The organism is Pseudomonas sp. NFPP28 (genome assembly GCF_900115535.1).
Taxonomy (GTDB): domain Bacteria; phylum Pseudomonadota; class Gammaproteobacteria; order Pseudomonadales; family Pseudomonadaceae; genus Aquipseudomonas; species Aquipseudomonas extremorientalis.
Map to the genome: position 1 here is coordinate 1 of NZ_FOWT01000003.1, position 56806 is coordinate 56806.

At 62.4% G+C, this 56806-nt stretch carries 52 protein-coding genes and 1 pseudogene (1 of these 53 cut by a window edge); 22 read left to right on the top strand and 31 right to left on the bottom strand.

Features of this window, described 5'->3' with window-relative positions:
- The 3 genes from BM110_RS08770 to BM110_RS08780 form a co-directional block, all read right to left on the bottom strand.
- The coding region (locus BM110_RS08770; RefSeq protein ID WP_256575377.1) for a DUF6531 domain-containing protein at nt 1–1843 on the bottom strand (1843 nt) is incomplete at its 3' end.
- Between the two features lie 98 nt (nt 1844–1941).
- Nucleotides 1942–5025, bottom strand: a complete 3084-nt coding sequence (locus tag BM110_RS08775; protein ID WP_093513176.1) for an efflux RND transporter permease subunit — start codon at nt 5023–5025, stop codon at nt 1942–1944.
- A gap of 2 nt (nt 5026–5027) precedes the next feature.
- Nucleotides 5028–6134: an efflux RND transporter periplasmic adaptor subunit gene (locus BM110_RS08780; protein ID WP_092250270.1), complete on the bottom strand. Its 1107-nt coding sequence runs from the start codon at nt 6132–6134 to the stop codon at nt 5028–5030.
- 100 nt (nt 6135–6234) lie between these two features.
- Between BM110_RS08780 and BM110_RS08785 the strand changes: the two genes are divergently transcribed.
- The 4 genes from BM110_RS08785 to BM110_RS08800 all read left to right on the top strand — a co-directional run bounded on the left by BM110_RS08785 (nt 6235) and on the right by BM110_RS08800 (nt 10600).
- Nucleotides 6235–7440 (top strand): multidrug effflux MFS transporter, encoded by a 1206-nt coding sequence (locus tag BM110_RS08785; RefSeq protein WP_093513177.1) that lies wholly within the window; start codon nt 6235–6237, stop codon nt 7438–7440.
- A 76-nt stretch (nt 7441–7516) separates the two neighbouring features.
- Nucleotides 7517–8377: a pirin family protein gene (locus BM110_RS08790; RefSeq protein ID WP_071489550.1), complete on the top strand. Its 861-nt coding sequence runs from the start codon at nt 7517–7519 to the stop codon at nt 8375–8377.
- A gap of 68 nt (nt 8378–8445) precedes the next feature.
- Nucleotides 8446–9891, top strand: a complete 1446-nt coding sequence (locus BM110_RS08795; protein WP_093513178.1) for a mechanosensitive ion channel family protein — start codon at nt 8446–8448, stop codon at nt 9889–9891.
- An 82-nt stretch (nt 9892–9973) separates the two neighbouring features.
- Nucleotides 9974–10600 carry a helix-turn-helix transcriptional regulator gene (locus BM110_RS08800; protein ID WP_071489548.1) on the top strand — a complete coding sequence of 209 codons (627 nt, stop codon included), beginning with the start codon at nt 9974–9976 and terminating at the stop codon, nt 10598–10600.
- On the opposite strand, the gene BM110_RS08805 is transcribed toward BM110_RS08800, so the two are convergent.
- Nucleotides 10588–10968, bottom strand: a complete 381-nt coding sequence (locus tag BM110_RS08805; protein WP_071489547.1) for a RidA family protein — start codon at nt 10966–10968, stop codon at nt 10588–10590. The genes BM110_RS08800 and BM110_RS08805 overlap by 13 nt on opposite strands.
- On the bottom strand, nt 10965–11930 hold the full coding sequence (locus BM110_RS08810; RefSeq protein ID WP_093120919.1) for a threo-3-hydroxy-L-aspartate ammonia-lyase: 966 nt from the start codon (nt 11928–11930) through the stop codon (nt 10965–10967). Before BM110_RS08810 ends, BM110_RS08805 begins: the two co-directional genes overlap by 4 nt.
- Before the next feature lie 113 nt (nt 11931–12043).
- Here BM110_RS08810 and BM110_RS08815 point away from each other — a divergent pair, with 113 nt between their 5' ends.
- The 3 genes from BM110_RS08815 to BM110_RS08825 all read left to right on the top strand — a co-directional run bounded on the left by BM110_RS08815 (nt 12044) and on the right by BM110_RS08825 (nt 14186).
- Nucleotides 12044–12661 carry an LbetaH domain-containing protein gene (locus BM110_RS08815; protein WP_093513179.1) on the top strand — a complete coding sequence of 206 codons (618 nt, stop codon included), beginning with the start codon at nt 12044–12046 and terminating at the stop codon, nt 12659–12661.
- A gap of 92 nt (nt 12662–12753) precedes the next feature.
- Nucleotides 12754–13272, top strand: a complete 519-nt coding sequence (locus BM110_RS08820) for a sigma-70 family RNA polymerase sigma factor (protein ID WP_093120921.1) — start codon at nt 12754–12756, stop codon at nt 13270–13272.
- Nucleotides 13269–14186: a FecR domain-containing protein gene (locus BM110_RS08825; RefSeq protein ID WP_093513180.1), complete on the top strand. Its 918-nt coding sequence runs from the start codon at nt 13269–13271 to the stop codon at nt 14184–14186. Before BM110_RS08820 ends, BM110_RS08825 begins: the two co-directional genes overlap by 4 nt.
- On the opposite strand, the gene BM110_RS08830 is transcribed toward BM110_RS08825, so the two are convergent.
- From BM110_RS08830 to BM110_RS08840, 3 genes are read right to left on the bottom strand one after another with little or no spacing between them, the layout of a single operon-like run.
- A complete protein-coding gene (locus BM110_RS08830; RefSeq protein ID WP_092250256.1) occupies nt 14183–14899 on the bottom strand; it encodes an ABC transporter ATP-binding protein in 717 nt (238 codons plus the stop codon). The genes BM110_RS08825 and BM110_RS08830 overlap by 4 nt on opposite strands.
- Nucleotides 14896–15717 carry an ABC transporter permease gene (locus tag BM110_RS08835; protein ID WP_092250254.1) on the bottom strand — a complete coding sequence of 274 codons (822 nt, stop codon included), beginning with the start codon at nt 15715–15717 and terminating at the stop codon, nt 14896–14898. Before BM110_RS08835 ends, BM110_RS08830 begins: the two co-directional genes overlap by 4 nt.
- A gap of 10 nt (nt 15718–15727) precedes the next feature.
- Nucleotides 15728–16684: an aliphatic sulfonate ABC transporter substrate-binding protein gene (locus BM110_RS08840; RefSeq protein ID WP_093513181.1), complete on the bottom strand. Its 957-nt coding sequence runs from the start codon at nt 16682–16684 to the stop codon at nt 15728–15730.
- A 319-nt stretch (nt 16685–17003) separates the two neighbouring features.
- On the opposite strand from BM110_RS08840, the gene BM110_RS08845 reads away from it, so the two are divergent.
- Complete coding sequence (locus tag BM110_RS08845; RefSeq protein ID WP_060752785.1) at nt 17004–17219, top strand: TOBE domain-containing protein; 216 nt, start codon at nt 17004–17006, stop codon at nt 17217–17219.
- Between the two features lie 37 nt (nt 17220–17256).
- On the opposite strand, the gene BM110_RS08850 is transcribed toward BM110_RS08845, so the two are convergent.
- The 5 genes from BM110_RS08850 to BM110_RS08870 form a co-directional block, all read right to left on the bottom strand.
- On the bottom strand, nt 17257–20607 hold the full coding sequence (locus BM110_RS08850) for a hypothetical protein (protein WP_093513182.1): 3351 nt from the start codon (nt 20605–20607) through the stop codon (nt 17257–17259).
- 87 nt (nt 20608–20694) lie between these two features.
- Nucleotides 20695–21846: a MalY/PatB family protein gene (locus BM110_RS08855; protein WP_093513183.1), complete on the bottom strand. Its 1152-nt coding sequence runs from the start codon at nt 21844–21846 to the stop codon at nt 20695–20697.
- 59 nt (nt 21847–21905) lie between these two features.
- Nucleotides 21906–22499 (bottom strand): FMN-dependent NADH-azoreductase, encoded by a 594-nt coding sequence (locus tag BM110_RS08860; RefSeq protein ID WP_093513184.1) that lies wholly within the window; start codon nt 22497–22499, stop codon nt 21906–21908.
- Nucleotides 22496–22936 (bottom strand): GNAT family N-acetyltransferase, encoded by a 441-nt coding sequence (locus BM110_RS08865; RefSeq protein WP_093513185.1) that lies wholly within the window; start codon nt 22934–22936, stop codon nt 22496–22498. Before BM110_RS08865 ends, BM110_RS08860 begins: the two co-directional genes overlap by 4 nt.
- Nucleotides 22929–23405, bottom strand: coding sequence for a carboxymuconolactone decarboxylase family protein (locus BM110_RS08870; RefSeq protein ID WP_093120927.1), 477 nt, complete (start codon nt 23403–23405; stop codon nt 22929–22931). The genes BM110_RS08865 and BM110_RS08870 overlap by 8 nt, the downstream gene beginning before the upstream one ends.
- 131 nt (nt 23406–23536) lie before the next feature.
- Between BM110_RS08870 and BM110_RS08875 the strand changes: the two genes are divergently transcribed.
- Entirely contained in the window at nt 23537–24913 is a 1377-nt protein-coding gene (locus tag BM110_RS08875) for a MocR-like pyridoxine biosynthesis transcription factor PdxR (RefSeq protein WP_093120928.1), read from the top strand.
- A 70-nt stretch (nt 24914–24983) separates the two neighbouring features.
- Here BM110_RS08875 and BM110_RS29300 read toward each other — a convergent pair.
- The 6 genes and pseudogenes from BM110_RS29300 to BM110_RS08900 all read right to left on the bottom strand — a co-directional run.
- A pseudogene (locus BM110_RS29300) lies at nt 24984–25097 on the bottom strand (nucleoside hydrolase); the annotation flags it as partial.
- A 31-nt stretch (nt 25098–25128) separates the two neighbouring features.
- Nucleotides 25129–26439, bottom strand: coding sequence for an MFS transporter (locus BM110_RS08880; RefSeq protein ID WP_071489532.1), 1311 nt, complete (start codon nt 26437–26439; stop codon nt 25129–25131).
- A 161-nt stretch (nt 26440–26600) separates the two neighbouring features.
- Nucleotides 26601–27233, bottom strand: a complete 633-nt coding sequence (locus tag BM110_RS08885) for an N-carbamoylsarcosine amidohydrolase (RefSeq protein ID WP_058426134.1) — start codon at nt 27231–27233, stop codon at nt 26601–26603.
- 170 nt (nt 27234–27403) lie between these two features.
- Nucleotides 27404–28156: a maleate cis-trans isomerase family protein gene (locus BM110_RS08890; protein ID WP_093513186.1), complete on the bottom strand. Its 753-nt coding sequence runs from the start codon at nt 28154–28156 to the stop codon at nt 27404–27406.
- A 14-nt stretch (nt 28157–28170) separates the two neighbouring features.
- Nucleotides 28171–28968, bottom strand: a complete 798-nt coding sequence (locus BM110_RS08895; RefSeq protein ID WP_093513187.1) for an alpha/beta fold hydrolase — start codon at nt 28966–28968, stop codon at nt 28171–28173.
- Nucleotides 28965–30098 carry an FAD-dependent monooxygenase gene (locus tag BM110_RS08900; RefSeq protein ID WP_093513188.1) on the bottom strand — a complete coding sequence of 378 codons (1134 nt, stop codon included), beginning with the start codon at nt 30096–30098 and terminating at the stop codon, nt 28965–28967. Before BM110_RS08900 ends, BM110_RS08895 begins: the two co-directional genes overlap by 4 nt.
- A gap of 307 nt (nt 30099–30405) precedes the next feature.
- Here BM110_RS08900 and BM110_RS08905 point away from each other — a divergent pair, with 307 nt between their 5' ends.
- The 4 genes from BM110_RS08905 to BM110_RS08920 all read left to right on the top strand — a co-directional run bounded on the left by BM110_RS08905 (nt 30406) and on the right by BM110_RS08920 (nt 36285).
- The gene (locus BM110_RS08905) at nt 30406–31458 is read left to right on the top strand and encodes a 2,5-dihydroxypyridine 5,6-dioxygenase (protein WP_093513189.1); all 1053 of its coding nucleotides are present in this window, start codon (nt 30406–30408) and stop codon (nt 31456–31458) included.
- A gap of 188 nt (nt 31459–31646) precedes the next feature.
- Complete coding sequence (locus tag BM110_RS08910) at nt 31647–32081, top strand: MarR family winged helix-turn-helix transcriptional regulator (RefSeq protein ID WP_092250227.1); 435 nt, start codon at nt 31647–31649, stop codon at nt 32079–32081.
- A gap of 188 nt (nt 32082–32269) precedes the next feature.
- On the top strand, nt 32270–32752 hold the full coding sequence (locus tag BM110_RS08915; RefSeq protein ID WP_071488450.1) for a (2Fe-2S)-binding protein: 483 nt from the start codon (nt 32270–32272) through the stop codon (nt 32750–32752).
- Nucleotides 32752–36285: a molybdopterin cofactor-binding domain-containing protein gene (locus BM110_RS08920; RefSeq protein WP_093513190.1), complete on the top strand. Its 3534-nt coding sequence runs from the start codon at nt 32752–32754 to the stop codon at nt 36283–36285. The genes BM110_RS08915 and BM110_RS08920 overlap by 1 nt, the downstream gene beginning before the upstream one ends.
- Before the next feature lie 120 nt (nt 36286–36405).
- Here the strand turns inward: BM110_RS08920 and BM110_RS08925 are convergent, their stop codons facing one another.
- Nucleotides 36406–37053, bottom strand: a complete 648-nt coding sequence (locus BM110_RS08925) for a TetR/AcrR family transcriptional regulator (RefSeq protein WP_093513191.1) — start codon at nt 37051–37053, stop codon at nt 36406–36408.
- A 160-nt stretch (nt 37054–37213) separates the two neighbouring features.
- Between BM110_RS08925 and ggt the strand changes: the two genes are divergently transcribed.
- Complete coding sequence (gene ggt, locus BM110_RS08930) at nt 37214–38938, top strand: gamma-glutamyltransferase (protein ID WP_071488448.1); 1725 nt, start codon at nt 37214–37216, stop codon at nt 38936–38938.
- On the opposite strand, the gene BM110_RS08935 is transcribed toward ggt, so the two are convergent.
- A complete protein-coding gene (locus BM110_RS08935) occupies nt 38932–40053 on the bottom strand; it encodes an FAD-dependent oxidoreductase (RefSeq protein WP_093513192.1) in 1122 nt (373 codons plus the stop codon). The genes ggt and BM110_RS08935 overlap by 7 nt on opposite strands.
- A 74-nt stretch (nt 40054–40127) precedes the next feature.
- Between BM110_RS08935 and BM110_RS08940 the strand changes: the two genes are divergently transcribed.
- Complete coding sequence (locus BM110_RS08940; protein WP_093513193.1) at nt 40128–40568, top strand: MarR family winged helix-turn-helix transcriptional regulator; 441 nt, start codon at nt 40128–40130, stop codon at nt 40566–40568.
- Here BM110_RS08940 and BM110_RS08945 read toward each other — a convergent pair.
- The 3 genes from BM110_RS08945 to BM110_RS08955 all read right to left on the bottom strand — a co-directional run bounded on the left by BM110_RS08945 (nt 40530) and on the right by BM110_RS08955 (nt 43483).
- Nucleotides 40530–41078, bottom strand: coding sequence for an AAA family ATPase (locus BM110_RS08945; RefSeq protein WP_092250208.1), 549 nt, complete (start codon nt 41076–41078; stop codon nt 40530–40532). The genes BM110_RS08940 and BM110_RS08945 overlap by 39 nt on opposite strands.
- The gene (pnuC, locus tag BM110_RS08950; protein ID WP_093513194.1) at nt 41075–41638 is read right to left on the bottom strand and encodes a nicotinamide riboside transporter PnuC; all 564 of its coding nucleotides are present in this window, start codon (nt 41636–41638) and stop codon (nt 41075–41077) included. The genes BM110_RS08945 and pnuC overlap by 4 nt, the downstream gene beginning before the upstream one ends.
- 210 nt (nt 41639–41848) lie before the next feature.
- The gene (locus BM110_RS08955) at nt 41849–43483 is read right to left on the bottom strand and encodes a methyl-accepting chemotaxis protein (protein ID WP_071488444.1); all 1635 of its coding nucleotides are present in this window, start codon (nt 43481–43483) and stop codon (nt 41849–41851) included.
- Between the two features lie 219 nt (nt 43484–43702).
- On the opposite strand from BM110_RS08955, the gene BM110_RS08960 reads away from it, so the two are divergent.
- Nucleotides 43703–44533, top strand: coding sequence for an undecaprenyl-diphosphate phosphatase (locus BM110_RS08960; RefSeq protein ID WP_093513195.1), 831 nt, complete (start codon nt 43703–43705; stop codon nt 44531–44533).
- Nucleotides 44530–44913 (top strand): DUF1294 domain-containing protein, encoded by a 384-nt coding sequence (locus BM110_RS08965; RefSeq protein ID WP_092250201.1) that lies wholly within the window; start codon nt 44530–44532, stop codon nt 44911–44913. The genes BM110_RS08960 and BM110_RS08965 overlap by 4 nt, the downstream gene beginning before the upstream one ends.
- Here BM110_RS08965 and BM110_RS08970 read toward each other — a convergent pair.
- The 3 genes from BM110_RS08970 to BM110_RS08980 are packed head-to-tail and all read right to left on the bottom strand — an operon-like array spanning nt 44902 to nt 47602.
- Complete coding sequence (locus BM110_RS08970; protein ID WP_092250198.1) at nt 44902–45258, bottom strand: MmcQ/YjbR family DNA-binding protein; 357 nt, start codon at nt 45256–45258, stop codon at nt 44902–44904. The genes BM110_RS08965 and BM110_RS08970 overlap by 12 nt on opposite strands.
- Entirely contained in the window at nt 45255–46163 is a 909-nt protein-coding gene (locus tag BM110_RS08975) for a LysR substrate-binding domain-containing protein (RefSeq protein ID WP_058426149.1), read from the bottom strand. The genes BM110_RS08970 and BM110_RS08975 overlap by 4 nt, the downstream gene beginning before the upstream one ends.
- Nucleotides 46164–46222: 59 nt before the next feature.
- Complete coding sequence (locus BM110_RS08980; RefSeq protein WP_093513196.1) at nt 46223–47602, bottom strand: NAD-dependent succinate-semialdehyde dehydrogenase; 1380 nt, start codon at nt 47600–47602, stop codon at nt 46223–46225.
- Between the two features lie 157 nt (nt 47603–47759).
- Here BM110_RS08980 and BM110_RS08985 point away from each other — a divergent pair, with 157 nt between their 5' ends.
- From BM110_RS08985 to BM110_RS08995, 3 genes are all read left to right on the top strand, one after another.
- Entirely contained in the window at nt 47760–48686 is a 927-nt protein-coding gene (locus tag BM110_RS08985; RefSeq protein WP_092250189.1) for an AraC family transcriptional regulator, read from the top strand.
- 119 nt (nt 48687–48805) lie between these two features.
- Nucleotides 48806–49417, top strand: coding sequence for an FMN-dependent NADH-azoreductase (locus BM110_RS08990; protein ID WP_093513197.1), 612 nt, complete (start codon nt 48806–48808; stop codon nt 49415–49417).
- A gap of 206 nt (nt 49418–49623) precedes the next feature.
- Nucleotides 49624–50661: an alpha/beta hydrolase family protein gene (locus tag BM110_RS08995; RefSeq protein ID WP_071488437.1), complete on the top strand. Its 1038-nt coding sequence runs from the start codon at nt 49624–49626 to the stop codon at nt 50659–50661.
- On the opposite strand, the gene BM110_RS09000 is transcribed toward BM110_RS08995, so the two are convergent.
- The 3 genes from BM110_RS09000 to BM110_RS09010 all read right to left on the bottom strand — a co-directional run bounded on the left by BM110_RS09000 (nt 50655) and on the right by BM110_RS09010 (nt 54992).
- Complete coding sequence (locus BM110_RS09000) at nt 50655–51830, bottom strand: MFS transporter (RefSeq protein ID WP_092250184.1); 1176 nt, start codon at nt 51828–51830, stop codon at nt 50655–50657. The genes BM110_RS08995 and BM110_RS09000 overlap by 7 nt on opposite strands.
- A gap of 194 nt (nt 51831–52024) precedes the next feature.
- Nucleotides 52025–53611: an ABC-F family ATPase gene (locus BM110_RS09005; protein WP_083351449.1), complete on the bottom strand. Its 1587-nt coding sequence runs from the start codon at nt 53609–53611 to the stop codon at nt 52025–52027.
- Between the two features lie 142 nt (nt 53612–53753).
- Entirely contained in the window at nt 53754–54992 is a 1239-nt protein-coding gene (locus BM110_RS09010; protein WP_092250282.1) for an MFS transporter, read from the bottom strand.
- Nucleotides 54993–55146: 154 nt separating this feature from the next.
- Here BM110_RS09010 and BM110_RS09015 point away from each other — a divergent pair, with 154 nt between their 5' ends.
- A complete protein-coding gene (locus BM110_RS09015; RefSeq protein WP_092250181.1) occupies nt 55147–55959 on the top strand; it encodes a class I SAM-dependent methyltransferase in 813 nt (270 codons plus the stop codon).
- Between the two features lie 31 nt (nt 55960–55990).
- Here the strand turns inward: BM110_RS09015 and BM110_RS09020 are convergent, their stop codons facing one another.
- Nucleotides 55991–56380: a TIGR03067 domain-containing protein gene (locus BM110_RS09020; protein WP_071488433.1), complete on the bottom strand. Its 390-nt coding sequence runs from the start codon at nt 56378–56380 to the stop codon at nt 55991–55993.
- Between the two features lie 283 nt (nt 56381–56663).
- On the opposite strand from BM110_RS09020, the gene BM110_RS09025 reads away from it, so the two are divergent.
- Nucleotides 56664–56806, top strand: the start of a protein-coding gene (locus BM110_RS09025; RefSeq protein ID WP_092250178.1) for an LPS O-antigen chain length determinant protein WzzB. Its footprint extends 1201 nt past the window's final position; the window shows 143 of its 1344 coding nt (coding positions 1–143); the start codon lies at nt 56664–56666; its stop codon lies off the right edge, out of view.

Below are 56806 nucleotides of genomic sequence, written 5' to 3' on the forward strand. Positions count from 1 at the left end.
CGTCATAGGCGTAGGAAACAACCGTTTGCTCCGTCACCCACACAAACGGACCGTCATCCACGACGCGATGAATCTGGTAATCCACCGCCACGATGCGGCCCGACACATAGCGCAACCACAACGAGCGCCCGACACCGTTATCCACCCGCTCAACACGCCCCAGAAAGTCCCGGGTAATGCGCAGCCGGTTGTCATACGCGTCGCTGATCGCTGTCAGCACACCGTCGCGGAAGTGGTAGAAACGTGACGCCTGGGCCAGCACCAATTCATCAGGCACAGAACCCAAATAGATCGCCGCTTCGGCCAGACTGTTGGTGATTGCGGGGCGAAAAGTCGACGGCAAGGGCAGGGTGGTGGAGCGGTTTTCATGATCGGTCCACACCACCGCATCACCCACAACCACCAGCCGATGCGCCAGCGCGTGACTCCAGCCAAACCCCAGCCCGACATCCACTTCCACCGCACTGGTGCGATACAACCGCGTCCACTCAAACGGCAAGATCCCGTCCAGCGTCCCATCGGTGAGGGTCAGGAGTTCCTCGCCGGTGACCATCGACACCGGGCAGCCGTTGGTGGCGGTTTTGTCCGAAGATGCGGCCGCATCCCCATTCGGGTTGCGAGCAGAAACCGGCACGTCATCCACGGTCTCCTGCCGCACCAACGCGGTTCGCTGGGACTTGTTGCGCACCACCGGCACCGCGTTGGAAACCACCTGATCCCCAGCTTTCAACGGCGCATTCGGAATCACCCGGACCGGCGTCGCGGAGCTACCCAGCAGCAACGGCCTGGCCGCCTCGACATGCGCCTCCAACCGAGGCCCGACCAACTGGTCCGCGAGCATCTCCAGCCACTGGCGAGCCCGGCCAGGCTTGATGTGACTCATCACTTGGGCACCCAGGCGCACGGTCACGCCCATGGCTCCCGCAACCCTTACCAACAGCAAAGCGATCAACACGTCGCCGGTGATTTCCCCCATCACCTCGCTCATCGCTTGCGGCGGCAACATCCGTATCCAACTGCAGATCGCCGACAGGTAGATAAACATCAGCGGCTCGTCGCAGAGCACCAGCAGGCCATGGGCGATGGCGTCCTTGCCCAGTTTCAGCAGGTCATCCAGTTCGGTCTGGGAGACGTATTGCAGCAACTTCTGGCTGTTGCTCTTGAGGTCCGCCAGCAGGTCGTACAGTTGTGTGAAATTGTCCCAAAGGCTGTAGAACGCCTTACCCATGCCATGAAGAAACGCCTTCTCCAGCAGCCTGCGTTGATCAAGCGGGCTGGCGTCTGTGTAGTCTTTCCACTGGGCTTCGAAGGTGTTTTTCCACTCTTCGCGCAGGCGAACTTCCAACCCATCAATCACCGATTGATAAGACGCATACAGCGCCTTGAGGTGATCCTCGGAAACGTTGGGATAGAAGCTGACCCGGTATTGCTGGTCGCGCTCACACTGGTCGATTTCGAGGATGCCGCTGGGGCCGATGGTCGTGTGGATCGGCTCGCCCAGTGGGCCGCCGTTGGGGTCGACACGCTGCACCATCACCGGCGTGTTGCCGATGGGTACAAATCGCGTGCTTTGGAACAGGTGCACCAGGGTCAGCTTGCCGTTGGCCTGGCAAGTCGCAACGGTGGTGCTTGGGTAAAGAGAACGGTTGATCGGCGCGACCAGCGCCACTTCATCCCCGACCTTGAAGACTTGCTCGACATCCAGCGCCGAAACGCTCCAAAAGCTTGAAGCCCACGCGTCAAAGGTATTCAGGCATTCCCGGAAATCGCGAAAGACGCGCTCGATATCGACCGTCTTCACATCCATTGGGGTCAGGGCCAGCCTGCCAATGGCCGGGTTCAAGAAACAGCTCCAACAACCAGAAAGTCCATCTGCAATCCCTCGCACTGTGTAGTCAGGCGAGGGACTTTGCGGACCTTTTCAGGGGAGGGGAGTAGAGCTTATCCGGCGCTTACGTGGGACGTTTCGACAACTCTCGTCTTCTCCCGCCCCAGCACCAGGCTGCACAGCGCCGGCAAGAACAACAGCGTCAACACGGTGCCCACCAGCACCCCACCGATCAGCACGTAGGCCAGGGACGACCAGAAGACCGACAACGTCAGCGGAATAAACGCCAGCGCCGCCGCCAGCGCGGTCAGGATCACCGGCCGTGCACGCCGCACGGTGGCTTCGATGATTGCCTCGCGAATGGCCATGCCGTGGTCCTGGTTCTGGCGAATCTGGTCGGTAAAGATCAGCGTGTTGCGCATCAGTATCCCGCCAATCCCGATCAAGCCCAGGATTGCGTTGAACCCGAACGGCTGGTTGAACAGCAGCAAGGTCGGCACCGCACCGATCAAGCCCAGCGGCGCCGTGGCGAAGACCATGAACATCACGCCGAACGAGCGCACCTGGAACATGATCACCGTGAGGGTCAGCAGGATCATGATCGGGAACAGCGCGGCCAGGGCGACGTTGGCCTTGGCGCTTTCTTCCACCGGGCCGCCGATGTCGATCTGGTAACCGGCGGGCAGTGTGGCAATCAGCGGCTGCAGGTCTTTGTACACGGCCATTTCCACGTCGGGCGGTTGCACGCCGTCGATGATGTCGGCGCGCACTTCGACGGTGGTCGCGCGGTTGCGGCGCTTGAGGATCGGTTCTTCCATCACCGCCTGGAAATGCCCGACCTGGGCCAGCGGCACGGAGGTGCCGGCGCTGTTGGTGAGGGTCATGTTGTTGAGGTTGCCGAGGTCTTCGCGCTGGCTGCCCTGGGCGCGAGCGACCACGGAGACGGTACGGTTGCCTTCGCGCACTTCGGTGATGGGGTTGCCGCTGAGCAGGGCGTTGAGCTGGGATTTGACCTCGTTGGGGGTGAAGCCCAGCAAACGCAGGCGGTCCTGATCCAGCACCAGGCGATAGCCGCTGGTGCGTTCGCCCCAATCGAGGAATGCATCCTTGGTCAACTTGTTGGCGGCGACGACTTTGCGCACGGCTTCGGACACGCCACGCAGCACATCCACATTCGGGCCGGACACACGGAACACCACCGGGAACGGCACAGGCGGGCCGAACAGCAACTGCGTGACGCGCACCCGCGCCGCCGGGAACTCTCCGGCCGCAATCCGCTCGCGCATGCGCAGTTTCAATGCATCGCGGGCATGGGAGTCCGGGGTCTGCACGATCAGCTTGGCAAACGCCGGGTCCGGCAGTTCAGGGTTCAGCGACAGGAAAAAGCGTGGCGCACCGCCGCCCACATAGGTGTCGACCATCGTGGTTTGCGGCTCTTGCAGCAGGGCTTTTTCCAACTGTGCGGCTACCGCTTCGGTACTTTTAAAGGCGCTGCCCGGCGGCATGTACACCTCAAGAATCAGTTCGGAACGGTCGGAGTTGGGAAAGAACTGCTTCTTCACCACACCCATGCCCAGCCCGCACAGCACAAACGCCACCACCACCAGCCCGGTCACCAGCCAGCGCCTGCGCACACAGGCCTCCACCAGCGTGCGCAGTTTCTGGTAGTAGCGCCCGGCGTAGATTGCGTCATGCCCGCCGGGCACCGGCTTGATCTGCGGTAGCAGCTTCACGCCCAGGTAAGGTGTGAACACCACCGCCACCAGCCAGGATGAAATCAGCGCAAAACCGACGATCCAGAAGATATTGCCGGCATATTCCCCGGCGCCGGAGCGCGCAAAACCCACCGGTAGAAAGCCGATGATGGTCACCAGCGTGCCGGTGAGCATCGGCGCCGCTGTGGAGCTCCAGGCAAAGGTGGCGGCGTGGATGCGGTCGAAACCTTCCTCCAGTTTCACCACCATCATCTCGATGGCGATGATCGCGTCATCCACCAATAACCCCAGGGAAATGATCAGCGCGCCCAGGGTAATGCGGTCGAATTCACGCCCGGTCAGCAGCATGATCACAAACACCACCGACAAGGTCAGCGGCACCGCAGCGGCCACCACCAGGCCGACACGAAAGCCCAAGGCCAACAGGCTGATGACCATCACCACGGCGAGGGCAACGAAGAACTTGAGCATGAACTCGTTGACCGCCAGGCTGATGTTTTTCGCCTGGTCGGAGACTTTGGCGAAGTTGACCCCGAGCGGCAGGTCGGCCTGGATTCTGGCTTCCTGGGCCTTGAGGCTCTTGTCCAGTTCCAGGCCGTTCCAGTGTTTCTCCATGATCACGCCGAGCATCAGCGCCGGGTCGCCCTGGTGGCGGATGCGGTAGCTGGGCGGGTCTTCATAACCTCGGCTGACGGTGGCCACATCGGCGATGCGCAGCACGCGGCCGTTGACTTCCAGCGGCACGTTTTCGATCAGTGACAGGCTGTCGAACGCGCCGTCGATACGGATGTAGGCACGGGCGCCGGCGGTCTCGACAAAGCCCGACGGCGCCACGGCGTTCTGCGCGGCCAACGCCGAGAAAATCTGATCCGGCTTGATGCCCAGGGTCGCCAGGCGCTCATAGGAAAACTCCACGAACACCCGTTGCGCCTGCTCGCCGAGGATATTGACCTTCTTCACCCCTGGCAGGTTGAGGAAACCCTGGCGCAGTTCCTCAGCCATCTGCACCTGCTGTCGATGGGGCAGGTGTTCGGCCTCCAGGGCGTACAGCGCAAAATACACATCGGAATATTCATCGTTGAAGAACGGCCCGCTCACGCCCTTGGGCAGTCTGGCGGCTTCATCGCTGAGTTTTTTTCGGGTCTGGTAGAACAGGTCCTGGATTTCGCTGGGCCGCGTGGACTCCTTGTACGTCATGCGCATCGACACGAAACCCGGCTGGGCGATGGTCTCGACGCGGTCGTAGTAGTCCAGTTCCTGCAGGCGTTTTTCCAGGCGGTCGGCCACTTGCTCCTGCATTTCCTGGGCGGTGGCGCCGGGCCAGGCGGCAGTGATGGTCATCACCTTGACGGTGAAGGACGGGTCTTCGGCGCGACCGAGCTTGCCAAACGAGAACACCCCGGCGGCCAGGAGCGCAATGATCAGGAACAACGTGACCGCACGGTGCTTGACCGCCAGTTCAGAGAGGTTGATACCACGCATGCTCAGTTGTCCTGTTTGCGGTTGAGGGCCAGTACCTGGGCGGGCAGCAGGCGTACGGCGTCACCGTCGTGCAGCAGGTGCGCACCCAGGGCGACGACGATTTGACCGGGGGTTACACCACTGTCGAGCAGCGCGTCTTCCTGGCCGAGGCTGGCGACTTTCACCGGGGCGAAACTGACCTTGTCGTCTGTGCCGATTACCCAGACACCGGTGCCTTGCCCGGCATCCTGCAAGGCGCCGATGGGTACGCGGGTTTGCTGGGCCTGGCCGTTGCCTTGCAGGCGCACGGTGATGGTCGAGCCGAGGGCGAAGCGATCGACGGCGCCATGCAACACGTAGCGGGCGCGGTAGGTGCGGGTGGTCGGGTCGGCGCTGGCGGACAGTTCGCGCAGGGTGGCGGTCACTGCCTGGTCCGGGGCGCCGAAGGCGAAGGCCAGGGCTTTCTGCGAGGCTTGTTCGCGTTGGTTTTCCGGCAGGTTGACGATAGCTTCACGGGCACCGTCGTGGGCCAGGCGCGCGACGATCTGTCCTTCGGCGACCACCTGGCCGCGGTCTGCCCGCACATCGGTGATGATGCCGTCGCCATCGGCCTTGAGCACCGAGTAGGTGCGGCGGTTTTCGATCTGGCTGGCGTCGGATTGCGCCGCGGCCAGTTCGGCTTCGGCCACGCGCAGATTGGTTGCCGATTGGTCGAAGATCTGCCGCGACACGGCGCCGGTGCTGGCCAGGCGCTGATAGCGGTTTTCGTCGTCACGGCGTTGGCGCAATTGTGCCTGGGCGGCGCTGACGCGGTTTTTTGCCGAGCGCAGGGCCAGTTCGAAGTCGCCGATATCCAGCACCAGCAGGGTGTCACCACGGGACACATGCTGGCCGGGGTCGACCTTGCGTTCGATGACCTTGCCGCCGACCCGGAACCCCAGGTCGCTTTCGGTACGCGCCGCGACCACGCCGGTATAGGCGCTTTGCTGGGTGCCGGCCGCTTCGACTTTGGCGGCCAGGACAGGGCGAGGTTGAGGAACTTCGGCGGCGGTGTCGGCCTTGCTGTTGCAGCCATTGAGGACGATCAACAGGGCCAGGGGCGTGAGAAGACGCAGGGGGAGAGGGTGCATGGCGGGCTCCGGGGTAACCATTGGGCAAAAAATTATGGACATAATTTTTTACGCATATTATGGTCGAAATATAAATTAATCCAGCCCCCGGATGCTCCCCATGACAAACGCCCCGCTCCCATCGCGAAGCCTGCTGTTTTTACTGGTGGCCCTGACGGCACTGGGTGAGGTCTCGACCCAATTGATCATTCCCGGCCTGGGCGCCATCGAGCAGGCGCTGGCGGCGCCGGCGGGTTCGGCACTGATGGCGCTCTCGGCATTTGTCGCCGCTTTCGGCCTTGGGCAACTGTTGTTCGGCCCGCTGTCGGACCGTATCGGCCGGCGCCCGGTGCTGATCGGCGGCCTGGTGCTGTACGTGCTGGCAACCTTGTCGATGCTGCTGGTCCACGACATCCACCAGTTCATTGCCGCCCGCGTGCTGCAAGGCCTGGGCGCCTGTGCTGCGCTGGTGCTGGCGCGCACGGTGGTGCGGGATGTGTGGAAGGCCGAAGCCGGGCCGGCCCTGGCGCTGACCATGATCGGCATGCTCTACGCCATCGTGGTGGCGCCGATGGTCGGTGGCCTGCTGATCAAGCTGTTCGGCTGGCACGCGCCGATCCTCCTGGCGCTGGCGATTGGCAGCGTGGTGCTGTTGCTGGCGTTGCTGTTCTTTCGCGAGAGCAACCACTACCTAGACCCCAAGGCCGGTCACTGGCGTACCCTCGGCGGGCAATACCTGGACCTGCTCAAGGGGCGCCAGTACCGGGCGTTCGCCGTGGCATTGGCGTGCACCTATGGCGCCATGTTTGCGGTAATCGCCGGTTCGTCGGCGGTGTTCATCAACCTGCTGGGCTTCAGCAGCCTGGAGTACGGCATCAATTTCGGCCTGATCGTATCGATGCTGATCGTGGGGTCCACCTATACCCGCCGCAACATCATGCGTCTGGGGCCTCAGCGGATTGTGGCGATGGGCGTGACGATGGTCGCCGCCGGCGGGGTGTCGGCCGTGGTCATTTATGAACTGTTCGGCCTGTCGGTGCTCGGCCTGGACATCCCGATTGCGCTGGTCACCCTGGGCGGTGGCCTGGTGTTGCCGGGTGCGGTGACCGGTGGCGTGATGCCCAATGCGCATCGTGCAGGCCTGGCGGCGGGACTGATGGGGTTTGCGCAGATGTTCGGCGCCACCTGCAGTGGTGTCTTGTTGAGCCAGTTGCGGGACGGCAGTGCCGCGCCGATGATCATCATCCAGGCCAGCTTCGCGCTGACGGCGTTCGTGGCGTTTCACCTGCTGCGGCAACGTCAGGCCAAGGGATTGTCCTATACGTAGGACGAACAGGGCTGCTTTTGCCGGCTAGTGCTCAACCGCCAGCAGCCTTATGGTGTATGCACTTTGGAGGTACACCATGAAAAAGCTTATCGGCATCTACACCAGCCCCCGCGCCCATTGGGTCGGCGACGGCTTCCCGGTGCGCACGTTGTTTTCCTACGACGCCATGGGCAAGCACATCAGCCCATTCCTGTTGCTGGACCACGCCGGCCCGGCCGATTTCACCCCGACCGAGCAGCGTCGCGGCGTCGGCCAGCACCCCCATCGCGGCTTTGAAACCGTGACCATCGTCTACGACGGCGAAGTCGAACACCGCGATTCCACGGGTGCCGGCGGCACCATCGGCCCCGGCGACGTGCAATGGATGACCGCTGCCAAAGGCATCCTCCACGAAGAGTTCCACTCCGCCGCCTTCGCCCGCCAGGGCGGCGCGCTGGAGATGGTGCAACTGTGGGTCAACCTGCCGGCCAAGGACAAAATGGCCGATGCCGGTTACCAGACGATTGTGGATGGCGACATCCCGGTACTGCCCTTGGCCGACGACGCCGGGCAACTGCGCCTGATTGCCGGTGAGTTTGCCGGCACCCAGGGCCCGGCCCGTACCTTTACGCCGATTGACGTGTGGGACCTGCGCCTGAACCCCGGCAAGCCCGTCACCCTGGACCTGCACGAAGGGCGCAACACCGCCCTGGTGATCCTGCGCGGCACGGTACTGGTCAATGGCGAGCAAGTTGCGCGGCAGGGGCAATTGGCGTTGTTCGAGCGCGAGGGTAGCCAACTGACGCTGGAGTCCAATGATGACGCCAAGGTGCTGCTGCTCAGCGGTGAGCCGATTGACGAGCCGATCGTCGGGCACGGGCCGTTTGTGATGAATACCGAGCAGGAGATTCACCAGGCGTTCGTGGACTTTCAGTCGGGTCGTTTCGGGCAGATGTAAGCACACCCGCTATACCCTGGCGCGGCATTTCATGCGATCTTCACGGCATTCGCCCTGGAGTCGCCTGGATGCCCTCATTTATCGCTGATCACCCGATGCTGTGCGCCCTGGCGCTGATCTTGATCGACATCGCCGTGTGGCGCCTGATTTCCGCCAACCTCGCCAACTGGAAGCTGGCGGCGCGGTTGGTGATCTTTGCGGTGTTCAGCGCGGTGCTGTTCAACGATGGCATGAACCCCATGCAACTGGCGCCCTATGCGGACAACACCGCCTTGCACCTGGCCGCCACAGCGTTGCAGATCGGCTGGTGGCTGTTCGCGGCGCGTACGCTGACCGTGTTGCTCGGCACGCTCATGATGCAGCGGGTCGGGCATACCGGCCGCCTGTTGCAGGACCTGATGGGGGCGGTGATCTTCCTGATCGCGATCATTGCCGCCATGGCCTACGTGCTCGACTTGCCGGTCAAGGGTGTGCTCGCCACCTCCGGCGCGGTAGCGATCATTGTCGGCCTGGCGCTGCAAAGTACCTTGAGTGACGTGTTCTCCGGGATCGTCCTCAACACCACCAAGCCTTATCAAATCGATGACTGGATCTCCATCGACGGCACCGAAGGCCGGGTGACGGACATCGATTGGCGCGCCACGCGCCTGCAAACCTCCCAGGGCAGCATGGCGGTGATTCCCAACTCTCTGGCGGCCAAGGCCAAGATCATCAATTTCTCGCGCCCGGCGGACATGTTCGGCCTGGCGGTCAGCCTGCAGGTCAGCCCCCATGCGCGGCCGCAAACGGTGATCGAAGCCCTGGAACGGGCGATGCAGGGGTGTCGGCCGCTGCTGGGCACGCCGGCGCCAAGTGTGGCGTTCAAGACGTCGGCCAGTAGTGGCGTCGAGTATGAAATCAGCGGATTCGTACCGGCCATGGCCCTCAAGCGCGAAGTGCGCAACCAGCTTTACGACCTGGCTTTCCGGCATCTGCAGGCGGCGGGCGTCGGCGTGCTGTCGGCCACTGAAAGCAGCGCGCCACCGGCCATGTCCGCCGCGCGCGCTTTATTGGAGCGTTCGTCGATTTTTTCCACCCTGCGCCAGGAAGAGAAAGACACCTTCAGCCAGAACATGACCCTGCACACCTATCGCGCCGGCGAGATGATCCTGCCGGCCGGGGAGGTCAGCGATCATTTGTTCATCGTTGAGTCCGGTGTGGTCTCGGTGATGCTGACCAAGGGCGGGCACAAATTCGAAGCCGGGCGCATGGGGCCGGGTGAGGTGATCGGCGAGGCCGGGATCCTGTCGGACCAGGCGACGCTGGCGGATTTCTCGGCCAAGACGTTCTGCACCCTGTACCGCATCGAGAAGGAATACTTGAAGCCGTGCCTGGATGCGCGCCACGACATCGGCGAAGCGATGAAGGCCTTGCTGGATTTCCGTGTGCACGCCGCGCAGGCGCTGACGCAAGAGGCACCGGTGGTGCCCGTCAAGAAAGGCTTTCTGCAGTGGTTGCGCCAGCGTGGTCTCTGACCGCACGCCTCGGGTACGGGCGCCACACTGAGGGGCAGGGGGTAAATTGACGCCCTGTCCAGGACTGGATATGTTGTCTTGCATGAAAACCACCTCTCCCGACGATACTCACTTGATCAGCCAGCTCGAACAGATCGCCGAAGGCCTGAGCAAGACCTTCAGCCCCTTCTGCGAAGTGGTCCTGCACGACTTGCGCGACCCCCGGCACTCGATCCTGGCCATCCACAACAACTTGTCCGGGCGTGCACCGGGCGACCCGACCACCGAGCTGGGCCTGGCGCGCATTGCCGACCCCGACTACCCGCAAGTCATCGCCAACTACCAGAACCAGTTCAGCGACGGCCGCCAGGTCAAGAGCACGTCGATCGGCATCAAGGGCGCCGGCGGCGAGTACGTCGCGGCCTTGTGCATGAACGTCGACCTCTCGTTGTTCCGGGGCTTGCAAGGCATGCTCGAACAATTCGGCTCGGTCAGCGGCGACAAGCTCATCGAGTCCCTGGACCCTTCCGGCGCCGACGTGATCCGTGCGCGCATCGATCAGTTCGCCGCACGCCTGGCCACCACTCCGCGCGCGCTGAAGACGGCCGACCGGCGTGTGCTGATGCAGGAACTCAAGGACTCGGGTTGCCTGGACATCCGCCGGGCCATGGAAACGGTAGCGTCCCATCTGGGCGTGTCGCGTGCGGCGGTCTACACCTACGCCAAGTAGCGCGCCATGGCCTCGATCTCGATCAGGTAACCGTGGTGCAACTCCGGCACCGGCACCACCGCACGGGCAGGGCGGTGCTCGCCCAGCGCGGCAGCATAAAGGCCATCGAAGGCCGGCCAATGCTCGACGCCGGCTACGTACACGGTGACCTTCACCAGGTCCTGCGCGGTTCCGCCGGCGGCGTTGAGGATGGCCAATAGATTATCCAGGGCAATTCGTGCCTGTTCGGCAAATGACGCTGCCAGGTTGTGCCGCCCATCCGGGCTCACCGGCAATTGGCCGGAGATATACAGCGTGTCGCCGTGGCGGATGGCTTGCGAGTAATGGCCGGCAGGCTGTGCCGCATGGGCGGTCTGGATGATGTTCATGAGGCCTCGCAGAGCAGGGCCGCGTACTTTTCGATATCGACGTTGCCACCGGTGACGATAATGCCCACGCGCTGGCCCTTGAAACGTTCACCCTCGTTGAGCAACGCGGCCAAGCCCAGGCAGCCAGTGGGCTCGACCACCATTTTCATGCGTTGCATAAAGAACTTCATGGCGCCGACCAACTCGGCATCCGACACGGTGAGGATGTCATTGACCTGGTCGCGGATGATCGGGAAGGTGCAGTTGCCCAGGTGCTGGGTCTGGGCACCATCGGCAATGGTCGCCGGCGTATCGATGTGCACGATGCTGCCGCTGCGGAACGAGCGCTGGCCGTCATTGCCGGCTTCGGGTTCCACGCCGTACAGCTGGCAATCCGGCGCCAGGGCACGGGTCGACAACGCCGTGCCCGAGAGCATGCCGCCACCACCCAGGCCAACGAACAATCCATCCAGCGGGCCGGTGAACTCCAGCAGTTCCTTGGCGGCGGTGCCTTGCCCGGCAAGGATATGCGGGTGGTCGTAGGGCGGGATCAGGGTCAGGCCCTGCTCGGTGGCCAGGTCGCGGCCGATCTGTTCGCGGTCTTCGGTGAAGCGGTCATACAGCACCACACTGGCGCCGTAGCCACGGGTCGCCGCGACCTTGGCCGCCGGCGCATCGCTGGGCATCACGATGGTTGCCGGCATGCCCAGCAACTGCGCCGCCAGGGCAATGCCCTGGGCGTGGTTGCCGGACGAGAACGCCACCACCCCGGCCTTGCGCTGCTGTGCATCGAACTGCGACAGGGCATTGAACGCACCCCGGAACTTGAAGGAACCGGCGCGTTGCAGGTTTTCGCACTTGATGAACACTTGGGCGCCGGTCAGTGCGTCGAGGGTGCGCGAGGTGAACACAGGGGTGTGATGGGCGACACCGTCAAGGCGTTGGGCGGCAGCGATGACATCTTGGTAAGTCGGCAATGGCATGGGACGGACCTCATTGACTGATCTGGATAAAATATCCATAACAAGACAAACAGTAAAGCATGGTGTGCGCATGTTAGCGTTTTGCACTTCTCTGACCGCCGGAGGATTCAACATTGATCCGCCTCACCGACTATATTTCAGACTTCTCCCATTCTCCTCTTGCACCCTGGGCTGACCTCGCGCCCTGGGCGCTGGCCGCCCAGGCGCCAGCCGTTGTTCGCCAACTCCTGGCCGAACTGCCGGCAGACCAGTACGTCATCCAGGGCGAGATCGCCATCCACCGTACCGCCACCGTCGAACCGGGCGCGCTGCTCAAGCCACCCCTGATCATCGGCGCCCATTGCTTTATCGCCAGCGGTTCGCTGCTGCGCGGCGGCTGCTGGCTGGAGGAACACTGCATCATCGGCCCGGGTGCCGAGTTGAAGACCTCCTTCATGTTCAGCGGCAGCAAGCTGGCGCACTTCAATTTCGTCGGTGATTCGGTGCTGGGGCACGGCATCAACCTGGAGGCGGGGAGCATCGTCGCCAACTACCGTAACGAGCGTGATGACAAGGAGGTGCGAGTGCGGGTCGACGGCACCTTGCAGCGTACCGGTTGCGACAAGTTTGGCGCGTTGCTCGGCGACCAGTGCCGTATCGGCGCCAATGCGGTGTTGGCGCCGGGGGCGGTGCTCAAGCCGGGGAGTGTGGTGGGGCGTGGGCAGCTGTTCGATGCTGAAGCCTCCCTATAAACACAGTGTTGAAAAGATCATGGTCAGTCAGCGCGATATTAAATAGAATGAATCTCATTTGAGACTCACTCGCGCCGCGCAGGTCGCTTGCCATGAATGATGCTGTTGTTCCGACCCACGCCCCCGAACTGACCTTGTCGAGCCTGTACCGCGACCATCGCAGTTGGCTGGAAAGCTGGCTGCGCCGGCGTCTGGGCAATGCCTGGGATGCTGCGGACCTGAGCCAGGATACGTTCCTGCGCGTACTCGCCAGCGCCCAGCCGATTGCGCAGATGCAGGAGCCGCGTGCTTATCTGGTGACCGTCGGCAAACGCCTGCTGGTCAATTTCCATCAGCGACGCAGCCTTGAGCAGGCCTATTTGAACGCCCTGGCGAGCCTGCCGGAAGCCTGCGTGCCATCGCCCGAACAGCGCTGGCTGGTGCTCGAGACCCTGCAAGCCCTGGACGAGTTGCTCGATGGCTTGCCGGTGCTGGTGCGCCGTGCCTTCCTGTGGAGCCAGCTGGAAGGCCTGGGCTATCGGGAGATCGCCGATCGGCTCGAGGTGTCTGAGCGCACGGTCAAACGCTACATGGCCCAGGCCTACGAACATTGCCTGCTGGTGGACCTGTGAGCCGTGACGTCGCCCGCGCCGCTGCCCAATGGCTGGCGCTGCTCGAATCCGGCGCGGCCACTGAGCGTGACCACGCCGCGTTGCAGCACTGGCGAGACAGCCACCCCCAGCACGAGCAGACCTGGCAAAAAGCCCAGGCCCTGCGCCAGCGTTTCAGTGACTTGCCCCAGGCCCTGGCGATGGCCAGCCTCGACCGTCCGCAACCGGGGCGGCGCGCGGTGCTCAAGCGTGCATTGGGTATCGCAGCCTTGGTGCCGACGGCCTGGCTGGTCAGCCGCCAGTTGCCCATCGAGGCGTGGCGCGCCGACCTGCACACCGCCACCGGCGAGCGCAGGCGCATGTCCTTGGCCGATGGCGGCAGCTTGCAGCTCAACACGGCGACAGCGGTGGACATGGACCTTGCACAGCGGCGCATCACACTGGTGAACGGTGAGCTGGCGCTGAATGTGCCAGGGGCGGCGGCGATGACGGTGCAGACCCGCTATGGCGAGTTGCGGGTCAGCCAGGCTGAGATGTGTGTCCGTCAGATGGCCAAGGGTTGTCTGGTGTCGGTGCTCCAGGGCTCGGTTCAGGTACGCGACTTGACCGGGCAAATGGTGTCGTTGCCGGGTGGTCGGCAAGCCTCGCTGCAAGCCGAGGGGCTCGGCGCCTGGGCTCCGTTCGATGTGTTGCAACCGGGCTGGCGCGACGGTGTGCTGACCGCACAGAACCAGGCACTGGGCGACTTTTTACGGGAGTTGGAGCGTTATCGTCCCGGTGTGTTGCGCTGGGATCCGAGCCTGGAAACATTGCGAGTGACCGGCAGTTTTCGCCTGGACGACACTGACCGCATCCTCAACCTGCTGGCCCAGACCCTGGGGCTCGAGGTGCAGGCGCGGACGCGGTACTGGGTGACCTTGCGCAAGATCGCCTAGATCACGTGTGCCTGCTGCAACGCCGTCAGTGACAGCGCCTTCAGTTGCGCCAGCCGCGGATCACGCCGGTCCCTGGGGTGTGGCAATTCCACTGCAAGCGCCTGGCGAATGCTGCTCGGCCGGTTATCCATCACCAGCACCCGATCACTCAAATACAACGCCTCGTCGACATCATGGGTCACCAGCAACAAGGCGATGGCATGGTGTTCGGCCAGTTGCAGCAGCAGGTCCTGCAGCTTCATGCGGGTAAACGCGTCCACCGCGCTGAACGGTTCATCCAGCAGCAATACCTGTGGGCGTGAGTACAAACCGCGTGCGATGGCCACTCGCTGCGCCATGCCGCCGGACAATGCCTTGGGCAACGCCTGGGCAAAGCCCTTGAGGCCGACTTCCTCTATCAGTTGCGTGACCCAGGCCCTGTCGTAATGGTTGTCGTCGCTGAAACCGATGTTCTGTTCCACCGTGAGCCAGGGCATCAGTCGGGGTTCCTGGAACACAAAGGCGACTTCGCCGTCGGGGCTGCGCAGTTCGCCCTGGAAGTCCTGTTCCAGGCCGGCGACGATGCGCAGCAAGGTGCTTTTGCCGCAACCACTGGGCCCCAGCAGGCTCACGGCTTCGCGAGGTTGCAGGGCCAGGCGCACGTCTTTCAGCACGGTGGTGTCGGCGAAACGCTTGCGCGCTACATGAATATCCAACAACGCTCGCACGCTCATTGCCCAGCTCCCTGGAAGGTATCGCGCCAGGCCAGGCAACGCTTTTCCAGCGCGGCGAGCAGGCCATCGCTGACCTTGCCCAGCAGCGCCAACACGATGATCGCCGCCAGCACGATGTCCGGCCGCGAGGTCTCCCGCCCATCGCTGAGCAGGTAACCCAAGCCTTTGGTGGCCGCGATCAACTCGGCTGCCACCAGAAACATCCACGCCAGGCTCAAGCCGCTGCGCAACCCGGTGAACAGGCCGGGCAGGGCGGCCGGCAACAGGATACGACGCACCAGGCGCCGCCGACTGAAACCGTACATCTGCCCGACTTCCACCAGCTTGCGGTCGATGTCGCGGATGGCCGCCACGCCGTTGAGGTACACCGGGAAAAACGCGCCAATTGCGATCAGTACGATCTTCGAGGTTTCGTCGATGCCCAACCACAGCAGCAACAGCGGCACCCAGGCCAGGCTGGGGATCGAGCGCAAGCCGGCGAAGGTCGGTTCCAGATAGGCCTCGGCTTCACGGCTCAACCCCACCCAGGCGGCAAACACCAACGCCAGGCTGGCACCAATGACGAACCCCAGCACTACCCGGCCGAGGCTGGCGCTGATGTGTTTCCACAGTGCGCCTTCGGCCAGGTCGGTGAGGGTCAGCGCAATTTCGCTGGGCGCCGGCATCTGGTAGGACGGCAGCCAGCCCACTCGAACCACTACCTCCAGCACCAGCAGGATCAGCACCGGCAACACCAGGCCCTTGAGGCGCCTCGGCCAGGCACTGCGATTGATCGCCAAGGGCGTGGCAAGAGGCACTGCTTGGGTTTTGCTGGTCATCACGTGCTCCTCAGTGGCCGAACGAAGTGTCGATCAACTGGTCGATCACCTGGTCCACATTCACGCCTTTGCGCACCAACTCTTCGGACACCAGGATCGGTGCGGCGGCCTTGGACGACACCACGTCCTTGCTGCTCAAGAACGGCGTGCTCAGGTCGGTACGCGAGAGTTGCAGCCTGGCCACTTCCAACGGCAGGCCGGACTCGTCGGCCAGCAGCCTGGCAAATTCATCCGGGTGCTTGACCGCCCAGTCCCGGGCCTTTTCATAGGCGCCGATGACCTTGGTGATGGTTTGCGGATGAGCCTTGGCGAACTTCTCGGTGACGCTCACCACACCGTAGCTGTTGAAGTCCTTGTTGCGGTACAGCAGGCGCGAGCCAGCCTGGATTTGACTGGCGGCCATGTGCGGGTCGAGACCGGCCCAGGCATCCACGTCACCTTTTTCCAGGGCGGTGCGGCCGTCCGGGTGTTGCAGGTGCACCAGCTCCACGTCGTCCTTTTTCAGCCCGGCCTTTTGCAGGCTGCGCAAGGTGAACAGGTACGGGTCGGTGCCTTTGGTGGCGGCGATTTTCTTGCCCTTGAGGTCGCTGACGCTGTTGAGCGGTGAATCCTTGCGCACCACCAGGGCGGTCCATTCGGCGCGGCTGTAGACGTACACCGACTTGATCGGGCTGCCGTTGGCGCGGCTCAGTACCGCGGACAGGCTGGCCGAAGAAGCGAAATCCACGCCGCCACTGTTGAGGTATTCCAGGGACCGGTTACTGCCCTGGCTCAATACCCAGCCCACTTTGGAGTCCGGCAAGGCTTGTTCGAGCCAGCCGAAATGCTTGAGCACCAGGCTGACAGGCGAGTAGTACGCGTAGTCCAGGTTGACTTCGGCTGGATCGGTTTCGGTGGCGTGGGCCAGCGGTTGCAGGCACAGGGCAAGGGCGCAGGCGCCCAATAGACGTTGGGTGAAGGGGGTCATGGAACAGCTCCGGCAAGGCGTTGAGAGAAGGTTTTTCTTATATTCAGAAAAATAAAACCGCATGCTCCATCATGCTTTTAAAGAATATGCAGTCTCTGTGCCATTGGCTTCGGACGCGTAATCATGGGGGCTTCGAGGGGGAAGGGCTGTGGTGGGAGAGGGCAAACTGTTGATCAGCTGTTTATGGTGCAACAGCTTTTATATATCAATAAAGAATAAATAAAGAGATATATATTCCTTTTAATATCTTCGTCGATGGCGCATTTTGAGGGCCTGCGCATTCGTGCGGATTGACCCAACAGCCTGAAGGAAAGCCGACATGACCATTAAAGCCATCAATGTGCGCAACCAGTTCAAGGGCGTGATCAAGGAAATCCTGCAAGGGGAAGTGGTGTCGGAAATCGACGTGCAGACCGCGTCCGGCATCGTCACATCGGTGATCACCACCCGTTCGGTGCGTGATCTGGAATTGAAAGTGGGCAGTGAAGTGATTGCCTTTGTGAAGTCCACCGAAGTGTCCATCGCCAAGTTGTAAATGACAGCCCCCGCACTCAGGCGGGGGCTGGCATGACTCAAGCGATCTCCGGTCCACTGCCACCCGGTGGATGCGGCTGCGGTCTCTCCGGCGGCGCATCCGTCGGCAGGCTCTTGGGTTTCTCGTTCGGGTCCTTGTAGCCCTTGTGCAAGCCGCCATCCAGGCGGTTGCTCGACGAGCCGCCTTTTTGTGGCGTCTGGTCGAAGTGTTCCCACTCCGATTGCTGGAAGCGGAAGATGCTGTCGTCGGTCGGCGCGTCACGGCCACCGTAATGGTGGATTTCGTAGTGGGCGTATTCGACCTTGTCGGCCCAGTTGTCCTGCAACAGACCGTCGCCCGCCAGGTCGCGGTACCAGTCGTTTTCCTTCTCGGTGGCCTTCTGCTTTTTGTTGTGGTCGACAAAGTAGCCGATGATCCCACCGACCACCGCCAGCACCACACCCACCAGGAACAACGGCCCGGTCAACGCCGCCGCTGTGCCCGCGCCAAACAGGGCCGCAGCCCCCAGTACCCCGGCCGATGCCCCGAACGCACCGCCGGCCACTTGCAGGCCGCCGGCCGCCTGGGCCAAGGGGTCTTTGTCCTTCACGCCGCTCTTGATCGCCAGTGCGCCCAGTACGATGTCGGCAAAACCGCCGGCAATGTCCGTGGCCGGGCCCAGCACCTTGATCACGGAACCGGCGATCTTCGCCGATTTGGACGCGCCGAGCTTGGCCGCGCCCGCAGCGGCCAGGCCGTCATCCAGGTGGGTGGCCAGGCCTTCGGTGGCCTCGGTGACGGCCTTGTCGCCCTCGCCGAACATCTTGGCGATGCCGTCGTACTGGCTGTCCGGCACCGCATCGAGGGCCGTGGCGATCTTGGCTTTGACATCCGAGGGCAGTTCGCTGACGCGGAATTCGAAGTTCGGCTCCTGCATGCCGGTCTTGCCCCAGATCTCCGGCAGAGTCTTGTCCAGCCCGAGGAAATCCACCAGGCCGCCTTTGCCCAGGCTCTCGCCGATCTTGTCGCCCAGGCGCACAAAGTGGCTGGAGCCGCCGGCAAAACTCAGGAAGTCCTTGGCGATGGTCATGCGTTGCGCTGGGGTTTCGCCGAGCTTGCCGCCTTTGCCCACCAGTTGGTAAATCCCGGAAAACAGGCTCACACCGGCGCCCAGTGAACCGAGGATGCCTTTGCTGTTGAGGGTGTTGAACACCTCGCCGAGCATGCCGCGATCAGCCACCGGAATGTAGGGTTTGCTCAGGGCGGTTTTGAGGTCGGCTTCGCTGATCACGCCGTTTTTCTGGTACACGGCGCCCAGCTCTTCCAGGGCCTTGGTGACGGCGGCGGATTTTTCCTTGCCTTGCAGGCCTTCGTTGAGGAATTTCTCCAGGGTTTCCTGGGTGCGGCGCGGCAAGTCCAGCACGTTGCCCTTGAGCACGCCTTTGAGCAGGCCGAACAGGTCCTTGGTCGCCAGTTCCTTGTTCTCGTCAGAGATTTTGCTCGGGTCCGACAGAATGGCATTCAGGTCGGTGGTCAAGCCGTCCGCCTGGATGTTCTGCGCGGCTTTGCTGGCGGCCGCCGGGTCGAACAGCGACAGCGACGTCAGGGTGTCGCTGAGGTCTTTCTGCGCCTCGTAGGTCTTGCCCTGGCTTTGCAGGTCCTTGAGGTACAGCACGTAGTCCGGGTTGGAGGTGAGGTCGAGCAGCTTCTGCTTGATCTCGTCCTTGTTCGGCAGCTTGTTGATCGCCTCGTCCATCTTCGACTTATAGTCGGCCTGCACGGTGGGGTCGTTGAACAGTTCGCCGATCTGCTTCTGCACGGCCTTGCCGTCGATGATGTCGTGCATGTCGGCCGAGGTCAGCTCGGTCTGCTTGTCATCGAACTCGCGCCAGGTCGTGCCGAATGGGCGCTTGGCTTCTTCGTAGCCGGTGATGCCATGGCCGTTCTGGTACGCGGCTTGCGCTTCGAGGGCCCGGACCAGCTTCGCACGCGGGTCGTCCTTGGGGATCGAGCCGTTCTTCACGCCTTCGCGGTAGGTGTCGATCAGTTGCGTGGTGGCCAGCTCGCTGACGCTGAGGGTCGGCGATTTATCGTCCTTTTCATCGGCGTGCACGCCGGTGTCCAGGTTCAGCACATCCAGGTCGTCGGCCTTGGGCAGGTTGTGCTTGGCGCGGGTGTCGTCCACCGAGCTGGCGCTCCAGGCTTCCCACTTGGCCGCCACGTCGTCGTAGAGCTGCGGGCTGAGCTCCTTGGAGACGATCACCTTGCCTTCGCTGGTTTCATAGCGGATCAGGCCGTCGCCCAGTTCATCCGGGGAGCCGAAGGTGATATCGGTGTTTTTCAGGAAGTCATTCGGCCCGGCCAGCTTGTAGCCTTCGCCCTCGCTGGTGTGGATCTTGGCCCAGGTGTCATTGGCGGTGGCGACGCTCTTGAACAGCTCGGGGCTGACGTCGGACGACACCACCACCTTGGTGCCGTCATGCAGCTCGTAGGTGAGGATGTGGTCTTTCTGGTCGTTGTTCCAACTGAAGTTCTTGTAGTCGTTCAGGCCCGGCAACGGGGTGTTGGCATCGGCCAGTACCGCGCCGTTGTTCAGTTCGCCTTCCACCACGGCTTTCTTGCCGGGGTCGGTGTAGACCGCGTGCAGGCCTGCCAGGTAGTCGAACAGCTTGGGGTTGTCGTCGCGGGCCACCACCATTTTCTGGCCATTGCTTTCAAAGCGGATCAGGCCCGGGCCGACTTCATCCACAGGGCCCACCGTGGTGCCCGCGTAGGGCGGCCACACTTCATTGTCGCTGGCGCGCTTGTACCCGGCGTCTTCACTGCTGGACAGGCCGGTAAAGCTGGCATAGGCGTCCTTGGCTTTCTGGAAGGCTTCGGGGTTGTCACGCTGGCTGATGACGACCTTGGTGCCGTCCTGGGTCTCGTAGCGGATCACACCCGGTCCGGTTTCATCCGGTGGGCCGAGGGATTTGTAATCGGCGAGTTTGCCCGGCGCAGTGCCGTCGGCGCCGAGGCTCTGGTAGCCGGCATTCTGGCTGGCGACCACGCCGGTCAGTGCCTTGAAATCCTGGCTGACCTGCTTGAACAGCTCGGGGCTGTCCTGTTCGCTGACGATGACTTTCTTGCCGTCCTGGGTTTCATAACGGATCAACCCGGGGCCGACTTCATCGGGCGGGCCGATGGCCTTGTAGTCGGCCAACGTCTCTGGCGGCGTGGCATCCTTGGCGGCCAGCTCATAGCCGTCTTTTTTACTGGCCTCCAGCCCCGATGGTGTCTTGTCCTGGGCCTCGACCTTCTTGTTGTTGGCGCTTTGCTTGAGCAACGCATGGAACTGCGCGCCGGACTTGGGCGGCGTGCGGGGGAGGACTTTGGGGTCGGACGAGCGATCGAGGGGCTGGGTCGTCATGCCATGAAACTCCTGCTGTTACCGGTGGGGCGTATCGGCAAAAACAGTAACAGCAGGCGTTCGGCACGCGTTGCGAAAAATTGTGAATTAGGCCTGGCGGTGACGCAGGGCGCGCTCCATGCGCTGCAAGCCTTCCTCCAGCATCGCCCGTGGGCAGCCGAAGTTAAGGCGCACGAATTGCTGGCTGTCGTCACCGAATTCGATCCCTGCGCTCAAGCCAACCTTGGCCTGTTCCAGGAAGAACTGCTGCGGGTCATCCAGGCCCAACGCGCTGCAATCCAGCCAGGCCAGGAAGGTGCCTTGCGGCGCATGCATGACCACGCCGGGCAGGCGGGTCTGCACGGCGTCGAGCAGGTAGTCGCGGTTGGCTTGCAGGTACTGCACCAAGGCATCGAGCCAGTCGGCGGATTCACTGTAGGCGGCGCGGGTGGCTTCCAGGCCCAGGGGGCTGACGCTGTCGACCATGCCGCACCGGGCCTGGTTGAAACGCTCGCGGATCTCGGCGTTCTGCACCACGGCAAAGCAGGTCTTCAGGCCGGCGACGTTATAGGCCTTGCTCGCCGACATCAGCGTGATGGTGCGCTGGGCGATCTCGGGGCTGAGGCTGGCGGTGGGGATATGGCGGCGACCGTCGAAGCACAGCTCGGCGTGGATTTCGTCGGAGATGATCAGCGCACCCTGTTCCAGGCAGGCATTGGCCACGGCCAGCAGTTCATCGCGAGGGAAGACTTTGCCCATGGGGTTGTGCGGGTTGCTCAACAACAGCGCGCCGGCGCCGGTCAGTGCCTGGCGCATTGCTGGCATTGGCGTGAGGTATTCACCGTTGACCCACTCGAACGGCACTTCGATGCGCGGCAGGTTCCAGTGCCCCGGCGCCAGGCGGATCGGCCGGTAGTTGGGGGTTTGCAGCACCACCGGCTGGCCCGGCTCTACAAATGCATGCAGCGCCATATTGAAACCCGGCTCCACACCCGGCAAAAACAGCAGCTCATCCGGCTGCACGCGCCAGGCGTACTTGTTCCACAGGTCGGCAATGATCGCCTCGCGCACATCCGGCCCCGCGACGCTGTAGCCCAGCACCTGTTGGTCGAGGCGTGCGTGCAGGGCCTTCAGCACGGCGGGTGGGGCGGCGATGTCCATGTCGGCGATCCACATCGGCAAAACGTCTTGCGGGTAGCGGTTCCACTTGGTGCTGCCGGTGCCGAGGCGTGGGTGGATCGTGTCGAAATCAAAGCTCATGGGGGGCTCGTATCAGGGCGTCAGGCGCAGGAATGGCGCTGATTCTAGCGCCATTATTTTTATAGGCCAGAGCTGATTGCGAGCGACAGTTGCCGATGGGCCTGTTCCAGCGCGCGATTGACCGCTTCTTCACCGCGCACCATGGCCGGCAGGTACACAAAATCTACCGACTCAATACCCACCGTCGCCAGGATCGCGGTCATGTACGGGGTAAGGAAGTCCGGTTCATGGCCTTTGCGGGCGTTACCCGAGCTGACCAGCACAAAGGTGCGCCGGTCCTCCAGCAAGCCGACCTTGGCCAATTGCGCATTCACCGTAAAGCTGCGGTGGATGCGCACCACGTGGTCGATCCAGGCCTTGAGCGCCGCCGGCACGGTGAAATTGTGCACCGGGGTGCACAGGATCAGCAGGTCGCAGGCTTCCAGTTCCACGATCAACTGTTCCGAGAGTGCCGTCGCCTTGCCGCTCAAGCCCCCCGCTGTGGTGAGTGCGTTGGCATATTCACGGGTCAGCGGCGGCAGCGCCTGGCCGCCATAGTCACGCTCGGTCACCTCGGCATCCGGTACCAGGTCGCGCAGCAGGGCACGGGCCAGTTTGAAGGTCTGCGCGGCTTTACCGTGGGGGCTGAAACCGAGGAGCAGGGCGCGAGTCATTGGCTGAGGTCCTGGGAAAAGTGCATGCCCAGGGGCAACAGGCCCTGGCGGAAATAGAAGCGTTGGGCCAGGGCCATGTGCATGCCGGTGTCCAGCACCAGCCAGCGATAGCCGTGGGCGCGGGTTGCGTCACGCACGTGGTCAAGCAGTCGTTCACCGAGGCGGCGCCGCTGCAACGTGGCGTCTACCACCAGGTCATCGATGTAGATAAAGCGGCCATACAGGGTGTTTTCGGTCAACCGGTAGCCGGCCAGGCCGATCACCTGGCCGTGTTCCCGCGCGGCGAGCAGGCGATAGCCGTTTTGCCGTTGGCGCTGGACTTGCTCGGCGAACGCCTTGGCGTCGGTGAGGTGCGGGCGCAGCTGCTGCATCACTGCAAAGCTGGCGACGCAATCGGCCTCGGTTTCCATCTGGACGAACTCGACGTGTTCATTCATGGCCGTGGTTCTCCAGGTGAGCCTTGATTGCCGCCGGCACTTTGCGAAAGCTGATGGCGACACGATTGAGGGCGTTCATCAAGCCGATGGCCAGGGTCAGGTCGGCGAGTTCCTTGTCGCTGAACACCGCCGCGACCTGTGCGTAATCCGCATCCGGCACCTGGGTTTGCGCGACCGGCGTCACCACTTCGGCCCAGGCCAGGGCGGCCTGCTCACGCGGGGTGTACAGCGGCAGACCCTCGCGCCAGGCGGCCAGCAGCATGATTTTTTCCAGGCTTACGCCCAGCTTGAGCAGGTCGCGGGAATGGCTGTCCAGGCAATAGGCGCAGCCGTTGAGTTGCGAGACCCGCAGGTACACCAGGTCGATCAGTTCTTTTTCCAGGCCGCAGCCGTGGATATAGCTGTGCACCGAGCCCAGGGCTTTATAACCGGCGGGGGCGGCCAGGGCGTAGTCGAGACGGTGTTTCATGGGCGATCCTTATTGCGGTGAAGAGATGCGCCATTTTCGTGGCTGGCCAGGTGGCCTGACAGGGGCATGATTGGACAAGTGGGTTGGGACATGATCAGACTTCGGCCTGTCTTCCCGCCGAGCCACTTGCGATGTCGTCACTGCCCAAATACCAGGAAATCTACCGGCGTTTTCGCCAGGCCATCGACCAGGGCCAATTGCGCGCCGGCGAGCGCGTGCCCTCGGTGCGGGCGCTGGCCCAGGAGCTCAAGGTGGCGCGGGGCACGGTGGAGGCGGCGTATCAACTGCTGGTCAGCGAAGGTTTCTTCGAGGCGCGCGGGCAAGCGGGGACCGTGATTGCCGAGGCGCTGCCGCAGGTGTCGGTGAAACCCATGCCGGTTGCGCTGCCGGTGACTTCAGGCCCTCGGCCGTTGCAAATGGGCCTGCCCGCCCTGGATGCGTTCCCCCGCAAATTGTGGGCGCGCCTGGTGACCCAGCAAGTGCGCCGCACCGATGCGGACAGCCTGGCGATGGGCGACGTGCGCGGCACCCAGGCGCTGCGTGTGGCGATTGCCAGCTACCTGGCGTTGTATCGCGGCGTGGAGTGCACGCCCCAGCAGGTGTTTGTATGTGCCGGGTATGCGGGCGGCCTCACCCTGGTCTGCGAAACGCTGGCGATGGCGGGGCAGCGCTGCTGGTTCGAAGACCCCGGGTACTTGCATGCGCGGCAGTTGTTGAGGCATCGCGGTGTGGAACTGGTGCCGGTGCCGGTGGATCGCGATGGGCTGGATGTCGCGCAGGGCATTGCACGGGGGCGTGGGGCGCGACTGGCGATAGTCACCCCGGCGCATCAGAGCCCCTTGGGTGTGGCGTTGAACCCGCTGCGGCGGCAGGCCTTGCTGGAATGGGCGCGAGAGCAGGGCAGTTGGGTGGTAGAGGATGACTATGACAGTGAATTTCGCTATCGCGGGCAGCCTTTGGCGGCGCTCAAGAGCCAGGATACGGATGACCGAGTGATCTATGCCGGAAGTTTCAGCAAGATGCTGTTCCCGGGGTTGCGCTTGGGGTATCTGGTGGTGCCTGTGTCGTTGGTGTCGGCGTTTGAACGTGCGGCCGAGGCGTTGCAGCAGCGTGGGGCGCAGTTGTTGCAATTGACTGCGGCGGATTTTCTCGAGCAGGGGCATTTCACCCGGCATTTGAAGAAGATGCGCCTGTTGTATGCGCAGCGCAGGGCGTACCTGGTGGAGGCGTTGCGCGTGCATTGTGCGGGGTATCTGCGGGTGGATGAGCAGGCGGGCGGGATTAATTTGCTGGCGCGGTTGGTGGTGGATGTGCCGGACCTTGTCGTGGCTGAGGCCGCTGGTAGAGCGGGGTTGGCGGTGCAGGCACTGTCTTCCTGGACGCTTGAGACTGGGCGGGGGCAGGGGGTGTTGATGGGGTTTACCAATGTGGCTTCTATGTCGGATGCGGTGGGGATTGTAGTGGTTTTGCGTGAGGTGATTGATAAGTGCATAACCGTTGACCAATAACGGATATGTACTCAACGCTGAGCGACTGAAAAAGAATGCGCTCCCACGCAAGGTGAGAGCGCCCGGCCGGTCAGTGCTTGACCGGCGTCGGCAGGGTCACGAGGTTGACGTAGCCATCCCGGAATTTCTTCTGGTCGACACCGAACACCACCTTGGCCTTCTGCGTGCCTATCAAGAAGCCTTGCATGGTGGTTCATCCGGAATAATTGGGGTTATCAGCGGTTCACCAGTTTCGCCGGCAAGGCGATGACCAGGAAGCTGCTGAGAATCAGGCAGCCGGCGAAAAACCACAAGGCACCCGCGCTGCTGCCTGTGACGTCAATCGCAACGCCCATCAACGAGTTGCTCACCAGACCGGCAATATTCGCCACCGAACAGGCCAGGGCAAAGCCGGTGGCCGCCGCGGTGCCTTTGAGGAACGTCGCCGGCAGGCTGAAAAACACCGGCACCGCGCCGATGATCGCCGCCGAAGCAATCGCGAACAGCGCCACGGTGGCCGCTACGTTATGGGTGAAGAAGGTGCTGGTGGCCATCGCCGCCGCGCCGATGAAAAACGGCACGATGATGTGCCAGCGGCGTTCGCGGTGTTTGTCGGAACTGGCGCCGATCAACAGCATGCCGAGCAGGGCGGCGACGCTCGGCAAGGCGGTGAGCACACCGATATGGAAGGTGTCGGTGACCCCGGCGTTGCGGATGAACGTCGGCATCCAGAAACCCATGGCGTAGGCGCTGAGCAGGATCGAGAAGTCGATACCGCCGAGCATCCACACCTTGAGGTTGAAGAACCCGTCGCGGAAGCTGTGCTTGCTGGCGGTGCCATCGGCGTCGTCCTTGTGCAGTTCGGTTTCCAGCAGGGCCTTTTCCTCGTCCGACAGCCATTTGGCTTGCTGGTAGGTGTTGGGCAGCGCCCAGAAGGTCAGCACGCCGAGCAATACGCTGGGCACCGCCTCGATCAGGAACAGCCACTGCCAGCCGCGCAGACCGCCGATGTGGTCGAAGTGACCCATGATCCAGCCGGACAGCGGGCCGCCGATCACGCTGGACAGCGGCAGGCCGATCATGAACAGCGCGATGATGCGCCCACGTCGGTGGGTGGGGAACCAGGTGGTCAGGTAGTACAGCACGCCCGGTAGAAAGCCCGCTTCGGCCGCGCCGAGCAAAAAGCGCAGGATGTAGAACTGGGTGGTGGAGGTGACCAGCATGGTGCAGGCCGAGAGCAGGCCCCAGGTGATCATGATGCGCGCGATCCAGATCTTCGCGCCGACCCGTTCCAGCACCAGGTTGCTTGGCACTTCAAAGATGATGTAGCCGACAAAGAACAGGCCGGCACCGAGGCCGAACGCGGTTTCGCTGAACTGCAACTGGTCGAGCATCTGCAATTTGGCGAAACCGATATTGATCCGGTCCAGATAGGCGGCCAGATAACAGAAGCACAGGAACGGAATCAGTTTCCAGGTGATCTTGTGGTAAAGCGTGTTGACGGGATCGGCGACCGTGGTCGCCGGCGCTGCATTCGCAATGGGCATGGGGTGTCTCCTGGCGGTGACTTATGGTTTTTATACAGCCGCTTTTGTTCCAGCACTTCGGAGTGCTGTAGAAGCGACGTCCAAAGGCAGTGTCAGAAGACTGGGGCGTGTACCCCAGTTTTAGGCGAGACCGCACTCTATGGCGCGATTCTCGGTACCGTTTATTGCTCCCTGAATTTGCGCATTGCCTCCTGCTTGCTCACCACGTCGCCATACTTGCTGTCGATATCGAACAGATTGGCTTCATGGGGGGCCGGGTGCCGGTCGCCGACGCATTCGCGCACGACGATGGTGCGAAACCCGTGTTGCACTGCATCCACCGCCGTGGCGCGGATGCAGCCGCTGGTGGAACACCCGGCCAGTACCACGGTGTCGATGCCCTGTGCATGCAGCATCGGCGCCAGGCTGCTGCCGAAAAACGCACTGGCGTACTGTTTGGTGATCACCACTTCATCGGCCTGGGGCAGTACCTCGGCGCAGAACGCGGCCAGTGGGTTGCCTTCGACCATGTCTTTCATCACCGGGGCCTTCTTGACCCATATGCCTCCATCCAGGAAATGGCCGGGATGGTAGCGGATATTGGTGTGGACGACTGCAATCCCGTGCTGGCGCGCGCTGGCCAGCAGCTCCACGCTTTCAGCCACGGCTGTGACCACACCCGGCGCGAACAGCGGCGCGCCTTCGGTGGTGTAGCCTTGCATGAAATCGATCATCAACAGCGCGGCCTTTTTGCCAAAGCCGATGCGGTTGCCCCATACGCCCTGGTAATTGGCGTCGGCGGATTGTTCGCTCATCGTTTAACCCCCTCATTCTGGACAGTGCACTTACCTTGTGGCGAGCGGGCTTGTCCCGCGTTGGAGTGCGTAGCGCTCCCGCTTTTTTTTGGGCCGCTTCGCAGCCCAACGCGGGGCAAGCCCGCTCGCCACAACTTGCCCGCTTGCCACAGAAGCCCGCTCGCCACACATTAATAGGCGCCGGAGAGCAGGGCTCCCGCGCCGGGTACGATGGGCTCAAGGTCCAGGGCCTTGAGCATGGCGTAGGTGGTGGCGATAGCGGCGGTGAGCACCGGCTTGCCGGTTTGCGCCTCGACCTTGGCCACCACCGGCAGCGACTGCATCTGCACGCAGGCGGACAGCACGATCACGTCGACACCTTCCAGGTTCATGCCGGCGACGATGGCCGGCAGGTTGGCCGGGTCGTGGCGGGCCACTTCGAGGTTGTCGGGGATCTCCAGGGCGCGCCAGTCCACCACATCAAAGCCTTCTTCGCGGATGTAGTTCACCACCAGTTCGGTCAATGGCTTCATGTACGGTGCAACAATCGCGATGCGCTTGGCGCCCATGACTTTCAGGCCTTCGATCAAGGCGCCGGCGCTGGTGATGACCGGGGCGTTGGCATCGTTGTCGGCAGTGGCCTTGCGCAGGCGTTGTTCGGAGTTGCGGTGATACCCCAGCCCCATGGCCATGATCGCCACCAGGCACGCATAACCCAGCACGTCTACATTGGCGTCGGACAACTCGACGGCGCAACGGTCGGACTCACCGTCCATGGCCGCCAGTTCTTCCTTGCGCACCTGCTTCATGCGCATGCGGCTGGAGTGAAAGGTAAAGCGCTCGGGACGGATCGCCTGGCGCGCGGTAAGCATCGCCGGGATTTCGGTTTCCATGGTGGTGTTGGAGCTCGGCACGATCTGGCCGATGCGGTAAGGCTTCTGCATGGTGGTCTCCGTTTTTATAGTGTGAGGAAGTCGCCGAGGGCGTGGAAGAAACCGTCGAAGTCATCCCACGGAATCATGTGCCCGGCGTTGGGTACGCGGGCGACCTGGATGCGCGGTTGCAGGCCCTGAATTTCGGCAATGTCCTCATCGAGGATCACCCCGCCGCGACCGGCCACCATCAACAGGGCAGGGGCCTTGAGGTGGGGCAGGTCCTGGTGGAAATCCACGGTGTGGAAATCATTGAAGGCGCGCACGATGGCGGGCTCAAAACAGGTGTGCAGCCATTCGGCACGCAGTTGCAGTTGTTCGTCGGTCCAGGTGGCACAGAAGGCGCGCATCGCCTCGGCATCCATGCCGACCAGGGATTGGCGGATCGAATCCACGTACCACGGCAGTTTGCTCGGGTACTCACGCCGACCCGGGCCAGACACCGGCGGGTCGATCAGCACCACGCGCTTCACGCCCTGCGGATGTTTGACCGCACTGCGCAAGGCAAAACGGGCGCCCATGGAATGGCCCATCAGGTGATAGCTGTCCAGGTTCAGCGCATCGGCAAAGGCACCGATGTCGTCGGCGCAGGTGTCCGCGCTGTAGTCGAGTTCGGGGCCGGTGGAGGACAGCCCGCGACCGCGCACGTCCAGCACATAGGTGTCGAACTGTGCGCCCAGGCGCTCCGCGACGAACCCCCAGGTGATCGCCGGGCTGGTGATGCCCGGGATCAGGATCAACGCCGGGCCTTTGCCGCCGTAACGCAAGTAATGCTGGCGAATGCCGTTGGCCTGCACGTTGCCACCGTAGAGGAAGGTGCTCACGCGGCCACCCCCGATTTCAGTTCCTGGGCGTACAGGTCATAGCCGTAGACCCAGGCCGGGTCTTCCTGGGTGCGCAGCCAGGTGTTGGCGTTGGACACTGCCTGCACCCGGGAGGCACGTTCCTTGCGGTTGGCTTCGTACAGCTCGAAGGCGGTGCGGTAGTCGCTGATGCCGGTTTCCTGCAGGCAGCGGGTGAGCATGGCGGCGTCTTCGATGGCCATGCCGGCGCCCTGGGCCATATGCGGTTTCATCGGGTGACAGGCGTCGCCGAGCAATACCAGGCGACCACGGCTCCACAGCGGCAGTGGGTTGCGGTTGCGCAGCGGCCATTTGGTCACGCTGTCGGTGGATTCGATCAAGGCTTGCACAGTGGGGTGGTAGCCCTTGAAGGCGTCGAACATCTCTTCGCGGCTGCTGTCGACGAACGCGCCCTGGAAGTCCCATTCGGCGTGGGGTACGCCGGTCACGTAGTAGTACTCGTCGCGTTTGCCGGTGGTGTAGTAGACCATCATGTGGCGGTCCTCGGTCCACCACTTGATGCAGTCTTCGAACTTCAAGTCGTACTTGGCGAGTTGGTCGCCACGGATCAGTGCGCGGTGTGCGACCCAGCCGCTGTACAGCGGTTTTTCCACGCCCAGCAGTTCTTCGCGGATCTTGGAATTGATGCCGTCGGCGCCGATCACGATGTCGGCGTAGGTCACTTGGCCGTCGGCGAAGGTCAGGCGCACCTGGGTGTCGGTTTCCTCAAGGCTTTCCAGGCGCTTGTTGAAGTGCAGGGTGCCGGGCTTGAGGGTGGACATTTGCAGCGCATGCAGGTCGCCACGGTGCACCGTGATGTAGGACGCGCCGTAGCCGGTGAGCGGGATGCGCGAGAGGTAGTCGCCGGTTTCGCCGCAGCGGCTGAACCAGTGCTCGGGGTGCGAGCCCATCAGGTCCAACTGCTTTTCGATGCCCATGCGGCGAAAGATTTTCATGATATTGGGGCCCATGTGGATCCCCGCGCCCAATCGGGAAAACTCCGACGCCTGCTCATATACATCCACGTCGAAGCCGGCTTGCTGCAACAGGGTGGCAGCGGCGGCACCGCCCAGGCCTGCGCCGACGATGGCGATTATTTGCGTGCTTCCCATGGGGCGTATTCCTCTGTCTTTGTGATTTTCGGTAGCGTCTGTCCGCAAGGTTTTTAAAGTGTATACGCTCATTTTTTGAAATGGGAAGCCTGTCTCTGAAAATTTATTTTCTGGCCGTACGGCTCCTGTGTAACGACATGTAGCCAATTAACATTGGAGTTGTTCCGATAGGTAACGTTGTGGCGCGCCGCTTGCAGTCTGTTCGTAATTCGGGTCTTATCGTTATTAAATGGCGTATACGCTACAAAAGTGCACTAGAGTGAAGCGCAGTGCCTGAACTTGGTGCGGGCCCACAGGAGACAGGAAAATGCCGGTAAGCGATTGCGAATTGACCCAGATGTTCGAGCACGTGTTGAAGCTGTCCAGGGTCGACCCGACCCAGAGCGTCGCCGTGCTCAAGAGCCATTATTCCGACCCGCGCACCGTGCGCGCCGCGATGGACGCCGCGCAGCGCCTGGGGGCCAAGGTGTATGCGGTGGAGTTGCCATCGTTCAACCATCCCAAGGCCATGGGCAACGACATGACCGCCTACTGCGGCGACACCGCGCTCACCGGTAATATCGCCGCCCAGCGCGCCCTGGAGGCGGCGGATCTGATCATCGACACCATGATGCTGCTGCACTCGCCGGAGCAGGAGCAGATCCTCAAGACCGGCACGCGCATCCTGCTGGCCGTGGAACCTCCGGAAGTGCTGGCGCGCATGCTGCCCACCGAAGAGGACAAGGTGCGTGTGCTGGCGGCCGAGCAGTTGTTGAAGAAGGCGCGTTCGATCCATGTCAAATCCCGCGCCGGCAGTGACTTCCGTGCCGCCCTGGGGCAATACCCCTGCGTGACCGAATACGGCTTTGCCGATGAACCGGGGCGCTGGGACCACTGGCCCAGCGGTTTCCTGTTTTCCTGGCCCAACGAAGAAACCGCCGAGGGCGTGCTGGTGCTGGACATCGGCGACATCCTGCTGCCCTTCAAGACCTACACCCGCGAGAAGATCACCCTGGAGATCGAGAAGGGCTTCATCACGAAGATCCACGGGGGGTTCGAGGCCGAGTACCTGCGTGACTACATGAAGTACTTCAACGACCCCGAGGTGTACGGCATCTCCCATATCGGCTGGGGCCTGCAGCCACGGGCGCAGTGGACCGCCATGGGCCTGCACGACAAGAACGACGGCATGTGCATGGATGCGCGGGCGTTCTATGGCAATTTCCTGTTCTCCACCGGGCCGAACACCGAAGTCGGCGGGACACGCAAGACGCCGTGCCATATGGACATTCCGCTGCGCAATTGCGATGTGTACCTGGATGATGAGGCCGTCGTGATTGCAGGGGATGTGGTTGCGCCAGCAGGCTCCCTGGCCCGCTGATTAACCCGTGTGGGAGGGGGCTTGCCCCCGATGGCGGAGGAGCAGCTGGAAATTAGCTCGCTGATACACCGCCATCGGGGGCAAGCCCCCTCCCACATGTAGACTACATTCGAGCATGAGAAACTTGAGTGCATCCAACAACGAAGCCATCATGCTTCCCCATCGCCAGCCATCCACCGAGCCAAGCCGTGCCTGATTCCTACGTCTTTTCTGAACAAGTTGGCCACCTGCTGCGCAAGGCCTACCAGCGCCACCTGGCGATCTTTCAGCAGAATGTCGGCGACTCACAGCTCACCGCCGTGCAGTTCGTGACCCTGTGCGCACTGCGCGATCACGGTGCAAGTTCGCTGACCGAGTTGGTCAAGGCGACTGCGGTGGACCAGGCGACCATCCGTGGGATCGTCGAGCGGCTCAAGGCCAAGGCACTGATCAGCCTGGAACCGGACCCGCAGGACAAGCGCAAGGTGGTGGTGGACCTGTCCCCGGCAGGCGCCGAACTGGTCGCCCAGACCACGCCCCGTGCCGCGCAGATCAGTGAATTGACCATGAGCAATCTCAACCCCGCCGAACGGGTGGCGGTGCTGTTCCTGCTGCGCAAGATGATTGACGATCCCCAGGACTGATTGGGGTGGGCGCCCCCCCTCACCACAACATCCCCGCTCGCCACAACATCCCCTGGCACCGATCTTGCTCTAAGTTCGTGTAGTAATCACTTCACCAGTCAAGTGTGTCGCGAGACCCCAGGTCCGCGACGCTTTTTTTTGACTGTTTCATGTAGTGGGTACTTCATCAACTGTTACGGGCGAAGCACATGATCAGCCAGCACATCACAGTAGCGCTTGAGGTCAACGGGCAAACACACGAAGTCAGCGCCATGGCGGACACGCCGCTGTTGCTGGTGCTGCGCAATGACCTGGAACTCAATGGTCCCAAATATGGCTGTGGCCTGGGGGAGTGCGGTGCCTGCACCGTGATCATCGATGGGGTGGCGGCGCGCGCCTGCGTGTTTCCGTTGTCGGGGACCGTGGGCCGCGAGATTGTCACCCTCGAAGGCCTGGGCACGCGCCAGGCGCCGCACCCGGTGCAACAAGCCTTTATCGACGAGCAGGCCGCGCAATGTGGCTACTGCCTCAACGGCATGATCATGACCGCCAAGGCCTTGCTCGACCGTAACCCCAACCCCAGCGAAGCCCAGGTGCGCAACGAGCTGTCGGGCAACCTCTGCCGCTGCGGCACCCATATCGAAATCCTGCGCGCCGTGCTGCGTGCGGCCCGCCTGATGACCGTGGAGTGATGACCATGCCGAACATTCCGCTTTCCCGTGACCAATGGCTGGCCAAGGCCGGTGTCCTGTTGATCGTCGATGATGTGCTGCCGCCCTCGGGGCCGGTGGCCAAGGGTGGCACGCCCACGGTCAAGCCCAAGGAGCTTGGGCTGTTTATTGCGGTCAACGATGACGGCCTGGTGTATGCGTTCAACGGCCATGTGGACCTGGGCACCGGCATCCGTACGTCGCTGGCGCAGATCGTGGCCGAGGAACTGGACCTGGCGATGGACCAGGTGCAGATGGTGCTTGGGGATACCGAGCGCGTGCCCAACCAGGGCGCGACGATTGCCAGCGCTACGTTGCAGATATCAGCAATCCCCCTGCGCAACGCGGCCGCCGAAGCCCGGCGTTTTCTGTTGGCGCGGGCAGCGGGGCGCTGGGGCGTGAGTACAGCCGGCCTGAAAGTGGATGCTGGCGTTATTCAAGCGCCGGATGGGCGCACCACCACCTATAGCGAACTGGTCAGCGGCCAGCACGACCAACTGCGCATCAGCGGCGACGCGCCGCTAAAGGCCACTGAGGACTATCGCTTGGTGGGCAAGGGCGCCGCACGGGTGGATATCCCCGGTAAGGCCACCGGTGAGCTGACTTACGTGCACGACATGCGCGTACCGGGCATGCTCCATGGCCGGGTGATCCGCCCACCGTATGCGGGGCTGGATTGCGGCGATTTTGTCGGCAACAGCCTGTTGAGCGTGGATGAGTCGTCCATCGCCCATATTCCCGACATTGTTGCGGTGGTGGTCATCCGCGATTTTGTCGGCGTGGTCGCGTTGCGTGAGGAGCAGGCGATCAAGGCCGCCAGCGCCTTGCAGGTGCACTGGAAACCCTGGAACAACGCCTTGCCGGACATGCGTGATGTCGAGCAGGCCATCCGCGACAACCCTCGCGTGCGCCGCACCGTGCTTGACCAGGGCAATGTCGATGAAGCCCTGGCGGGTGCCAGCCAGCGCATGCCGCGCAGTTACCTGTGGCCATACCAGATGCACGGCTCGATCGGCCCCTCCTGTGGCGTGGCGGATTACTCGCCGGCCGGCAGCCGGGTGTGGTCGGGCAGCCAGAATCCGCATCTGCTGCGCGCCGACCTGGCGTGGCTGCTGGAGTGTGATGAGGCGTTGATCGATGTGATCCGCATGGAAGCCGCCGGCTGTTATGGGCGCAATTGTGCGGATGATGTGTGTGCCGATGCCTTGTTGCTGTCCCGTGCAGTCGGCAAACCGGTACGCGTGCAATTGAGCCGTGAACAGGAACACCTGTGGGAGCCCAAGGGCACTGCGCAGTTGATGGATGTGGATGGCGGCCTGAACGCCGATGGCAGCATTGCCGCCTACGACTTTGAAACCAGCTACCCCTCCAACGGCGCGCCAACCCTGGCGTTGTTGCTGACCGGCCGCGTGGAACCGGTGGCGGCGATGTTCGAGATGGGCGACCGCACCTCGATCCCGCCCTACGACATCGACAACATGCGCGTGAGCATCAACGACATGGCGCCCATTGTGCGCGCCTCGTGGATGCGCGGCGTGTCGGCGTTGCCCAACACCTTTGCCCACGAATCCTATATCGATGAACTGGCCTTCGCCGCTGGTGTCGACCCGGTGGAGTATCGCCTGCGCTACCTCAAGGACGAACGCGCCATCGACCTGGTCAAATCCACCGCCGAGCGCGCCAATTGGGCCCCGCGCACCGCGCCGATGCAGACCGCCAATGAGGACCACCTGCTGCGTGGCCGGGGCTTTGCCTACGCGCGCTACATCCACAGCAAGTTCCCCGGTTTCGGCGCGGCGTGGGCGGCGTGGGTGGCGGACGTAGCCATCGACAAGCAGACCGGCGATGTGTCGGTGACCCGCGTGGTGATCGGCCATGACTCGGGGATGATGATCAACCCGGCCGGGGTGCAGCATCAGATCCACGGCAATGTGATCCAGTCCACCAGCCGTGTGCTGAAAGAGCGCGTGACCTTTGAAGAATCGACGGTGGCGAGCAAGGAGTGGGGCGGTTACCCGATCCTGACCTTCCCTGAAGTGCCGCAGATTGACGTGATGATGATGCCGCGCCAGGACCAGCCGCCCCTGGGCGCCGGTGAGTCGGCATCGGTGCCCAGCGCGGCGGCGATTGCCAATGCGATCTACGACGCCACCGGCATTCGTTTTCGCGAGTTGCCGATCACCCCGGAGCGGGTGTTGGCGGCGCTGAATGCCGGTACCCTGGGCGAGCCGGCCAAGTCGCCGGAGAAACGGCGCAAATGGTGGTTCGGCGCGCTGTTCGCCACCCTGGGGGCGGTGCTGGCGACTGCCTGGCCGTTCCACAATGAAATCGCCCCGATTGCGCCGCCCAGCGCCGGCACCTGGTCCAAGGCCACCCTGGAGCGCGGGCACTTGCTCGCGGCAGTCGGCGATTGCGCGGTGTGCCATACGGCGCCGGGCGGCGTGACCAATGCCGGTGGGCTGGCGATGCAAACCCCCTTCGGCACGCTGTACAGCAGCAATATCACCCCGGACGTGGAGACCGGCATCGGTGCCTGGTCGTACCCGGCGTTCGAGCGTGCGATGCGCGACGGTATCGGCCGCGACGGGCGCAACCTATACCCGGCGTTTCCCTACACGGCGTTCCGTAATATCAACGATGCGGACATGCAGGCGCTGTACGCCTACCTGATGTCCCAGGCGCCGGTGAGCCAGGCGCCGACGCCGAATGCCATGGGCTTTCCGTTCAACATCAGGCCGTTGATGGCGGGGTGGAATGCACTGAACCTGCGACGTGGCGAAATCACTCCGCAGCCGGAGCGTGGCGAGCAATGGAATCGTGGCAACTACCTGGTCAATGGCCTGGGGCATTGTGCGGCCTGTCATTCCCCTCGCAATGTGATGGGAGCGGAGAAGGGCGGCAAGGCGTTCCTGGCCGGGGGCATGGTCGATGGATGGGAAGCACCGGCACTGACCGGCCTGTCCAAGGCGCCGACGCCATGGACCGAAGACCAGTTGTTCACCTACCTGAGTACCGGCTATTCCGACGCCCATGGCGTGGCCGCAGGTCCGATGGGACCGGTGGTGAGTGAATTGTCCAAGCTGCCCAAGGCGGATATCCGCGCCATGGCGGTGTACCTGGCGTCGCTCAATGGCGAAGCCGCAGGCGAGGCCCAGGTGGCGGCCGCTGTCAGCGTGCCGAATCCCAATGGCCGACGCGTATTTGAAGGTTCATGCAAGGCCTGCCATGCCGAGGGGCTGGGGCCGAAGCTGTTTGGGGTAAGCCCGTCGCTGGCGACCAATACCAATGTGCACAGCGACCAGCCGGATAACTTGATCAAGGTGATTCTGCAAGGCATCAGCCACCCGGCGACCAAGGACCTGGGGTATATGCCGGGATTCAAGAACAGTCTGTCGAACAGCCAGGTGGCGGATCTGGCGGCGTATCTGCGCGGGCAATTTGCGCCGAATGCGACGCAGTGGAAGGGGTTGGAGCAGAAGGTGGCGCATCTGCGCGCCAACCCCGGCACCCATTGACGCAATGGGGTAAAACATGTGGGAGGGGGCTTGCCCCCGATGGCGGTGCATCAGCCAGCCTATGTTTAGCTGACCCACCGCTATCGCGGGCAAGCCCTCTCCCACAGTTGGATTCGGTTCTTACAGGGAGGTCGGGGTGACGCCGCGTACCACTAAATCGCTGATAAACCCCAGCCAATCCCGCTGCTGCCCTTTGTTCGCCAGGTCTTCACCGAGGAATGAGCTGAGGGTATGCCGGTTGGAGTTATAGAAGTAGCAGAGCGAGGCGATCATCAGGTACACGTGCTTGAGGTCGACATCCTGGCGAAACACGCCCTGGGCCTGGCCGGCTTCGATGATCGGCTTCAAGACGCCCACGGCCTCCCCGGACAACCTGCGCATCTCGCCGGATTGCTGGGCATGCTTGCCCTGGTGCAGGTTCTCGATGCTCAGGATCGCCACGAATTCCGGGTGCTTGACGTAGTAATTCCAGATAAACGCCACCAGGTCGCGCAGGGCCTGCTCCGGTGCGTCCAGGTCCAGCTTGAGCTTGCTTTCGGCTTGGTTGAACTGCTCATAGATGTGTTCCAGCACGCAGACGAACAGGTGTTCCTTGCTGCCGAAATAGTAATAAAGCATGCGGTCGTTGGAGTCGGCTTCCTTGGAAATGCTGTCGACGCGCCCGCCGGAATAACCGTCACGGGTGAACACCTTGACCGCCGCCTGGAGGATGCGCGCGCGGGTCTGGTCGGCCTGTTGGGCGCGAATGCCGGTCTTCTTGATCACCATGTCAGAGCGCCTTGCAGGACAGTCAGGGCGCGAAATATAGCATGGGCTTTTTCACGTCCGTTCCATGACCGACAAGTTCTGTAATAAAAACGCCATTGCGCTGGGGATTAAATCCGCAACGGGCTATTTTGGTGCGTCTCAATAACTAGAGTAGCCATGGATGAAATACCAACCTTTCAGCCGTACCTTGATTGCCACCGCCCTGGTGTTGACCGTCAGTGGTGTGCAGGCCGCTTCCCAGGCCCCGGTGGCCGGTGAAAACGGCATGGTGGTAACGGCCCAGCATTTGGCCACTCATGTGGGGGTAGACGTGCTCAAGGCCGGCGGTAATGCGGTCGACGCTGCCGTCGCCGTGGGCTATGCGCTGGCGGTGGTGTACCCGGCGGCGGGTAACCTGGGCGGCGGCGGTTTCATGACCGTGCAACTGGCGGACGGGCGCAAGACCTTCCTCGACTTCCGCGAAAAAGCCCCGTTGGCGGCGACCGCCGACATGTACCTGGACAAGGACGGCAACGTCATCGACGGCCTTAGCGCCAAGGGCCACCTGGCCGTCGGCGTCCCCGGCACCGTGTCGGGCATGGAACTGGCGCTGAGCAAATACGGCACCCTCAAGCGCGCCCAGGTCATCGCCCCGGCGATCAAGCTGGCGGAAAACGGCTTTGCCCTGGAGCAGGGCGATATCGACCTGCTGCACACCGCCACCGGAGAATTCGAAAAAGACAAGGACATGCGCGCAATCTTCCTGCACAACGGCCAGCCGATGCAGGTCGGCCAGAAGCTGGTGCAGAAAGACCTGGCCAAGACCCTCAAGGAAATCTCGGCCAAGGGCAGCGATGGTTTCTATAAAGGCTGGGTGGCCAAGGCGCTGGTGGATTCCAGCCAGGCCGGCAAGGGCATCATCACCCAGGCGGACCTCGACAAGTACAAGACCCGCGAACTGGCACCCATCGAGTGCGACTACCGTGGCTACCACGTGGTCTCGGCACCGCCTCCAAGCTCGGGGGGCGTAGTGATCTGCCAGATCATGAACATTCTCGAAGGCTACCCGATGGCCGACCTGGGCTATCACTCGGCCCAAGGCCTGCACTACCAGATCGAAGCCATGCGCCACGCCTACGTGGACCGCAACAGCTACCTCGGCGACCCGGACTTCGTGAAGAACCCGATCGAGCACCTGCTGGACAAAAACTACGCAGCCAAACTGCGTGACGCCATCGAACCGCAAAAAGCTGGCGATTCCCAGGCGATCAAGCCGGGCGTGTCGCCCCATGAAGGCAACAACACCACTCACTACTCCATCGTCGACAAGTGGGGCAACGCGGTGTCGGTCACTTACACCCTCAACGACTGGTTCGGTGCGGGCGTAATGGCGAGCAAGACCGGGGTGATCCTCAACGATGAAATGGACGACTTCACCGTCAAGGTCGGCGTGCCGAACATGTACGGCCTGGTCCAGGGTGAAGCCAACGCCATCGCACCGGGCAAGGCGCCGCTGTCGTCGATGAGCCCGACCATCGTGACCAAGGATGGCAAGGCGGTGATGGTGGTCGGTACGCCGGGTGGCAGTCGCATCATCACGGCGACCTTGCTGACCATCCTGAATGTCATCGACTACAAGATGAACATCCAGGAAGCCGTGGACGCACCGCGTTTCCACCAGCAGTGGATGCCGGAAACCACCAACCTCGAGCGGTTTGCAGTGAGTCCGGATACCCAGAAGATCCTCGAAAGCTGGGGCCACAAGTTTGCCGGTCCGCAGGATGCCAACCACCTGGCGGCGATCCTAGTGGGCGCGCCGTCCCTGGATGGCAAGCCGGTGGGTAACAACCGCTTCTATGGGGCGAATGACCCGCGTCGCAATACGGGGCTGTCGTTGGGCTACTGAGGCGTGAGGTGGTGATGCAGGTGGGCCAGGGACAGCGCCAGGCTGTCGTGGGATAACTGGATGGCGGCGGCTTCGGCGCTGCCCTGGGCCGCCGGTATCACTCGTTCGAACATGTGGTTTTCATAGGCCTGCACTGCTGATGAGCAGTCGGGTGTCTCCAGCAGGTGCTGCGCCAGTTCGGCCGCATCCAGCATCGCCGCGTTCACCCCTTCGCCGCCAAACGGCGACATCAGATGGGCCGCATCGCCGATCAGCGTCAACCCCAGGCGGTGGCACCAGCGATGGCCGACGGGCAGGGCGTGGATCGGTCTCGCCAGTAGCGTCTCGTTCGCCGCATCAAACAATGCCAATACCTGCGGGTGCCAGCCATGGAACTGGGCTTTCAGTGCGGGCAGGCTGAGGTGATCGGCGCCCCAGTCTGATGGCACGCGAAAGATCGCATAGCCGCGCAAATGCGCGTTGGCGTTGCGCTGCACGATGATCGCCCTGGCTTCGCCGGCAACCTGCAGGGTGCCTCGGCCGACCAGTGCGGCGAGGTGCGGGTGCTGACGGTCTGCATCGTCGATGCCGAACTCGATGAAGGTCAACCCGCTGTATTGCGGCTGATAGGTCGACAGCAGCGAGCGTATTTTCGACCAGGCGCCGTCGGCACCCACCACCAGGTCGAAGGGGCCGTGGGTGAGGGCGCCTTGATGCAGTGTCCAACGTTCATCATCGGTCGGGCGAACGTCGGTGACGCTGACACCCCAGCTCACACAGTCTGGCGGCAGTGAGTCCAGCAGCGCCTGGCGCAAGGCGGTACGGTCGACTTCAGGGCGGTCGCCTGCGTCCGGGTTGGGGGCTTCGAACAGCAAGCGACCGTGCTGATCCATCAAGCGCGAGCCTTGGTCTTCGTAACGGGCGATGCGTTTGAATGCCTCCTCCAGGCCGGCACGCTGCAAGGCGAGTTGGCCGGATTCGGCATGCAGGTCCAGCGTGCCACCTTGTGGGCGCTCCAGCGGGCTGCGTTCACGTTCAAATACGCTGGCGTGGACGCCATGGCGGTAAAGGATTCGCGCCAAGGTCAACCCGCCGGGGCCGGCGCCGACGATGGCGATGCGCAATGAGGTATTCATGAAATTGTCCTTGGCGATGTTTATAGGATCCTATACATTTAGTTCATAGGATCCTATGGAAAGTCAACGCCCTCATGAAGACTCAAACGCCTGCTCCAAACCCCATGCAACAGATCGGCCTGGCGAACCGCGGTTTCATCCGCCTCTACGAAGGTCGCCTGAGAGAGCTGGGCTTTGCTGTCGCGCAGATTCCGGTGCTGGCGGCGCTCAAGCACAGCGAGGGTTTGCCCCAGGCCGAACTGGTGCGCATTGCCCGTGTCGAGCAGTCGAGCATGGCCCAGTTGCTGGGCCGTATGGAGCGTGACGGCATGATCGAGCGGGTGGCTGACCCGGCTGATAAACGCAGCCGCTTGATTACCCTGACCGACGCGGCGCGCGAACGCATGCCCGCCGCCCGCGCGATCATGCTGCAAGGCAGCGCGCAGGCGCTGGAGGGGTTCAGTGAAGAGGAAGAGGCGACCTTGCTGGCGTTGCTGCTAAGGGTGAATGCCAACCTGGAGCGTCCCGGCGAGTAGCTGTTCAACCGCGGCCAACGCGGTGGCGCGGCGCTGTGCCCAATGACCACGAATCACCAGGGCGGGCTGCTGATGGTGCTCGAGCCACTCCAGGCTGCCACGGAAGAACGCTCGGCGATCCGCCAGGTCCGGCTGGCAGCGCTGCCCGTCGGCGGTCCATTCCACATCCTCCGGCGATAATAACAAGTGCAGGTCGTAATGGCGGGCCAGCAATTCGCTGTCGAGCCAGGCCGGGTAGTCGCCGAACAGGGTCTGGCTCCAGAGCTTGTTGGTCAGCAAATGCGTGTCGAGGATCAACAGCGCAGGCTGTTGGGCGCGGGCGGCGTCTTCCCAGGCCAGTTGACCACGGGCAATGGCCGGGATATCGGCCAGGGTGGTGTCGCGCTGATGGTGATCGATGAAATGGCGCACATATTCACCGACCATCAACCCGCCGAAATGCGCTTGCAACTCTGCGGCCAGCCAGCTTTTGCCGCTGGATTCCGGGCCGGCCAGTACCACCACCTTCATGCGTGCAACGCCGGATCGGCGCGCCATTCACGCCAGCCTTGCACGGCGATCACGGTGAACAGTGCATAGAGCGCGGCGGTAAGGTACAGGCCTTTGTAGAGGAACAGCCCGACGAAGATCACATCCACTGCGATCCACAGTGGCCAGCACTGCACGCGTTTCTGCGCCATCCACATCTGCGCCACCAGGCTGAAGCCGGTGAGGGCGGCGTCCAGCCAGGGCTGGGCGGCATCGGTCCAGTGCGCCATGGCGGCGCCGAGCAACAGGCTGCCCACTGCGCCCGCGGCCAGGCTGGCCATGATCGCCGGCACGCCCAGGCTGGTGACCTGGCGCCCTTGCTTGACCTCGCCGGCGCGGGTCCACTGCCACCACCCGTAGACCTGCAGCGCGGCGTAGACCACCTGCAAGAGCATGTCGGAATAGAGCTTCACATCGAAGAACACCCAGGTGTACAGCAGCACCATGACCAGGCCGATGGGCCAGCACCAGGGGTTTTGCTTGACGGTCAGCCACACCGCGATCACCCCGAGGGCGGCGGCGAACAGTTCAAGCCCGGACATGGTGGTTCCTTGGGAGAGTGGGAGAGGGCGGGGATTGTAACCAAAGAAGAATGCTGCGGGCATTATCTCTGTGGCGAGCGGGCTTGCCCCGCGTTGGGCTGCGTAGCAGCCCCACTAAATACGCCGCGTACTGGCTGACAGTATGCGGTGTCTGGTTTTAGGGCTGCTGTGCAGCCCAACGCGGGGCAAGCCCGCTCGCCACAAGCAGCATCAGATCTTGAATTGGCGCAGCAGGCCGTCGAGCTGGTCGCTCAGGCCACGCAACTGTGCACTTGCCAGACTCGACTGCTCCGCCGCCAGTGCCGTGCTGTGGGACAACCCGGCCGCCTGGGTGACGTTCTGGTTGATGTCTTCCACCACATGGGCCTGTTGCAGCGTCGCGCTGGCAATCGAGGCGTTGAGGCCGTTGAGGTTGCGCAATGCCTGGCCGATGGCGGTCAGGCTGGCCCCGGCCTGGCCGGCTTGTTCGATGGTCAGTTGGGAGGCGCTGTGGCTGTCGCTGATCACCTTGACCGCCGCTTCCGAGTGGCCCTGCAGGCGCTCGATCATGCCCTGGATCTCGGCGGTGGACTTTTGTGTGCGCTGGGCCAGCAGCCGCACTTCATCGGCCACCACGGCAAAGCCGCGGCCTTGCTCGCCGGCACGCGCCGCTTCAATTGCCGCGTTGAGGGCCAGCAGGTTGGTCTGGTCGGCGATCGAGCGGATCACTTCGAGCACGCTGCCGATCTGGGTGCTTTCGGCGGACAGGGTACGGATCACCTCCACCGCCTGGCTGATGGTGCCGGAGAGCTGGTCGATCTGTTGCAGGCTGCCGTCGATATTGACCTGGCCTTGTTGCGCCTGGGCCTGGGCGTCGCGCATTTCGCTGGCGGCGTGTTCGGCGTTCTTGGCTACGTCCTGCACGCCGTAGGTGACTTCGTTGATGGCAGTAGCCACCAGCTCCATCTGCTGGGACTGCTGCTGGCTGCGATCATGGGCCTGGGTCGCATTGGTGCCCAGTTCCTGGGACGACTGGCCCAAGGCGTTGGCGCATTCCTGCAACTGGCTGACCACCTGGCGCAGCTTGGCGGTGAAGCTGTTGAAGTGCCGGGCCAGTTGGGTGACTTCGTCCTGGCCATGGGTGTCGAGGCTGCGGGTCAGGTCGCTTTCGCCGCTGGCGATGTTGCCCATGGCGTTCACCGCATCCTGCAACGGCCGCACGATGCTGCGGGCGATCAGCGCTACCAGCAATGCCATGAGCACCGCGATACCCAGGCCGATAAACGAGGCTTTCCACACCTGGCCGCTGAACTCGGCCTGCACATCGTCCACGTACACGCCGGAGCCGATGATCCAGCCCCACGGCTCGAACAACTGGATATACGAGGTCTTGGCCACCGGCGCTTCGGCACCCGGTTTCGGCCAGCGATAGTTGACGATGCCGGCGCCCTTGGCCTTGGCCAGGCTCACGAATTCGTTGAACACTGCAAACCCGTCGGGGTCGCGGATGGCCGAGAGGTTCTGGCCGTCGAGCTTGGGGTTGGCCGGGTGCATGATCATCACCGGCGTGAGGTCGTTGATCCAGAAGTAGTCGTCATGGTCATAGCGCAAGCCGCGCACGGCACTCAGGGCCTGTTTCTGGGCGGCTTCGCGGGTCATGACGCCGGTAGTTTCCAGGCCGTGATAAAACGTCAGGATCCCGCTGGCGGTCTGGACCACGTGTTGGGTCTGTTGGCGCTTGGCCTGGTAAAGGTCGTCGTGGATCTGCTTGAGCATCAATAAACCCAGGGCCAGCAGCATCAGCACGGCGACTATCAGGATCAGCCAGAGGCGCCGGCTGATCGACATATTGCGCAAACTGTTCATCGTCCTGTCACTCCGTGCTTTTTATAATTGTGGGCGCTGCATCGACTTTTCCGCCTTGTCTGATAGGCTTTCGGCCTGTATTCGGAAAACCTGAGTACTGTCTGATTTTTCACAAGATTTTTGCGTACCGGGTGTGAGAGTCACCCCCGGGTCTTGTCGTCAGTGAACCATTAAAAAGATCAACAAGGCTTGCCATAGAGCAAGACCTTTGGGGGAAGCATGGATTTTTGGACCGCCATACAGGCATTGATTCTTGGCGTTGTGGAGGGGCTGACCGAGTTCCTGCCGATTTCCAGCACCGGCCACCAGATCATCGTCGCCGACTTGATCGGCTTCGGCGGCGAGCGTTTCGAAGCCTTCAACATCATCATCCAGTTGGGTGCGATCCTTGCCGTGGTCTGGGAGTTTCGCCGCAAGATTCTCGACGTGGTCATCGGTTTGCCGACCCAGCGCAATGCCCAGCGCTTTACCATCAACCTGATCATTGCCGTGTTGCCGGCAGTGGTGTTGGGGGTGATCTTCGCCGACCTGATCAAGCACTACCTGTTCAACCCGATCACCGTGGCAACCGCCTTGGTGGTAGGTGGCGTCATCATGTTGTGGGCCGAGCAGCGTCAGCACCGTAGCCACGCCAACACCGTCGACGAGATCACCTGGAAAGATGCGGTCAAGATCGGCTTCGCCCAGTGCCTGGCCATGATCCCCGGCACGTCGCGCTCCGGTGCGACCATCATTGGCGGCCTGTTGTTCGGCCTGTCGCGCAAGACCGCGACCGAGTTCTCGTTCTTCCTGGCCATGCCGACCATGGTCGGTGCTGCGCTGTACTCGGGCTACAAGTACCGTGACCTGTTCCAGCCAGCGGATTTCCCGGTGTTCGCCATCGGCTTCGTGACCTCGTTCATCTTCGCGATGATTGCGGTCAAGGGCTTGCTCAAGTTCATCGCCAGCCACAGCTACGCGGCATTTGCCTGGTACCGCATCGCATTCGGCCTGCTGATCCTGGCGACCTGGCAGTTCGGCTGGATCGACTGGACGGCGGTCAAGCCTTGAACATCCAGTATCCGCGTTTGAAGGCGGCGATCTTCGCGCTGTTGTGCGCGCCGCCGTTGATAGGGGCCGCGCTGGTCTGGTATCGCGGCGAGACGCTGATCCCGCTGGCCGCCTATGGTGTAGTCAGCGTGATCGCGTTTTTCCTGTACTGGAGCGACAAGCGCAAAGCGCAGACCGACCGCTGGCGCACCCCGGAAAACATCCTGCACGCCGTGGAGCTGGCGGGTGGCTGGCCGGGAGCGTTGATTGCCCAGCAGGTGTTCCGGCACAAGACGCGCAAGGTGTCGTACCAGGTGCTGTTCTGGGTGATCGTGCTGTTGCATGAGGTGTTCTGGTTGGACCAGTTGTTCCTCGGCGGCACCTTGCTCTCAGTCCTCTAGCCGCAACCCGACCTGCGTGCGCTTGGGCAACTTGCTCACCACCAACTGGTGGGAACGCTGCAACAAGCCGCGCAGTTCTTCGGCGCCCAGCGGGTAGGGCGTGTTCATGATGATCCACTGTGCACGCGCCAGGTACGGCGCCGGGTGGATGCCGGGGCGATCCACATGGCCGAGGAACAGCTCCTTGTCGACCTTGAACGCCAGCGATTCACCACGCAGGTTTTGCAGGGCGAACATCTTGTTGCCGGCAATCGAGAACACCCGCACGCCGCCCCATTTGTAGTCTTCGCGCGCGCCGGGCAGCGCCAGGCAGAACGCCGCGACTTGTGCTTCGGTCATCTTCATAGCAAGCGGTCTCCACAGCCTTTGAAACCTTCTTCGAGGTAGTCGATCCAGGCCCGGATCGCCGGCAGCACGCCGCGCCGATGCGGGTAGACGGCCTGGAGCCAACCGCCCGGCAACGACCATTCGGGCAACAGTTGCACCAACCGGCCGTTTGCCAGTTCCTCTTCACAGTACATCATCGGCAGTACGGTAAAGCCCAGGCCCATGATGGCGCTGGCTTTGCGCACGATAAAGTCGTCGATACCCAGGCGGGCTTCCATCGCCAGGTCGTGGGCGTTGCCCTGGGGATCGAGAATGCGCTGGTGCACCAGCCGGTCCGCTTCCAGTGCACCGAGGATCGGCAGCTGCTTGAGGTCGTCCAGGGTCGTGACCTGACGCCCGAGCATCAGTGCGGGGCTGGCCACCAGCACGGTCTGGGCCTGGCGCAGGCGTTTGGTCACCAACAGCGGGTCCTCATCGCCCAGCTCACGCACGCGCAAGGCCACATCGATGCCTTCGGCCACCAGGTCGACGCGGCGGTTGACCAGGGTCATCTCCAACTGCACCTGAGGGTGGGCGGCAAGAAAACCGGCGACCAGCTCCGGCAGGATGTGCTGGGCCATGCCCACCGGGCAGCTCACCCGCAGTCGCCCACGCGGCTCGCTGGACATGCTGGCCACGGCCTCATCGGCCATTTCCGCCTCCAGCAGCATGGCCTGGCAATGGCGCAGGTAGCGTTCGCCGACGGCGGTGAGGGTAAGCTGGCGGGTGGTACGTTGCAGCAGGCGTGCACCGAGGCGCTCTTCCAGCTCGGCGATGCGCCGCGACAGCCGCGACTTGGGAATTCCCAGCAGCCGGCCGGCGGCGGCGAAACCGCCGGCTTCGACGACTTTGGCGAAATAATAGAGGTCGTTGAGGTCTTGCATGGTCAGCCCATTGTCCTGTCAATGGGACGAACTATCCGCGCCTGACGAGGGCAAATCCACTACAAATGCGCACCGCCCATCAACACATACTTCACCTGCACATACTCTTCGATCCCGTAATAGCTGCCTTCGCGGCCATACCCGGACTGCTTGATCCCGCCAAACGGCACCGAGGCAGTGCCGACCGAGCCTGAGTTGAGAATCACCATGCCGGCCTCCAACTGGCGCGACAGGCGCAACGATCGCCCCAGCGCGCTGGTGTAGGCATAGGCGACCAGGCCGAACTCCGTCTGGTTGGCGCGGGCGATCACTTCTTCTTCGTCCTTGAACGAGTAGATGGCGAACACCGGCCCGAAGATCTCCTCGGTCGCCAGGGGGGAGTCGTCCCGCAAACCGGTCAACACCGTCGGCTCGTAGAACAGGCCGCCCTTGGCGTGGGGCCTGCCGCCCATCAGCACGCTGGCTCCGGCAGCCTTGGCGGCTTCCACCAGGCGCACGACCTTGTCAAAGCCCGCTTGATTGACCAGCGGGCCGACCACAAAACCTTCACGCAGGCCCTGGTCCACTTCGATCCCGGCCACTGCATGCTGCACGCGCTGGATGAAGTCCTCGAGGATGCTGTGCTGCACAAATATCCGGTTCGGCGAGATGCATACCTGGCCTGAGTTGCGCAGCTTGGCACCGACCAGTCCCTTCACCGCCTCATCCAGATCGGCGTCCTGGAACACGATAAACGGCGCGTTGCCGCCCAGCTCCAGGGTCATCTTCTTGATGCTTGCCGCGCATTGTGCGGCAAGCAATTTGCCAACGCCGGTGGAACCGGTAAACGAGATCTTGCGGATACGCGGGTCGCCCGTGAGGATCAGACCGATCTCCCTGGGGTCGCCCGCTACCACCTCCAGCACGCCTTCGGGGATGCCAGCCTTGCGTGCGTACTCCAGCAATTTGAAGGCCGTCAGCGGTGTATCCTCGGCGGGTTTGATCACCATGGTGCAACCGGCGGCCAGGGCCGTGGCGACCTTGCGGGTGATCATCATGAACGGGAAGTTCCATGGGGTGATGGCCGCGACCGGGCCGATGGCTTCCTTGGTCACCAGCACATTGGCGTTGCGGTCATGGGTGGGGATCGTGTCGCCGTACACGCGCTTGGCCTCTTCGGCATACCACTCGATAAAGCCCAGGCCGTAGTCGATCTCGCCACGGGCTTCACTGAGGCATTTGCCGTTTTCGCGGCAGAGCAATTCGGCGAAGGCTTCCTTGTCGGCTTTGACTGCGTCATGCCAGTGGCGCAGGAGGTCGCTGCGCTCCTTGGCCAGCCTGGACGACCATGCGGGAAAGGCGGCGCAGGCACGGTCGACGGCGGCCTTGACCTGGTGGGTGGTGTTCTGGGCGACGCGGCCGACTTCTTCGCCGGTAGCAGGGTTGTAGACGATAAGCATGGGGAGTCTCCGAGGGCTGAAAGTGCGGTTCCAGGCTACGCAGAGACAGTGTTTGAGCGAATATCCATTCCAATGTGCTGATTGCCTATTCCTATGAGGCCGTAGCCTGGATGCGGATTGCGCGCTACCGTGGCACTTTGCACTGAGGCCAGGATCCATGGACCGTACAGACAGAATCATCGCGCTGATGGACACCCTGGCGCCTGTCGAGGGCTATAACCTCAGCGCTCTGGATGACGTGCGCTTCCTGCGCTCCAACCGCCCGTTGCAGCGGGTGCCGGTGCTGTATGACCCCGGCATCGTGATGGTCTGCCAGGGGCGCAAGCGCGGTTACCTGGGGGATGAGGTTTACCTGTACGACGCCCGGCATTACCTGGTGGTGTCAGTGCCGGTGCCGTTCACCATGGAGACCGACGCCAGCGAAGCCGAGCCCATGCTGGCGGTGTACCTGCGCCTGGACTTCACCCTCGCGGCCGAACTGATGGTGGCGCTGGATGAGTTTCCGGCGCTGGTCGATGCCAAACCGCGGGGTATGTATTCATCGCCCATGGATGACTTGCTCAGCGAGTCGCTGTTGCGCTTCCTGCAAGCCATGGGCACGCCGATGGACGCGCACATCCTCGGCCCGGCGTTGATGCGCGAAATCTACTACCGGATCCTTACGGGCGAGCAGGGCGGTTCGATGCGCGCCGCGTTGAATCGCCAGGGGCAGTTCGGCAAGGTGGCGCGGGCGATTCGCAAGATCCATGGGTGTTATGCCCAGCACCTGGACGTGGAGGCGTTGGCCCGGGAGGCGATGATGAGCGTGCCGAGCTTTCACGCGCATTTCCGCACGGTCACCGACACCTCGCCGATGCAGTACCTCAAGTCCACGCGCCTGCACCAGGCGCGTTTGCTGATGCTGCGCAGCGATATCAGCGCCGCCACGGCAAGTGCCAAGGTCGGCTATGAAAGCCCTTCGCAGTTCAGTCGCGAGTTCAAGCGCTTCTTCGGGCGCACACCCCAGGCGGAAATCCAGTGGATGAAACGCACCTATGCGTTGCCGGCGCCTACGTCGGCGTCGATTTACGTGTCGTCCCATTGAACATTGTCCTGCTGGCGGGACAAACAGTCGCGTTTCAATGGTCTAATCCTTTATTCGGATCATCTGTAGGATGAACCTCACTCGAACGCCCCACGGCGATCCTCACTTGGAGATTCCGCATGAAACTGTTGCATATCGATTCCAGCATCCTCGGCGACAACTCGGCGTCCCGTCAGCTCAGCGCGGGCGTGGTCAAGGCCTGGCAAGCGGCTGAACCGGGTGTGGAAGTGACCTACCGTGACCTGGCCAGCGAAGGCATCAACCACTTTTCCGGCGCAACCCTCGGCGCCCTAGGCACCGCCGCCGAACTGCGTGATGCCGCGCAGAAGCATGAGGCTGACCTGAGCGCTTCGTCGCTGGCTGAATTCCTCGCCGCCGACGCAGTAGTAGTTGGCGCACCGATGTACAACTTCACCATTCCAACCCAGTTGAAAGCCTGGATCGACCGTATCGCCGTCGCCGGCCAGACTTTTCGCTACAGCGAAGCCGGTCCTGAAGGCCTGTGCGGCAACAAGAAGGTCATCATCGTGTCCACCGCGGGCGGCCTGCACGCCGGCCAGGCCTCGGGTGCTGCCCATGAAGGCTACCTGAAGCTGCTGTTTGGCTTCCTGGGTATCACCGATATCGAAATCGTACGCGCCGAAGGCCTGGCCTACGGTGATGAAGTGCGCAGCAAAGCCCTGAACGACGCCAACGTGGTCATCAACGAACAATTGTTCGCCACCGCGTAAGGCTTGTGTAAATTCCGCCTTTGCTCGGTTTCATTCTGAAGCCGGGCGCCTAAACTCTGTATTCTGCTCGCCTCAAAGCGAACGGAGTACGGAGTTTTTTCGTTTGTGCGTTGTCATTATTTTGGCCCAGGTTGTGCAAGCATGGGTTTAACACCCTGGACTTTTTTCGATATGTCGGTTCTCACGCAGCAAAGGTGGACATCCCCATGATGCGTCTTTGTGCCGTTATGGTTCTTTCCCTGCTCGGCGGCCTGATTTCAGTGCACGCCGCACCTGCGCCGCACCCGCATTGGAGTGTGGGCTTCCATCGCATGACGTTTCTGGATCCGTTGGACCTGCAGCCGATGAAAGCCGTGGCGTTCTACCCGTCCACCGGCCTTGAGCACACCACGCAACTGGGCGCCTACCACGTCGCCGCTACCGAAGACGCCAAGATCGCCATCGGCCGTTTCCCGATGCTGATGCTGTCCCACGGCAACACCGGCACGCCGCTGGCGCTGCATGACCTGGCCACCTCCCTGGCGCGCAAGGGCTTTGTAGTGGTAGCGGTGCTGCACCCTGGCGACAACTACAAGGATCACAGTCGCCTGGGCACGGTGAGCAACTTGTACGGGCGGCCGATCCAGATTTCCGAAGCGATCACCGCCACCCTGGGCGACCCGATGCTCTCGCCATTCGTCAACGTGGACCAGGTGGGTGTCATTGGCTATTCAGCCGGGGGTGAGACCGCGTTGATCCTGGCCGGCGCCAAGCCGGATTTCGACCGCCTGCGCCGGTATTGCCAGGAGCGTCCGGAAGATCGCGACGCATGCACCACCAAGGGTGAACTGGTGGTGGACCGTGATGACCTGCAACCGCAATCCGACCCGCGCATTCATGCCTTGATGTTGATGGCACCGCTGAGCCTGATGTTCGGCCGTCACACCCTGGCCGATGTGCATGTGCCCGTGCTGCTCTACAGCGGCGACGGTGACAAGTTGGTGGCGGTGGACAAGAACGCCGCCGCGCTGGCGCGCAAACTGCCGGAGCCGCCGGACTTCAAGCTACTGGCCGGGGCAGGGCACTTCGTGTTCATGGCGCCGTGCGACAGCGATCAGTTGGCAACAATGCCGGCGATCTGCACGGATGCCGATGGGGTTGATCGCGAAGGCATTCACCGCGACCTGATCTCCGAGGCGGGGCGGTTCTTCAGTCACACCCTCGGCCAATCTACCCGGGCGGGCTTGCAGACAGCTGATCAGTAAGCGCGGCGCATAAGCAGCAGGGTCACGCCCAGGGCCGTGACCGACAACAGTGCGGCACAGAAGAAGATCCAGCCGTAGCCGAGGTTCAGCGCCACGGCGCCCATCAACGGCCCGGCAATCGCCAGGGCCAGGTCAAAAAACACCGCATACGCACTCAGTCCCGCGCCACGGCTGCTGTTGGGCACCTGCTTGATGGCTTCCACACCCAGCGCCGGGTACACCAGCGACAAGCCAAAGCCGGTCAGCCCGGCGCCGATCAATGCCACCCCGGTGGACGGCGCCAGCCACAGCAGGGTCAGGCCGAGGGTCTCGATGGTCATGCAGGCAACGGCTGCGCGAAAACCGCCGAAACGGCTGATGGCAGAGATGAATACCAGTCGCGACAGGATAAAGCACACGCCGAATACCGTGAGGCAGTAAGCCGCGCCGGCCCAGCCTCGATTGAGGTAGTACAGGGTGATAAAGGTGGTGAGGGTGCCGTAGCCAATCGAAGCCAGGCACAGGCTGGCGCCAAACGGCGCGATACGTCCGAATACCGCCCAGAACGGCAGCCGTTCGCCACGTACCACCGGCACCGAGGGTTTATTGCGGATCAGCACCAGCCCTAGCGCGGACAATACCGTCAGTGCGATGCCGAGGCTGTTGTAGCCATACTCCGCGACCATCACCACACCCAGCGGTGCCCCAATCGCGATGGCACCGTAGGAGGCAATACCATTCCACGAGATCGACCGTGCGGTGTGTTCCGCACCCACCGCGCCCATGCACCAACTGATGGTGCCCACGCCGATCAGCCCCTGGGCCACCCCCAGCAGCAGCCGCGCGACGATCAGGATGCCCAGGCTCAACGATGGCAGGCTTGCCACCAGCGTGGCGAAGAACGTCAGTACGCCACTCACTAGAATCCCGGCCAGGCCCAGCACAATCGCGCGCTTGGTGCCGACGTTGTCTGACATGCGCCCGGCCATGGGGCGGCTGAGCAGCGTCGCCAGGTACTGCGAGCCGATGGTGATCCCGGCCACTACCGCGCTGAAACCCAGTTGTTCGTGTACATAGCCAGGAATCACCGCAATCGGCAGGCCGATGCAGATAAACGCGATGAAGGTGTAGAAGACAATGGAAACGATCTGCAGGGTGATCGATATCGAGCTTGGGGCGGCGGCAGGCATGGGCACTCGTTCGCGGGCGGGCGGTGCGGGCATGATGGCAAGGGCGCGGGGGAAAAGGAAGCTGGCTAACGACTTTGTCTGATGAATAGGCTTTGTGCGGTAAACGATGCTGTTGTGGCGAGCGGGCTTGTTGTGGCGAGCGGGCCCGCTCAATCACAACAGGCCCGCTTGGCACGGCTTTTTGGCGGAGTGCTTTAGAACACCACACCCTGGCTACGCAGGTAGTCGTCATAGCTGCCGCTGAAGTCGATCACGCCGGTGGCGCTCAACTCGATGATACGGGTGGCCAGGGACGAGACGAACTCACGGTCGTGGCTGACGAAGATCAGCGTGCCCGGGTAGTTCTCCAGCGCCAGGTTCAGCGCTTCGATGGATTCCATGTCCAAGTGGTTGGTCGGTTCGTCCATGATCAGTACGTTCGGCTTTTGCAGGATCAGCTTGCCGAACAACATGCGGCCTTGCTCACCACCGGAAATCACCTTGACCGACTTCTGGATCTCGTCGTTGGAGAACAGCATACGGCCCAGGGTACCACGGATCATTTGCTCGCCCTGGGTCCACTGGCCCATCCAGTCGAACAGGGTCACGTCGTCTTCGAAGTCATGCGCATGGTCCTGGGCGTAGTAGCCCAGTTCCGCGGCGTCGGTCCACTTGATGCTGCCGGCGTCCGGGGTCAGTTCGTTGACCAGGGTGCGCAGCAGGGTGGTCTTGCCGATACCGTTCGGGCCGATGATCGCCACGCGTTCGCCAGCTTCGACCTGGAAGCTGAAGTCCTTGAACAGCGGCTTGCCGTCGAAGCCCTTGGCCATTTTTTCGACCATGACTGCCTGGCGGTGCAGCTTCTTGTTCTGCTCGAAACGGATGAACGGGCTGACCCGGCTCGACGGCTTGACTTCGGCCAGCTGGATCTTGTCGATCGCCTTGGCACGGGAGGTGGCCTGCTTGGCTTTGGAGGCGTTGGCCGAGAAGCGGCTGACGAAGGATTGCAGTTCGGAGATCTGCGCCTTCTTCTTGGCGTTGTCCGACAGCAGTTGCTCGCGGGACTGGGTCGCCACGGTCATGTACTCGTCGTAGTTGCCCGGGAACAGGCGCAGCTCGCCGTAGTCCAGGTCAGCCATGTGGGTGCACACGCTGTTCAGGAAGTGACGGTCGTGAGAGATGATGATCATCAGGCTGGAGCGCTGGGTCAGGATGTTTTCCAGCCAGCGGATGGTGTTGATGTCCAGGTGGTTGGTCGGTTCGTCGAGCAACAGCACTTCAGGATCGGAGAACAGCGCCTGGGCCAGCAATACGCGCAGTTTCCAGCCAGGAGACACTTCGCTCATCGGACCGAAGTGCTGTTCCAGGGGAATGCCCAGGCCCAGCAGCAGCTCACCGGCGCGGGATTCGGCGGTGTAGCCGTCCATCTCGGCGAACTCGGTTTCCAGCTCGGCCACGGCCATGCCGTCTTCTTCGCTCATTTCCGGCAACGAGTAGATGCGGTCGCGCTCGGCCTTGACCTTCCACAGCTCTTCATGGCCCATGATCACGGTGTCGAGCACGGTGAATTCTTCGTAGGCGAACTGGTCCTGGCGCAGTTTACCCAGGCGTACGTTCGGTTCCAGCATGACCTGGCCGCCGGACGGGTCGAGGTCGCCGCCGAGGATTTTCATGAAGGTCGACTTGCCGCAACCGTTGGCACCGATCAAGCCATAACGGTTGCCAGCGCCGAACTTGACCGAGACATTCTCGAAGAGCGGCTTGGCGCCGAACTGCATGGTGATGTTAGCTGTGGAGATCAATTACTTTACCTATCAATGGGTTGCGAGCGTGTTGGCAAGAGCCTTCAGGCATGCGTCAACAGCGACATCAAGGCGCGAAACCCGGTCGCTGAGCAGAAAATGGGGGATGTATGTTGGAATTTGGCGCGCATTGTCGCATATGTCAGGCGACAGTTGTATGTCCGGCGAAGGAAGGTTTCTCCAAGGTCTCCGGCATCGCCAGCCATAACAACGCCAAGGCCAGCGCCGCAACGCCGGCAAGCGTCAGGAAGGCAGCGTTGTAGCCGGCTTGCTGCACCACGAAACCCGCCAGGCTGCTGCTCAACGCCGCGCCCAGGCCAAACACGGTGGAGAGGGCGCCCAGGCTGACGTTGAAGCGACCGGTGCCTTGGGTCAGGTCCTTGACGATCACCGGGAACAGCGCGCCGAAGATCCCCGCGCCAATGCCGTCGAGCATTTGCACGGCCACCAGCCAGTAAGGATCATTGGACAAGGTGTAGAGCACGCCGCGCAGCGGCAGGATCATGAAGCCGATCATCAACAACGGTTTGCGCCCCCACAGGTCAGCCTTGAGCCCGACCAGCCAGGCCATCGGTACCATCACCAACTGCGCGGCGACGATGCACGCCGAGGTCAGCGGCGTGGCCATCTGCAGGTTGATCTGCGACAGTTTCTGGCTGACCAGCGGCAGCATGGCGGCGTTGGCCAAGTGAAACAGGGCGCAGCAAATGGCAAACAGCAGCAGCGGACGATTGGCCAGCAGTACTTTCATCCCGGATGGTTGTTCATGGTCGGTGTGATGTTCCGGGTCGAAGCCGCGAGCCACTTCATGGTCGATGGCCTCGGCGGACACACAGCTGATCGCAATGATGCTGGCGAGCGCCATGAACGCCATCAGGTAAAACACCACCACCGGACCAAACAAGTAGGCCAGGCCGCCGGCCAACAGGGCAGCCACGGCATTGCCGGCGTGGTTGAAGGTTTCGTTGCGTCCGGTGCGGCGGGTGAACGCGCGCGGTCCGGTGATTCCCAGGGAAATCGCGGAAATCGCCGGCGCGAACACCGAGGCAGCGACAGCGCTGGCTGCCTGGGTCAATGCCACCAGGCTGAACGAGCTGACAAAGGGCAGCATCAGGCAACTGACGGTCACCACAATGGCGGCCAGCGCAATCACCGCGCGCTTGCTGCGGGTGCGGTCGATCAACGCGCCCGCCGGGCCTTGGGTGATCAATGCCGCGATGCCTGCCAGGGTCATGACCACGCCGATGCTGGCCGGGTCCCATTTGTGCACGGCCAGCAGGTAAATGGCCAGGTAGGGACCGAGGCCGTCGCGCACATCCGCGAGGAAGAAATTCAGGCTGTCGAGGGACAAGGTATTACGCAGGTCGGAATGGTTGGCCACGGCGAGCACTTCGCAAGCGGTGTTCAAGGACTGAACACGCATTGCGTTAGTGACCCGTTGGCCTTGCGTTAAGTTTCGTGCATTAGCTGGGTTTTATTCCGTGGGGACATGGCTTATTTTCTGAGCCCCTTTTTATGGATTACCTGGAGACGCAATGGACATGCCCTCAGCTCAACAGGCAATTGCCTGCAACAAAGACGCCTGGGATCAATCGGCCGGCCTGCACAAGACCACCGACACCTGGAACGCGTTGCTCAACAGCGTCGGCCAGGCGGACTTTTCCTGCCTGGACCCCACGATTACCGGGCTGCTGCAAGACATTGGCGTGGCCGGCAAGGACGTGGTGCAGCTGTGCTGCAACAATGGCCGCGAAAGCCTGTCGCTGTTTGGCCTGGGCGCGCGTTCGGTGGTAGGGGTGGATCAATCCCCGGCGTTCCTCCAGCAGGCCCGGGAGTTGGCCGATGTCTCGCCGCACAACCCTGAGTTCATCGAGAGTGACATCCATCATCTGCCGCCAGCGTTGCACGGGCGCTTCGATATTGCCCTGGTTACGATTGGGGTGTTGGGCTGGATGCCGGATGCAGCGCTGTTCATGCAGCATGTTGCGCGCACCCTCAAGCCGGGGGGCACGTTGGTGATGTATGAAACCCACCCGTTTCTGGAGGTGTTCGATCCCCGGGCGCAAAACCCATTCCTGCCGGCCAGTTCCTACTTTCAGCGCGAGCCGTTCGTGCTGCAGGAGTCGATTGTCTATGAAGGCCAGGGTGAAGTGGCCGGACCGACCTCCTATTGGTACGTGCATACCTTAGGCGACATAGTCAGTGCCGCGATCGGCGCGCAGTTGCAGATCGGCCACCTGCAGGAATATCCCCATTCCAATCGCGAAGAACTGTACGACCAGTACGAGCACCAGCCCGCACAATTGCCGATGTGCTTTACCTTGACCGCCACCAGGCGTCTTGAGTGAGAGGGCTTTTCCAAAAGCAAAAACGCGCTGGTCAGGCGCGACGCACGAAAGTACGCATGGTTTGACCTGGGCCGGTATTGAATATGATTGGCCTGGGCATGCCTTCATCTGCAGCGATAAAAACGAATTCATCCCCTTCCAGGCGATAGCTTGCGGGCAATCGCTTGCCGGCATCTTCGCCGATGGAATCGATCCAAGTGATGCTTTTAGGAAGTGTGCGGCTGTCGAGGAAAAACTGGCCAGCCAGGAGCACTTCACCATTGACCGTCAGCACTTCAAATTGGTCACCGCTGATGGTGGTCAGTGCACCGGGCGCGCTATGGGCATCGTCAACGGGGTTTGGCACGCCGTTGTCTTCAAGGGCGATTTGCTCCCAAACGCCTTGGAGCAGTTGGTAATCCGGATCGCGAGTAATCGGCATAGAGAGTCCTTTCGGGTTTATTTCGGTTTTAAGGCAATTATTCAACTGAAGTTGTCTATTCTTATGACAAGCATATTTCCAGTCGTTGATGTCTGTAGGAATATTTACGCAACGCGCGGCGAACATAGTTTAATGGATTGGGATTTTTCATTACCCTGAGTTGTCAGATTGCTCCGAAGACTTGTACATCGGTGTCGCAGGGCGTTGCCCCTGGCCCTTCAACGGGCTTTCCAAACATTTGCGGTGATGGCCGTTTAATGTCATTTTTTTAGGTGAGCTAATTTTGAATCGAAACGTCCCGCTTCATGTGACTCCTTCTTCAGATGAAATTGACCTGTACGACCTCTTTCATTCGATCTGGCGGCAAAAAAGACTGGTCCTTGGGTGTGCGATCATTGCGGGGGTTTTGGGGGGCGGTTACGCGCT

Bases quoted from the DNA above. Each gene is read 5' to 3' on its own strand.
- BM110_RS08775 (WP_093513176.1), bottom strand. From the start codon at position 5,025: ATGCGTGGTATCAACCTCTCTGAACTGGCGGTCAAGCACCGTGCGGTC.
- BM110_RS08780 (WP_092250270.1), bottom strand. From the start codon at position 6,134: ATGCACCCTCTCCCCCTGCGTCTTCTCACGCCCCTGGCCCTGTTGATC.
- BM110_RS08785 (WP_093513177.1), top strand. From the start codon at position 6,235: ATGACAAACGCCCCGCTCCCATCGCGAAGCCTGCTGTTTTTACTGGTG.
- BM110_RS08790 (WP_071489550.1), top strand. From the start codon at position 7,517: ATGAAAAAGCTTATCGGCATCTACACCAGCCCCCGCGCCCATTGGGTC.
- BM110_RS08795 (WP_093513178.1), top strand. From the start codon at position 8,446: ATGCCCTCATTTATCGCTGATCACCCGATGCTGTGCGCCCTGGCGCTG.
- BM110_RS08800 (WP_071489548.1), top strand. From the start codon at position 9,974: ATGAAAACCACCTCTCCCGACGATACTCACTTGATCAGCCAGCTCGAA.
- BM110_RS08805 (WP_071489547.1), bottom strand. From the start codon at position 10,968: ATGAACATCATCCAGACCGCCCATGCGGCACAGCCTGCCGGCCATTAC.
- BM110_RS08810 (WP_093120919.1), bottom strand. From the start codon at position 11,930: ATGCCATTGCCGACTTACCAAGATGTCATCGCTGCCGCCCAACGCCTT.
- BM110_RS08820 (WP_093120921.1), top strand. From the start codon at position 12,754: ATGAATGATGCTGTTGTTCCGACCCACGCCCCCGAACTGACCTTGTCG.
- BM110_RS08830 (WP_092250256.1), bottom strand. From the start codon at position 14,899: ATGAGCGTGCGAGCGTTGTTGGATATTCATGTAGCGCGCAAGCGTTTC.
- BM110_RS08835 (WP_092250254.1), bottom strand. From the start codon at position 15,717: ATGACCAGCAAAACCCAAGCAGTGCCTCTTGCCACGCCCTTGGCGATC.
- BM110_RS08840 (WP_093513181.1), bottom strand. From the start codon at position 16,684: ATGACCCCCTTCACCCAACGTCTATTGGGCGCCTGCGCCCTTGCCCTG.
- BM110_RS08845 (WP_060752785.1), top strand. From the start codon at position 17,004: ATGACCATTAAAGCCATCAATGTGCGCAACCAGTTCAAGGGCGTGATC.
- BM110_RS08850 (WP_093513182.1), bottom strand. From the start codon at position 20,607: ATGACGACCCAGCCCCTCGATCGCTCGTCCGACCCCAAAGTCCTCCCC.
- BM110_RS08855 (WP_093513183.1), bottom strand. From the start codon at position 21,846: ATGAGCTTTGATTTCGACACGATCCACCCACGCCTCGGCACCGGCAGC.
- BM110_RS08860 (WP_093513184.1), bottom strand. From the start codon at position 22,499: ATGACTCGCGCCCTGCTCCTCGGTTTCAGCCCCCACGGTAAAGCCGCG.
- BM110_RS08865 (WP_093513185.1), bottom strand. From the start codon at position 22,936: ATGAATGAACACGTCGAGTTCGTCCAGATGGAAACCGAGGCCGATTGC.
- BM110_RS08870 (WP_093120927.1), bottom strand. From the start codon at position 23,405: ATGAAACACCGTCTCGACTACGCCCTGGCCGCCCCCGCCGGTTATAAA.
- BM110_RS08875 (WP_093120928.1), top strand. From the start codon at position 23,537: ATGTCGTCACTGCCCAAATACCAGGAAATCTACCGGCGTTTTCGCCAG.
- BM110_RS08880 (WP_071489532.1), bottom strand. From the start codon at position 26,439: ATGCCCATTGCGAATGCAGCGCCGGCGACCACGGTCGCCGATCCCGTC.
- BM110_RS08885 (WP_058426134.1), bottom strand. From the start codon at position 27,233: ATGAGCGAACAATCCGCCGACGCCAATTACCAGGGCGTATGGGGCAAC.
- BM110_RS08890 (WP_093513186.1), bottom strand. From the start codon at position 28,156: ATGCAGAAGCCTTACCGCATCGGCCAGATCGTGCCGAGCTCCAACACC.
- BM110_RS08900 (WP_093513188.1), bottom strand. From the start codon at position 30,098: ATGGGAAGCACGCAAATAATCGCCATCGTCGGCGCAGGCCTGGGCGGT.
- BM110_RS08905 (WP_093513189.1), top strand. From the start codon at position 30,406: ATGCCGGTAAGCGATTGCGAATTGACCCAGATGTTCGAGCACGTGTTG.
- BM110_RS08915 (WP_071488450.1), top strand. From the start codon at position 32,270: ATGATCAGCCAGCACATCACAGTAGCGCTTGAGGTCAACGGGCAAACA.
- BM110_RS08920 (WP_093513190.1), top strand. From the start codon at position 32,752: ATGACCATGCCGAACATTCCGCTTTCCCGTGACCAATGGCTGGCCAAG.
- BM110_RS08925 (WP_093513191.1), bottom strand. From the start codon at position 37,053: ATGGTGATCAAGAAGACCGGCATTCGCGCCCAACAGGCCGACCAGACC.
- ggt (WP_071488448.1), top strand. From the start codon at position 37,214: ATGAAATACCAACCTTTCAGCCGTACCTTGATTGCCACCGCCCTGGTG.
- BM110_RS08935 (WP_093513192.1), bottom strand. From the start codon at position 40,053: ATGAATACCTCATTGCGCATCGCCATCGTCGGCGCCGGCCCCGGCGGG.
- BM110_RS08940 (WP_093513193.1), top strand. From the start codon at position 40,128: ATGAAGACTCAAACGCCTGCTCCAAACCCCATGCAACAGATCGGCCTG.
- BM110_RS08945 (WP_092250208.1), bottom strand. From the start codon at position 41,078: ATGAAGGTGGTGGTACTGGCCGGCCCGGAATCCAGCGGCAAAAGCTGG.
- pnuC (WP_093513194.1), bottom strand. From the start codon at position 41,638: ATGTCCGGGCTTGAACTGTTCGCCGCCGCCCTCGGGGTGATCGCGGTG.
- BM110_RS08955 (WP_071488444.1), bottom strand. From the start codon at position 43,483: ATGAACAGTTTGCGCAATATGTCGATCAGCCGGCGCCTCTGGCTGATC.
- BM110_RS08960 (WP_093513195.1), top strand. From the start codon at position 43,703: ATGGATTTTTGGACCGCCATACAGGCATTGATTCTTGGCGTTGTGGAG.
- BM110_RS08970 (WP_092250198.1), bottom strand. From the start codon at position 45,258: ATGAAGATGACCGAAGCACAAGTCGCGGCGTTCTGCCTGGCGCTGCCC.
- BM110_RS08975 (WP_058426149.1), bottom strand. From the start codon at position 46,163: ATGCAAGACCTCAACGACCTCTATTATTTCGCCAAAGTCGTCGAAGCC.
- BM110_RS08980 (WP_093513196.1), bottom strand. From the start codon at position 47,602: ATGCTTATCGTCTACAACCCTGCTACCGGCGAAGAAGTCGGCCGCGTC.
- BM110_RS08985 (WP_092250189.1), top strand. From the start codon at position 47,760: ATGGACCGTACAGACAGAATCATCGCGCTGATGGACACCCTGGCGCCT.
- BM110_RS08990 (WP_093513197.1), top strand. From the start codon at position 48,806: ATGAAACTGTTGCATATCGATTCCAGCATCCTCGGCGACAACTCGGCG.
- BM110_RS08995 (WP_071488437.1), top strand. From the start codon at position 49,624: ATGATGCGTCTTTGTGCCGTTATGGTTCTTTCCCTGCTCGGCGGCCTG.
- BM110_RS09000 (WP_092250184.1), bottom strand. From the start codon at position 51,830: ATGCCTGCCGCCGCCCCAAGCTCGATATCGATCACCCTGCAGATCGTT.
- BM110_RS09015 (WP_092250181.1), top strand. From the start codon at position 55,147: ATGGACATGCCCTCAGCTCAACAGGCAATTGCCTGCAACAAAGACGCC.
- BM110_RS09020 (WP_071488433.1), bottom strand. From the start codon at position 56,380: ATGCCGATTACTCGCGATCCGGATTACCAACTGCTCCAAGGCGTTTGG.